The sequence below is a fragment of the Thiomonas bhubaneswarensis genome, assembly GCF_001418255.1.
Lineage (GTDB): Bacteria > Pseudomonadota > Gammaproteobacteria > Burkholderiales > Burkholderiaceae_C > Thiomonas > Thiomonas bhubaneswarensis.
In genome coordinates, this window is sequence record NZ_LIPV01000013.1 from 1 (window position 1) to 50,837 (window position 50,837).

Here is a 50,837-nt window from a genome sequence, read left to right on the forward strand (position 1 = left end):
CGTGCACGCTGGGCGCACCCCGGCGGAGCTGGCACGCGAGTTCGGCTGTACCGCGCAGAGCATCATCAACTGGGTCGGTCAGGCTGCGGCCGACGCCGTCCATCCGCTGCCCGGCAAGGATGTTCTGACTACCGTTGAGCGCGCCGAGCTGTCGAGGCTGCGGCGCCAGGTCAAGCAGTTGCAGATGGAGCGCGACATCCTGGCAAAGGCCACGGCCTGGTTCGCGGCGCGAGGCGAGAAGATGTCCACGCCATCTTCGAGCTGATGCTGGCGAACCAGGCTACCTTCCCGGTGAGCGTGATGAGTGAGGGCTTTCACGTCTCGAGCAGCGGCTTCTACGCCTGGAAGGCGCGGCCGCCGAGCCTGCGCGCGTCAGGCAACGCGGTCATGAGCGAACGCATCCGTCGGATCTACGCCGACTCCGATGCGACCTACGGCATGCCGCGCGTGCGCGCCGAGCTGATCGAGCAGGGCGAGCGTATCAGTGCCAAGCGCGTGGCCCACCTCATGCGCGCCGCGCATCTGCGCGGCGTCAGCCGTCGCCGCGGCTTCGCGGTCACGACCCAGCGCGACCAGCGGCAGCGGCCAGCTCCGGATCTGGTCAACCGCCACTTCGTCGCCGACGCGCCGAACGTTTTGTGGGTGGCCGACATCACCTACATCCCGACCTGGGCCGGGTTCATCTTTCTGGCCGTCGTGCTGGATGTCTGGAGCCGACGCCTGGTGGGATGGTCGATCGGCGAGACGCTGCAGACCGAGCTGATCCTGGCCGCGCTGAACATGGCCGTGCAGCAGCGCAAGCCAGTCAGCGTCATCCATCACTCCGACCAGGGCAGCCAGTACACCAGCGTGGCCTTCGGCCAGCGCTGCAAGGCCATGGGCGTGCGTCCGTCGATGGGATCGGTCGGCGACGCCTACGACAACGCCATGGCCGAGAGCTTCTTCGCCAGCCTGGAATGCGAACTGCTCGACCGTCGCTGCTTCAAGACCAAGACCGAAGCGCGCCTGGCCGTGTTCACCTGGATCGAGGGTTGGTACAACCCGCGCCGTCGCCACAGCGCGCTGGGCTACCAGTCCCCACTGAACTTCGAGAGGAGGAACGCCGACGTCACGCCACCATTGCGCATCGAACACGGGTTCCCCACCGTCGGCTCCGGCGTTGGCTGCGCCACGCCGCCGGTGGACAACCCTGCTCCCTTGACCCCGAGGTCATCTCGGGAATCAAGACCGAAACTGTCCACGTAAAAGGGTCAAGTCCAAGTCCACTTCAAGACCTTTCAACACTCCACTCCAGCCGCTTGCTAGGGGCGCGGGCGTCTCGCAACAGGCCCTAAACTGAGGCTTTCCTGTCGGAGCTTCTCATGTCGATTGCGCAAACGCTCAAAGATCTGGGCATCAGCCTGCCCCCGGTGTCCACCCCTGCCGCTGCCTATGTACCCTTCGTGCAGACCGGCAATCTCGTGTTTCTTTCAGGGCACATCGCCAAGAAGGACGGCAAGCCCTGGGTGGGACAACTGGGCACCGACATGGACACGGCAACGGGCAAGGAGGCGGCTCGCGCCATCGCCATCGATCTGCTGGGCACGCTGCAGGCGGCGGTGGGTGATCTGGAGCGGGTGAAGCGGGTGGTCAAACTGCTGGGTCTGGTGAATTCGGCGCCAGGCTATACCGAACACCATCTGGTGATCAACGGCGCGTCGGAACTCATCGCCCAGGTCTTCGGTGAGCGCGGCGCCCATGCGCGCAGCGCGTTTGGCGTGGCGCAGTTGCCCATGGGGGCCGCCGTCGAAATCGAACTGATCGCCGAGGTCTGAAATGGCTCGCGGCGCTCTGGATGGGGTTCCCATGCTCTGATGCACGGACCCAGCAGGGGAGGTGAACGCATGACGAATAACGCGTCCGATCTCGTCTCGACGGCCTCGACTTCCTGGATGGAGCGGCTGTTCGTGGCCTTGCCCTTTGCGGGCCTGGGCGTGCTCGCGCTGGCACTGGCGCAGCCGGGGCAGGCTTTCGTGTTGGTGCTCAGCGCGTTCGCACTCATCGGTGCGGTGATCGCCGCGGTGCATCATGCTGAAGTGGTGGCGCATCGGGTGGGCGAACCCTTCGGCACGCTGGTGCTCGCGCTGGCGGTGACGATCATCGAGGTAGCACTCATCGTTTCGATGATGATGACCGCCGAGCCTGCGAAGGCGGCCACGCTCACCCGGGACACTATCTATGCGACCGTGCTCATCATCACTGGCGGGGTGATCGGTCTGAGTCTGCTCGCAGGCGGTCTGCGACATCATGTGCAGGCTTTTCAAACAGAGGCCGCTCGGCCTGCGCTGGCCATTCTGCTTGCGCTCTCGGTGCTCACGCTGGTGTTGCCGCGTTTCACCACGAGTGCGCCCGGTGGGCAATACTCGGTGCCGCAACTGGTGTTCACGGCCGTGGTCTCGCTGGTGCTGTGGGGTGTTTTCATCTTCGGACAGACGGTGCGGCACCGGGACTATTTCCTCGATCTCGACCATGGCGGCGAGCAGCCTTCGGCAGCGCACGCCCCTAGCAGCCGCGATGCATGGATCAGTCTGTTCGGACTGTTGCTTGCACTGGTGGCCGTCGTCGGACTGGCCAAGACGCTCTCGCCTTCGATTGAGGCCATGGTGCTCGGTGCTGGCCTGCCCCGTGCCGTGATCGGTTTGATCATTGCCATGTTGGTGTTGGCGCCTGAAACCGTGGCGGCCGTGCGCGCCGACTTGGCCAACCGGCTGCAGACCAGTCTGAACCTCGCTCTGGGTTCGGCGCTGGCCAGCATCGGCCTCACTATTCCGGTGGTGGTGATCGTGGCCATCTATCTGGGCCTTCCCATGGATCTCGGCCTGCAAGGCAAGGATCTGGTGCTGTTGGTGCTGAGCCTGCTCGTCTGCCTTGTGACGCTGGGTTCGCGCCGTACTGACTTCATGCTCGGTGCGGTGCATCTGGTCGTGTTTGCCGCTTTCCTGTTTCTCACGCTGGTGCCCTGAATGCGGCCCGCCTCCCTTGTGCGGGTCGGACACGCTCGGACTTTAGAATGCCGCGCGGCTACCCCGTTGCGCATCGGCGCCGACAGGTTCGCGCCGTGATATTCAGAACACTCAGGAGGATTTGCGATGTTTTTTCTGGATGACGACAACCACGTGCCCATCGTCGGTGTGGTTCTGGCCACGGTGCTTGCGACGGTCGCGGTGATCGTGGGCGTGGCCATCAAGGATGGCGGCAGTGGCGCCGGGGTCATGCAGGCCGCGTCGGCGCCCGCCGTGGCCAGTTCCGCCGCACCGGCGGCCGATGCCGACGGCGCCCGTGTGGTGGTGGAAGACGGGGTGATCAAATTCTATTTCGCCAGCGGCAAGGCCGATCTGGCCACCGGGGCCGATGCTGCGCTGAAGCAGGTCAGTGAGGCCGTGGCGCAGGGCCACACGGTGGTGATCAGTGGCTATCACGACGCCACCGGTTCCGCGGCGCTGAATGCCGAGCTGGCGAAGAAGCGCGCCATGGCCGTGCGCGATGCCCTGGTGGCGCAAGGCGTGCCGGCCGATCGCATCGCGCTGGAAAAACCGGCTGAAACCACCGGCGGCGCCAGCGCAGCCGAGGCGCGTCGCGTCGAAGTGACCGTGAAGTGATTTCGTCGCGGCCAGCCGGTGGTGAGTGCGGCCCCGTGCAAAAACGCCCTGCCTCGCGCAGGACGTTTGGTTTTCAGCCGCGATCGAGTCGTTCGGGCTTGAAAGCGATCTCCAGCTTGCGTCCCCGCTTGGCGCGCTTGCCGACGTAAGGGGACTGTTGCGTGCTGCTCAGGCTGGTGCTGCGCTCGACGCCGCCACGGCCTTTGCCGCTGACCAGCAGCGCTTCGCGCTCGGCGGCCAGGTGGGCGATGCCGAGCAGCGTCTCCCTGGCGTCCAGCGTCATCAGGGTTACGCCACGACCGCCACGCGACAGCACCTTGACCTCGGTGGCCGGATAGAGCAGCAGACGGCCGTCTGAGCTGAGCAGGGCGAGTCGGCCTGCCGGGTTGCCATCCGCATCGGTGCCGAGGATCAGGGGTCGCTGCGGCACATCGCCGTCGTCCAGCGTCATGAAGGTCTTGCCTGCGCGCTGGCGGCTCAGCGCATCGCCCAGCCGCGCGACAAAGCCCAGGCCCTGCGCCGTCCACAGCAGCATGGGGGTGGTGCGGGCGGCTGCGAGATAGTGCAGCGCCTGCGTGCCCGGTGCGAGTTCGATGAAGGTGGTGACGGGCTGGCCGTCGCCCCGGCCGCCGGGCAGGTCGGCCACATCGATCGAGTACACCCGGCCGTCGCTGCCGAGCACCACCAGCGCATCGACGCTGCGGCACTCGAACGTGGCATAGAGCGCATCACCAGGCTTGAAGGTGAGGGCGGACAGCAGAAGGCCGTGGCCCTTCTGCGTGCGCAGCCAGCCTTTCTGCGACACGATGACCGTGACGGGTTCGTCGACCACCTTGACCTCGGCCACGGCGCGCTCATCAAACTGGATGAGGGTGCGGCGGTCGTCGCCATAGGCCTTGGCGTCGGCCTCGATCTCGCTGATGATGCGGCGGGTCATGGCCTTCTCGTCGGCCAGCAGCTTCTGCAGATCGGCCTGCTCGACGCGCTGGGCCGCGAGTTCCTTGTCGATGCGGATGGCCTCCAGCCGGGCGAGCTGGCGCAGCCGCATGTCGAGAATGTCATCGGCCTGCAGTTCGGTGAGGGTAAAGCGCGCCATCAGCGCGGGCTTGGGGTCGTCGCTGTTGCGGATGGTTTCGATCACCTCGTCGAGGTTGAGCAGCACCTGCTGCCGGCCTTCGAGGATGTGGATGCGCGCGTTGACCTGCTCCAGCCTGTGGCGCGAGCGGCGCTGCACGGTGTCGCGGCGATAGGCGACCCACTCACGAAGCATGTCCATCAGCCCCTTCTGGCGCGGCTTGCCGTCGCTGCCGATCACAACCAGATTGATCGGCACGCTGGTTTCGAGGCTGGTGCGGGCGAGCAGGGTGTTGACGAACTCGTTCACGTCGATGCGCGAGCTGCGCGGCTCGAACACCAGCCGCACCGCGGCCTCGCGGCCCGACTCGTCGCGCACGGTGTCGAGCAGATTGAGCATGACCTGCTTGAGCGCGATCTGCTCGGGCGCGAGGGCCTTCTTGCCGGGGCGAATCTTGGGGTTGCTGAGCTCCTCGATTTCTTCGAGCACCTGCTGGCTGCTGGTGCCGTGCGGCAGTTCGTTGACGACCAGTTGCCATTGGCCCCGCGCCAGTTCCTCGATGGTCCAGCGCGCCCGCACCTTCAGGCTGCCGCGACCGCTGGCATAGGCCGCGGCGATCTCCTGCGGGCTGGAGATGAGCTGGCCACCGGTGGCGAAGTCGGGGCCGGGCATCAGCGCCAGCACGTCGGCGAGTTCGAGCCTGGGGTTTTTGAGCAGGGCGACACAGGCGCTGGCCACCTCACGCAGATTGTGCGAGGGGATCTCGGTGGCCATGCCCACGGCGATGCCGCTGGCGCCGTTGAGCAGCACGAAGGGCAGGCGCGCGGGCAGCAGGCGGGGCTCGGTGGTCGAGCCGTCGTAGTTGGGAATGAAGTCGGCAGTGCCCGCGTCGATCTCGGCCAGCAGCAGACGGGCGATGGGGGCAAGCCGCGCTTCGGTGTAGCGCATCGCCGCGGCCCCGTCGCCATCGCGCGAACCGAAGTTGCCCTGGCCGTCGATCAGCGGATAGCGCTGCGCGAAGTCCTGCGACAGCCGCACCAGCGCGTCGTAGGCGGCCTGGTCGCCATGCGGGTGAAAGCGGCCGAGCACGTCGCCGACCACGCGGGCCGACTTGACCGGCTTGGCGTCTGCCGCCAGCCCCATGCGCCACATGGCGTAGAGGATGCGCCGCTGCACCGGTTTGAGGCCGTCGCACACGTCGGGCAGGGCGCGGCCCTTGACCACCGAGATGGCATAGTCGAGATAGGCGCTGCGGGCATAGTCGCCCAGCGCCAGCGTATCGGCGTCGTCTTCGGGCCGGGAGTCGAATTCGAGGGGGGCTTGTTCGGTCATGGTTCAGCGTTGGCAGGCCTTAGATGTCGACTTCGATCTGGTCGCCGTATTCCTCCATCAGCGCGCGGCGCGCCTGGGCTTCGCCCTTGCCCATGAGCTGATGAAAAAGCTCTTGGCAATCGTCTAGCCGCACGCGATACAGACGGCGGGTGTCGGGATTGAGCGTGGTGTCCCAGAGCTGCTCGGCGCTCATTTCGCCCAGGCCCTTGAAGCGCGAGATCTGCCAGGCGCCCTCCTTGAGCCCGTCCTTGCGCAGCTTGTCCTGCGCGGCCAGCAGCTCGGCGTCGTCGAGCACATAGATTTTTTGCGCGGGTTTCTTGCCGCGCGCGGGCGCGTCGAGGCGGTAGAGAGGGGGGCGGGCCACAAAGACGTGACCGCGTTCGATGAGCGTGGGAAAGTGGCGGAAGAACAGGGTGAGCAGCAAGACCTGGATATGCGAGCCGTCCACATCGGCATCGCTCAGGATGCAGATCTTGCCGTAGCGCAGGTTCGACAGATCGGGCGCGTCGCTCTTGCCGTGCGGATCGACGCCGATGGCCACGGCGATATCGTGGATCTCGGTGTTGGCGAACAGCCGGTCGCGCTCCACCTCCCAGGCGTTGAGCACCTTGCCGCGCAGCGGCAGCACCGCCTGGAACTCTTTGTCGCGGCCCATCTTGGCCGAGCCCCCGGCGGAATCGCCCTCGACGAGAAACAGCTCGTTGCGCGCCACGTCGCGGCTTTCGCAGTCGGTCAGCTTGCCCGGCAGCACGGCCACGCCCGAGCCCTTTTTCTTCTCGACTTTCTGCGCCGCGCGCAGGCGGCTCTGTGCCTGGCGGATGACCAGTTCGGCGAGCCTGCGGCCCTGGTCCACCCGCTCGTGCAGCCAGAGCTCGAGCATGGGGCGCACCGCCTGGGCGACCAGGCGCAGCGCGTCGCGGCTGTTGAGTTTCTCCTTGATCTGGCCCTGGAACTGCGGGTCGAGCACCCGCGCCGAGAGCACGAAGGAGGCCCGCGCGAACACGTCTTCGGGCAGCAGCTTCACACCCTTGGGCAGCAGGTTGTGCAGTTCGATGAAACCCTTGACGGCCTGGAACAGACCCTCGCGCAAGCCGGCCTCGTGCGTGCCGCCAGCCGGTGTGGGAATGAGGTTGACGTAAGACTCGCGCAGCACGGTGCCTTCATCGGTGAAGGCCACGCACCAGGCCGCGCCTTCGCCTTCGGCGAAGCTCTCGCTGTCAGCGGCACCTGCGTAGTGCTCGCCTTCGAACAGGTCGATGAAGGGATCTGCGCTCAGGCTGGTCTGCAGATAGTCACGCAGACCGCGGGCATATTCCCAGTGCGCGGTCTCACCCGATTTTTCCTGGATCAGATCGACCTTCACGCCTGGCAGCAGCACGGCCTTGCTGCGCAGAAGGTGGGTGAGTTCGGCCAGCGGCAGATGCGGGCTGTCGAAGTACTTGGCGTCGGGCCAGACGCGCACGCGCGTGCCGCTTTTGCGCTCGTCGCGCGTGGCCTTTCGTATCGTCAGCGGTTCGATGACCTCGCCGCCCGCGAACACCAGATGCGCGACCTGTCCGTCACGCCAGACGGTGACCTCCAGCCGCGCCGCCAGCGCATTCGTCACCGAAACACCCACGCCATGCAGACCGCCCGAGAAGCTGTAGGCGCCGCCTTGCAGCTTGTCGAACTTGCCGCCGGCATGCAGCCGGGTGAACACCAGCTCGACCACCGGCGCGTTCTCGTCCGGGTGCATGCCAAAGGGGATGCCGCGGCCATCGTCTTCCACGCTCACGCTGCCATCGGCATGCAGTGTGACCGCGATGTGATGGCAGTAGCCGCCCAGGGCCTCGTCGGCGCTGTTGTCGATCACCTCCTGCACGATGTGCAGCGGGTTGTCGGTGCGGGTGTACATGCCCGGCCGCTGGCGCACGGGTTCTAGCCCCTTCAGCACACGGATGGACGATTCGGAATAAGCGGGTGGTCGGCGACTGGCCATGGGTCGGAAAAAATTATCCACAGGGAGGCCTCCGGTGCCCAGTTATCCCCAGCGGCTGGGGAAAATGTCACACCGGATGGGCTCAAAGCCCTGATTTCACGCGGGTCAATCGGGCTGCCCAAAAAACAGGCAGGCCGTTGCGGGGACAGACCCGCATCACGCGAAGCGGGTCTGGGATGGATTGTAGGCAGGCTTACTGCATTTCCAGATCGGGCAAGACGGCGTCGAGCCCGGCCTGGGCGCATGCCTCGTCGACCTTGCCATCGGGCGCACCGCTCACGCCCACGGCGCCGTACATGCGCCCTCCGGCCTCGATCGGCACCGAGCCTGCGGTGAAGGCCAGGCCGTCACCCAGCAGGGCCAGAGGCGAGGCGGCCTGAGGCCCCATCGCCGTGCCCTTGATGCCGAACATGGCTGCGGTATAGGCTTTCTGCCGACTGATGTCGAGCGAGACGGGCGGGGCCAGGGTGTCGCGCAAGGTGGCCTGCACGATGCCGTTGCGGTCCACCACCGTGGCGCTGACCTGCAGCCCCTTGGCCCGGCAGGCCTTGATCGCGCCCTGCGCGATGCGCTCGGCGGCATCGAGCGTGAGGCGGTGCACGGTCACCGTGAGCGGTTCGGCCGCGAAGGCGGGCGATGCCAGCGCGGCGCACAGGCTGACGGCCAGGGGTAAACGAAAGCGAAGGGAAGCACTCATGTTTGTCTCCTGCAAAGGGTTGTTGTGGAAATGGGCAGGGTGCGTGCGTGAGGCAGTATTCCACAGCTTCCGAGGAGCCTGTCGGGCTTGGGGCGCGGATGGCGAAAAATGGGCCTGCGGATGCCATGGGCGGCGGATTTGCAGCTCCATAGCCCGAGCTATGGGGCAAAAAGCCGCTGCCACAGGGCGCTGCAGGGCCATTTTGCAGCCCGCGATCCTCAAGCCCGACAGGCTCCTGGGCCTTGCGCCCAGGAGGAAAGGCCGATTCAGCGAGCCTGCTGCATGAGCCGATCCAACGTCGGGGTGATGGCCTGCGCGATGCGCTCCATGCCCTGCGCGTCGGGGTGCAGCAGCACGGTCTGACGCGGCTCGTGGCCTTCGAGGTAGAGGTTGGGGTCGGGCTTGCCTTGGGCGTCGAGCAATACATGCCCCACATCCATGAAGGTCACCCGCTTGCTGTGGGCGTAGCGTGCAGCCAGCGCGGCATTGATCTTGAGCGTCTGTTCGCTGATCCAGGCTGAACGCCGACTGGGCAGCACCCCCAGCAGCAGCACCTGGGTGTCGGGCAGCAACTGATGCACCTTGTCGACCACGGCTTCGATGCCGGGCACGGTGAGATGGGCGCCCCAGTGCGGTCGCCCGAGGTTGTTGGCGCCGATCAGGAGGATGAGCACCTTGGGCGACAGTCCCGCGACCTGACCGTGATCGAGCCGCCACAACACGCTCGAGGTCGTGTCGCCGATGAAACCGAAATTGAGCGCGTCGTAACGCTCATACTCGCGCTGCCAGATGGGCTGATAGTCGGCCCAGGGCTGCGGCCCGTTGCGCTCCCAGTTCTGGGTGATGGAGTCGCCCAGCCAGACCAGTTGCGCCCGGCTGTGGCGCACCTGCTGCAGCGAGGCCTCGAAGCGCTTGCGCCACCAAGGCAGGTCCATGCGCCCGATGGGCACCGTCGCCAGATTGGTCGCCGCCAAGGCAGGGATCGGACGCAGCCACGAGCCGAGCAGCAGGGCACCGGCCGCGACCTGCATCATGGCTCTGCGGCGCGATGGCAGTTGGGGGTGCTTGGGAGGCATCAGGACTCCTGGGCTTGAGGTTGCGCAGACGATGCGGATTCGGCGGGTTCGGCCATGGCATCGACCGGCAAGGCTTCGCACCATTGCGCTGCCCACGCGGCGCTGCGCCGGACGGAGGGCGGGAGCAGGTCGTCCACGCTCGCGGCCTGCCGACCTTGGACATCTCGCCACAGACCATCGGCTTCGCGGCGCAATTCGACCCGGCCACCGCCCTGCGAGGATCCAAACCAGCCGATCAGGCCCAGCGCCTGGCCGTGCGCGTTGCGTTCGACCCGGATGGCGAAGTGATAGCCCTCCAGCGTGGTGCCACGAAGCTCGCTGGTCGGGGCGTTTCGAATGTCGGTCGGGGGGAGGGACTGCTTGGTGCGAAACAGCTTGAACACGGAAGTGCGAGGAGAAAGAGGCTGGGCGACGATGGCGCAAATTATGCGCGTGGCTCTTTTTGAGCGCTCTGTGCAGTAATCCACACTTTTGGCACTTCGCGGCTGAGACATCGATGCGTGCAGGGCAACAGCGTGACGAACTTCACGGACAAAGCGTGCCGTGTTGATGAGAATCCCCCAGACCAAGCAAGCCACTCACGCCGTACAGCAATAATGCGCATCCTGCAACGATTTAGGTAGTTTGTCTTGATTGTCAAGAACTTTGTCTTTTTTCGAATGAATCGCTGACTATTTAACCGCCGCACCCTTGTGATGTTCACCTCGCCCTCACGCTCCATGTCCCGCTGGCTGTTCTGGTCCGCGGGCATTGTGGCGTCTTATGTGTTGCTGGCGTGGCTGGTGCTCGGTGTGCGGTCGACGGAAATCGTGCTCTGGCCGTCTGCCGCGGTGGCCGCATTCGCCTTGATCACGCGAGGGCCTTCGATGGTTCCTGCGGTCCTGCTGGCTTCCTGGGTGAGCAACTACCTTTTGCTGGGTTGGGGACTGCAGGCGAGCCTGATCATTGCCGCTGGCGATGCCCTGGGGCCGCTGCTGGGTTGGTGGGTGCTCAGGCGCCGTCCGGCCCGCTGGCAGGAGTTTCAGACGACGTCCGATGCGATCTGGTTCATCGCGGCCATGGGCATGATGGCAGCGGCCGTGTCCGCCGCCGTCGGCGCTACGGCTGCCGCGTTCTATGGCATCGGCCATACGCCGCTGACGCCCGATCTGGGCGTGCAGTGGTGGGTCACCGACATGACCAGCATCGTGGTGCTCACCCCCGCGGCAGCCTTGCTGCGGGCGCTGTCATGGGAGGAGATGAAGGCTTCCTTGCACTGGGAGACGGTGCTCGCGCCATTGTTGGCCTTGGTCGGGACGCTGTTGACCTACACCATGCCGACCGGACAGAGCGCGCTGCCCATCGGCCTTGCCAGCCTGGTATTCCTGCCGCTGCTGTGGACGGCCATGAGGCTGCCACTGGCGGTGTCGGCCAGCCTGAACGCCCTGATCGCCGTGGTCATCGTGACCGCCACCGTGCTGCATCACGGCCCGATGTACAGCATGCTGGGCAGCGATCGGTTTGTGTCCATGCAGATCATTCTGCTGGCCATGGCCGCTGCGCTGCTGCTGGCCGGACTGCTGGCCAACGAGCGCTCCCAGGCGCTCAAGCAGGTGCGCGACATCAACGCGACGCTGGAGAAAAAGGTCAACCGCCGCACCGCCGCGCTGCAGATCGCCCAGGCCACGACGCAGGCGCAATTGCGGTTTCAGGAGTCGCTGCTCAACGCCTTGCCCAACCCGGTGGCGTTCAGCGATCCGCAGGGCCGGTTCACCCGGGTGAATGTGGCCTTCAACCTGCTGGTCGGGCTGGGCGGGCCGGAGATTCACGGCCGCACCGGAACACAGATTCTCGGCACCACGCTGGGCCGCATCTGGGAAGAGATGGACCACGAACTGCTTTCGGGCAGCCAGCAGGCCACGCGCGAGGCGCCGTATCTGCACCCCGATCATGAGCCCACGGTGTGGATTCTGAACAAGGCGCTGGTGCGAGACGCCGTGAGTCGGCAGATCGTTGGCGTGGTCACCAGCATGCAGGACATCACGGCGCTCAAGCAACTGCAGCAGCAGCTCAGCGAGGACGAACAACGCTTCCGCTTCCTCGCGGAAGAGTCGCCCGTTCCCCTGGTCATCACCCGCACCACCGATGCGGCGCTGCTGTTCTCGAACAAGGCCGCCGACGCCCTGTTCCGCGGCTCTTATGCGCAATACGCCGGCCAGTCGATGCGCCATCTCTGGGGCGATTCGGTCAGCCGCGATCAACTCTTGCAGCGCCTGCAGCGCGAGGGCGGGGTGGTGCGCGGCATGGAGGCGCAGTTCCGCCGTTTCGACGGCACCGAGGTCTGGCTGCTGCTGTCGGTGACCCGTGGGCGCTACCGCGACGACGACGCGCTGATCTTCGCCTTCAAGGACATCACCGAAGTCAAGGCGCGCGAGAGCGAACTGCGCAATCTCGCCTATACCGACACCCTCACCGGCATTCCCAATCGCCGCTATTTCATGGCGCGGGCAGCAGCCGAGCTGCGCCGCGCCCAGCGCGAGGGCACGCCGTTTGCCGTTCTGGCGCTGGACATCGACCGGTTCAAGCTGGTCAACGATCAGCTGGGCCACCAGACCGGGGACGCGGTCATCCGCTGTTTCGCGCAGACCTGCATGCAGCAGTTGCGTGGGCAGGATCTGTGCGGCAGGCTGGGGGGGGACGAATTCGCCATCCTGCTGCCGCAGACCAACCGCCAGGTGGCGTTCGACGTGGCGCAGCGTCTGCGTCTGGCCATTCAGGAGGCGAGCTGTCTGCCGCCGGCCTCGCAGATCGGCATGACCCTGACCACCAGCATCGGCATTGCCGAGTTCCTCCCGATCTCGTCGATCTCGGACTCCGACGAACTCCTCGACCGCGCCGACCAGGCGCTTTACCGCGCCAAGGAGTCCGGACGCAACCGCGTTGAAATCTGGACAGCCGAGCCCGGCGCGCCGGTCTGAGCGCCCCGGAAGGATCAGCCTTGCTTTTGATCGAGTAGCCAGCGATAGAGCACGTCGCGCTTGAGGCCGGTGAGATCGGCGGCGACGGCTGCGGCGCGTGAGGCTGGCAGTTCCTGCACCAGCCGCTGCAGCACGGCGATGGCCATGGCATCGAGTGTGGCCTCGGGGGCGCGGGGCTGAAGCAGCACGACGAATTCGCCCTGCGCGCGGCGGGGATCGGCCGCCAGCCAGTCGAGCACGGCCTGCGGCGTAGCGGGCAGCAGGGTCTCGAACTGCTTGGTCAGCTCCTTGGCGATAACGAGACTGGCCTGCGGGTCCAGGGCGTGCAGGGTCTCCAGACAGGCGTGCAGCCGGTGGGGCGCCTCGAAAAACACCGTCACCTGCGTACCCTGCAGGGCCGTCTGCAGAAAGCTGCGCAGCGCTGTCGATTTTTCGGGGGCGAAACCGGCGAAACAAAAACCGGCGTGCAGGTCCAGCCCGCAGGCGGCGAGCGCCGTCGTCACCGCGCTGGCGCCTGGAATGGGAATCACCCGCTGCCCGGCGGCCTGCACGGCCGCGGCGATGCGGCTGCCCGGATCGCTGATGCCCGGCGTGCCGGCGTCGCTGACAAAGGCCACGCGCTGCCCGGCGGTGATGGCCGCGACGATCTGCTGCGCGGCCTGGGCCTCGCGGTGCTGGTCGCAACGCCATGCGGGCCTGCGCAGTCCGTAGGCCTCCAGCAGACGCTGCGCCACGCGGGTGTCCTCGGCGGCGAGGTGGTCGGCGTGGTGGAGCACAGCCAGGGCGCGCAGGCTGATGTCGGCAAGGTTGCCGATGGGGGCGGCCACCATGTAGAGCGCGGGCGGAAAATCCTGCTGGGCGCAGAATGCCAGCGCGGCGTCAAGGGGAGAGGACATGGCGGGAATGGGGCAGTGGTGGAAGCGGCGGCAGGCGCGCCGTCTGGGGCAGTCTGCGGAGGCGCAGGCCTGCGCTGAACTGCAGGCCCGTGGCTGGCAGGTGATCGAGCGCAATTATCGGGTGCGCGGCGGCGAGATCGACCTGATCATGCGCGATGGGGACGGCACCCTGGTGTTCGTCGAGGTGCGGGCCCGCAGTCATGCGGCCTACGGGGGCGCGGTCGGCAGTGTCGATGCCACCAAGCGCCGCCGCATCGTGCTGGCGGCGAGGCACTACCTCGCGCGCCTGCCCGAAGAGCCGGTCTGCCGCTTCGACGTGGTGACGCTGCAGGCTGGGGAGATGGACTGGCTGCCCGGCGCATTCGCTGCGGAAGAATGAGGTGAGAACATGAGGTAAGAACGCGCGACGCGGCGGGCGCGAATAACATCCATGTTTTGAACCTTCGTCCCGTCATGCTCGAACAGCGAATTCAGCAGCATTTTTTCGACAGCGCCGACCTCAAATATCAGGCGGCCGAGTCGCTGACCGGCCCGATCGCACGCGCCGTGGATGTGCTGGCCACCGCGGTGTCCAACGGGCACAAGATTCTGATCTGCGGCAACGGCGGGTCTGCGGCGGACAGCCAGCACCTGGCGGCCGAACTCGTCGGCCGCTTCGAGCGCGAGCGTCCCGAACTGGCCGCCCTTGCGCTCACGACGGATACCTCCGCCCTCACCGCGGTGGCGAACGACTATGGCTTCGACCATGTGTTCTCCAAACAGGTTCGGGCGCTCGGGCTGCCGGGGGATGTGCTCGTGGCCTTCAGCACCAGCGGCAATTCTTCGAGCATCGTCGAAGCCATACGGGCCGCACAAGCCCGTGACATGAGCGTGGTGGCCCTGACCGGGCGCACGGGTGGTCGAGTGGCAGGCCTGCTGCGCGAGGTCGATGTGCACATCGCCGTGCCCCATGACCGCACCGCGCGCATCCAGGAAGTGCATCTGCTGACTCTGCACTGTCTTTGCGATGGCTTAGACTGGGTCTTGATGGGTGAACCGGAGTCCTCGGAATGACACAATCCAACACAACCGATTTTTCACAATCGTCTCCTGCTCAGCGCGACGCGCAACGGCCACGTCGTCTCTGGCGCGCGGCCAGCGTGCTCGTCGTGGTGCTCGCCGCCACGCAGTTGCAGGGCTGCTTCGTGCTCGGTCTGGGCGCGGTGGGTACCACGGCCTACGTGGCGACCGACCGCCGCACGGCGGGCTCCATCCTGGAAGACAACACCATCCAGCTCAAAGCCGACAACCGCATCTCATCGGCCTTGGGGTCTGACGCCAATGTGCGAGCCGTGAGCTACAACCAGCAGGTTTTGCTGGTCGGCCAGGTGCCCAACGAGGCCGACAAGCAGAAGGCCGAAGAAATCGTCAAGGGCGTGCCCAACGTGAAGGCGGTGCTCAACGAAATCGACATCGGCCCGGTGGCCGACCTCAACCGCAGCGCGACCGACACCCTCATCACCACCAAGGTGCGCGCGGGGCTGATCGACGCGCACGACATCTTCGGCAACGCCTTCAAGGTCACCACCTCCAACAGCGTGGTCTATCTGATGGGCATCGTGACGCAGCGCGAGGCCGACCGCGCGGTGCAGATCGCGCGCGACACCACCGGCGTGTCCAAAGTGGTGACCATGTTCAACATCATCAGCGAGCAGCAGCTCCAGCAGATGCAGAACCCGCAGAAGACCAACGCGCCGCCGCCGCCCGCCAGCGCGGCAAACTAAAGGCAGGCCGCTTGCGATAAGAGCTTTTCAACCCCGCTTTTTTATAAGGATCGATGATGAGTTTGCTCGATGTGCCCGCAGGCAAGAGCCTGCCCGACGATTTCAACGTGGTCATTGAAATTCCGGCCCATGCACCCCCGGTGAAATACGAAGTCGACAAGAGCAGCGGCGCGCTGTTTGTCGACCGTTTCATGTCCACGGCCATGCACTATCCGTGCAACTACGGCTACATCCCGCAAACCCTGTCGGAAGACGGCGATCCGGTGGATGTGCTAGTGGTCACCACCATCCCCCTGGTGCATGGTTGCGTAGTGCGCTGCCGTCCCATCGGCATGCTGAAAATGACCGACGAAGCCGGCGTGGATGCCAAGCTCGTGGCCGTGCCGGTGGAAAAGCTGCTGCCGCAGTACCGCACCATCCAGAAGCCCGAGGATCTGCCGGCGGAACTGCTCAAGCAGATCGAGCATTTCTTCAACCATTACAAGGATCTCGAAGCCGGCAAATGGGTCAAGACCGAAGGCTGGATGGGCGCGGATGCCGCCCGCGCCGAGATCACCGCCAGTGCGGCGCGCTACAAGGCGAAGTAATCACGGTTCGGCTCAAAGAAGAAGGCCGTCGGCATGCCGACGGCCTTCTTCATGAAGGGGCACCGATCAGACGTTCTTGTCGCGCAGCCGCGTGAGCAGCGACGAGGTATCGAGCCGTCCGCCTCCGGCGGCCTGAACGTCGGCATAGAACTGATCGACCAGCGCCAGAACCGGCAGACGCGCGCCATTGTGGCGGGCTTCATTCAGGCAGAGGCCGAAGTCCTTGCGCATCAGATCGACGGCAAAACCGAAGTCGTAGCGGCCTTCGATCATGGTAGGGCCGCGGTTGTCCATCTGCCAGCTCTGCGCGGCGCCCTTGCCGATCACCTGCAGCACCGTGTGCAGATCCAGTCCGGCGCGCTCGCCAAAGGCCAGCGCTTCGGCCAGACTCTGCACCACCCCGGCGATGGCGATCTGGTTGACCATCTTGCAGAGTTGCCCGGCGCCATGCTCGCCCAGGCGGGTCACCGCGCGTGCATACGCCCGGATGACTGGCTGCGCCCGCTCGAAGGCGTCGGCATCGCCACCGCACATCACCGTGAGCGCGCCGTTCTGCGCGCCAGCCTGACCTCCGGATACCGGGGCGTCGATGAAGAACAGGCCGCGCTCGCGCGCCGCGATGCCCAGTTCGCGCGCCACGTCGGCCGAGGTCGTGGTGTGGTCGACGAACACCGCTCCGGGCGACATGCCGGCAAAGGCGCCCTCTGCGCCCAGGGTCACGCTGCGCAGGTCATCGTCATTGCCGACGCAGGAAAACACGAAGTCGGCGTTGGCCGCGGCCTCGCGCGGGGTTGGGGCCGAATGCCCACCATGGCGGCGCACCCAGTCGTGCGCCTTGCTCGCGGTGCGGTTGTAGACCGTGACGCGGTGCCCGGCGCGCACCAGATGACCGGCCATCGGGTCGCCCATGACGCCCAGGCCGAGAAAGGCCACGGCGTAAGAAGGAAGGTTGTAGTTGGTGGAGTCGTTCATGAGGGTGGAAAGGTTGTCGTGTCAGAGTAGCCAGAAACACGCCATGGCCATTGCGGTAGGCAGCAGCGCCGCGCCCAGCAGCCCCAGCGGGTGGATGGCGCCGCCGTCGAAGGTCTGGCGCAACAGCGCAATGCCCGCAGGATTGGGAGCATTGGCAATGACCGTGAGGCCGCCGCCACTGACGGCCCCGGCCACCAGCGCGTATTTGAACTCGGGGCTCAATCCCTGCACCAGCGAGCCCAGGTAGGTCAGCGCAGCGTTGTCGGTGATGGCGGTGAGCGCCGTGGCGCCGAAGAACACGGCGGTGGCGTCCATGCGGGTGAGCAGGGGCTGCAGCCACCATTGCTGCAGTCCGCCCAGCACCACAAGACCGCCCAGGAAGAAGCCGACCAGCATGCCTTCCTTGAGCATGAGCGGGTCTTGGAAACGCGCGTAAGCGGTGACGAATCCGAGGAAGAACAACAGCAGGGGAATGAAGACGACGGGGTGATGGGCGAACACCACCACCCCTGCCAGGAACAGCATGTGCACCGCGATGACGCTCAGCGGCGCGCGCAGCGGCGCAGCGGTCTGGCTTTGCACCGCGGGCATGCGATCGAGGATGGACAGTTCCTGCCGGAACAGCAGCGTGGCGCCCAGCGCGTTGATGGTGACCGCGATCGCCGCCTTCCAGCCGAACTGGCTGAGCATGAACCCCAGATCCCATTGCCAGGTGGACGCCACCATCAAGACGGGCGGCGCGGCGAAATGGGTCAGCGTGCCGCCGATAGAGACGTTGACGAACAGCACGCCGAGGGTGACGTACTTCAGCCGCGTCGAGACGGCGCCGCCGAACACCCGTTCACGCAGCAGCAGGGCCGCGAGGGTCATGGCCGCAGGTTCGGTGATGAACGAACCCAGCAGCGGCACCACGATGAGCACCAGCGCATAGAACATCACCTCGCCGCGCAGGGGAACCGCGCGCGCCAGCACGTTGACCACGTCCCCGGCGAGCTGAAGAATGGGCCGCGTGCCCGCAATGACCATGATGGTGAATACGAACAGCGGCTCGGTGAAATTGCGCGAGTCGAGATAGGCCACCGCCTCGTGATGTCCCAGGCTGAAGAACAGAAACACCATCAGCACCATGGCCCAGAAGCCGAACACCACTTCGACTTCGCCCAGCAGATGCCACAGCCCGGCATGCGCCGTCTGCCGGTGCGCCAGGTTCTCGAAGAACTTGGTGGAAAACGTGTGGAGTACGGCCACGGCAAAAAGCGTGGCACCCAGGTATTGAACGAAAGCGGGCTGGGTTTCTGTCATGGGAATCGTTGGGCTTTCACAGATGAGGCCAAGCATGAAGGATCATGGCCTCATGGTATCGGCTGACCGTGTGCTCCCCGGCGCGGAGCCATAATGCCGAACAACCGATCAACCGTGAGGTCTCGATGTCCGCCACTGCATCCACCGTCTGGGAACGACTGCGCCGTGTGCTGCTCAGCCTGCCGGTGCTCATCGCAGCCGGGCTCATCGTGTTTTACCTGGCTTTCGGCTACCTCGCGGTGGGGCCGCTGGCGCAGCACTACATCCCGAAGCTGGCGCAGTCCAAGCTCGACAGCCGGGCCACGGTGGGCAAGGTGGCGTTCGATCCGCTGCGCCTGGACCTCACGGTGGACGACTTCAGGCTCGCCACCTCCCAGGGCGTGCCGCTGGCGGGGTTCACACGGCTGTTCGTTGATTTCGCCCCGGCCAGCCTCTGGCACTGGGCCTGGACCTTTCATCAGATCCGCCTCGACCGGCCCGATGTGAACGTGGCCATCGCCAAGGGTGGGGCGATGAACTGGGATGCCTTGGTGCGCGCGCTTCAAGGTGGCGCCAAGCCGTCCAAACCGTCGGACACCATCCCGCGCGTGGTGATCGAGCACTTGCAGATTGCAGGCGGCACCTTGCGCTATGCCGATGCCGATCGTGACCATCCCTATGTCACGCAGCTCACACCGCTCGATGTTCAGATCGATGCGCTGTCCACCCTGCCCAAGGCGCGCGGTGACTATGCCATCAGCCTGATGCTGCCCGAGCAGAAAGCCACGCTGCGATGGAAGGGCTACGTCGGCCTCAACCCGCTGGTGTCGGGCGGGCAGGCCGAACTCACCGGTCTGGACCTGGCCGCAGCAGCGCACGCCGTGCCGGGTCTGGCGCGCACGCTGCAGATCGCCTCGGGCACCGCCAGCTTGAGCGCCGCCTACAGCGCGGTGCTGGGCCGAAGTGGCCTTCTTTGGGCGGTCAACGATCTCGGCGCGCAGTTGCGTGGCCTGCAGGCCAAGGCTGCGGATGCATCGGTGCAGTGGCAAGACCTGCGGGTGGCTCAGGGCAGGGTCGACGGCTCGACGCGCATCGCCTCGCTGCAGACCATCGCCCTCGAGGGTCTGCAGGCCGACTCGGGCAATGCCCGGCTGACCTTGCAGTCGGCGAAGCTCGATGGCGCGCGTTTCGACGGAGCCACGCGCCAGGCCGGTTTCGGCCCGCTGCAACTGCTGGGGCTCTCCGGGCAGATCGGGCAGGCGGCGCTGCAGGCCGCGAGTTTGCAAACGCAGGCCGGCACCGGCGATCTGGCCAAGCAGACCGTGCAACTGCCGCAACTGGCGCTTTCCGATCTGCGCCTGCAGCCGCAGCAGAGCCCGCAGGCGCCGCCCTGGCTGAATTTGACGACCTTGCAGATCGATGCGGCGCAGGCCGATCTGGCGCAGCATCGCCTGCAACTCGGCGCGTTGCAGCTCGATGCGGCCCGGCTGCAGCTCAAGCGTCTGGCCGACGGCCAGATCGACCTTGTGCAGCGGCTGAGCGCCGCGGCGCCACAGGCGTCGCCCGGGCTCAAGACGAGCGCAGCGGCAGCCGCCAAGGCGCCTTCAGCCGCGGCGTGGACGGTGGATGTCGGTCGCGTCGCCGGTAGGGTGCAGGCTTTGGACTACACCGACCAGAGCTTCAGACAGCCCTTGCAGCTCCAGCTCGCGCACGTCGAACTGAACTCGGCGCTGAGCGCCACGCTGGCCCCCGGCAGCCCCGCTCAGGTGCAGGCTCGCGATCTGCGCCTGCAGGCAGGCACGCTGCGTCTGGACAGCGCGGGCAGGCCACTGGCGCAGTGGAAGACGCTGCAACTCGGGGCCACGCAGATCAGCCTGCCCGGCGCCGGTGCGCCCCGCGTGCAGGCCGGGCCTCTGGAGGTGGACGCGCTGCACGCCGACGTGGCGCTGAACCCCGGCGGGCTCAACTGGGCGCTGGCCTTCCAGCCTGTTGCGGCAGCCCGACCCGCCGCCGCCAAAGCGCCGAGCCGTTCGGGGCCACCTGCCGATGTGCAGCTGCAGAGTCTGAGCCTGCGCAATCTCGGTGCCCGCATCGACGACAACACCGCGCCCGCGCCGATCCGCCTCGACCTGGTGCGCGGTCAGGTTAGCGCGCAGCATCTGAGCCTGGATTTGCGCAAGCCCGTGCCGCTGCAGGTGCGCTTCGCCCTGGCGCAGGGCGGGCAGTTCAGCGCGCAGGGGCAGATCGCGCCGCAGCCGCTGGCCGGCAAGTTGAAGGTGCGGCTCGATCAACTGGCACTGACCCCCTTCGGCTCGCTGCTCAAGCCTTATGTGCGGCTGCTGCTCACCAGCGGTACGGCCTCGGCCGAGGGCACGGTGCAGTTGAGCCCGGGGCGGAGCGCGGTGCCGCAGGTGCGGTATGACGGCGTCGCGCAGGTGGACAATCTGGCGCTGGTCGAGCCCGAGGGGCGTACGCCCTTTCTCGGCTGGCGCAAGCTGGCGGCCACCGGGCTGCGCGTCGATTCCGCGCCGCTGTCGGTGCAGATGACGGTGCTGCAGGCGATCGAGCCCTACGGCCGCATCGTCATCAACCCCGACCGCACGCTCAACGTGCAGGCCATTTTGCTGACGCGTAAACCCGTGGCGAGCCCGCCGTCGTCGCCGGCGCAGGGTGCGGCCGACAAGCCGCTGCCGCTGGCCTTGAACATCGACCGCACGGCCATCGTCAATGCCGACGTGGATTTCACCGACCAGTCCATCAAGCCCGATTTCCGCGTGCGCATGCAAAAGCTCAGCGGCGTGATCAACGGGCTTTCGGACGCACCCGACAGCAGCGCGCAGATCGAGCTCGACGGCCAGGTCAACGACTACGGTCAGGCCAAGGTGCGCGGGCGGCTGCAGCCTTTCCGCGCCACCAACGATACCGATGTCACGCTCGATTTCCGCAACCTCGACATGGCGTCGATCTCGCCTTATTCGGGCAAGTTCGCCGGGCGCACCATCAAGTCGGGCAGGCTCGACGCCAAGCTCGAATACAAGATCGAGAAAGCGCAGATGCAGGGCAACAACCAGTTCACCATCACCCGCCTGAAGCTCGGCCCCCATGTCGACAGCCCCGAGGCCGTCAACCTGCCGCTCGATCTGGCCATTGCCGTGCTTGAAAACAGCGAAGGCGTGATCGACATTGACCTGCCGGTGCATGGCGATCTGAACAACCCGAAGTTCAGCTACGGCGGCATCATCTGGCATGCCATCGTCAACGTGCTGACCAAGATCGTCACCGCGCCGTTCCGTGCGCTGGGCGCGCTGCTCGGCGGTGGCGACAACGCCACGCCGCAGGCCGTGCATTTCACCGCAGGCAGCGCGATACTCGCCCCGCCCGAGCGCGAGAAGCTGTTGCACATTGCCGAGGCCCTGTTCAAACGCCCAAGGCTGGAACTGCAGGTGCCACCCACGTACAACGCCCAGCGCGACACGGCCGCGCTGCAGGAGGCCGCCGTCCGCCGCGAGGTGCTGGCCAAGCTGGGCGTGACCGTTCCGCCCGATGCGCGCCCAGGGCCGCTCGACCTGGGCAACGCCCGCACCCGCAACGCCATCAATGCTCTCTACCTCGATCAGCACCCCACCAGCGCCCTGGACGCGCTGAAAAAATCGCTGCCCGCGGGCGCCAACGAGCAGGACCTGTTGCAGGCCATGCTGGCCCAACTGGCCAAGGCCGTGACGATTACGCCCTCGACCCTCGACGCGCTGGCGCAGGCGCGGGCCAAGGCCGTGTTCGCTGCGCTGACCACGGGCACCAAGGCGCTGCCGGTGGCGCGGGTGCAACTGGGCAAATCCGTTCAGGCTGACGACAAGACCGATGAAAAAGGCGTGACCCTTACGCTCGGTCTGCGCGCCGGGCAGGGCGCTGCGGGCACTGCGGGCGCGGCAGAAGGTTCACCCGCGGTCGCCGCGAGTGCGGCTCAGGGCAGGTAAGTGACCGGCCGCATGGCGAGAAATCGCTCCAGCGCCGCAGGGCGGTAGTCGGGCAGCGCGGAGTGTCGGCTGAGCGTGGAGGTATGCACCCCCTCGCGGCTGGCGGGGTTGGCGACCCCGGGCTGGCGTTCGCGTTCGCCCAGCAGCCGGTAGAACGGCGTCATGCTGTTGCCCATCGGCGCCGCGGGCTCGCCGTGCGGCGGCAGCAGCGCCGGGTCGAGCGCCAGGCCGCAGCGCTGGGCACGATCGGCCATCCACAGCAGGGCGCTGTCGGACAGACCCGTTTGCACCTGCCCGCCCCCCACGTCGCCATGCGTGCCGGGAAACCACGCCTGTTCCACCACCTGATCGGTGGCATGGCTCTGCGTCTGCCACAGCGTGGGAACGAAGGGTTTGCGCCGCTCGTCGATGGCCAGCGCCTGGTAGCCGTAGCGCACATGGCTGCTCAGGGCCACGTCGTGAAATTCGTAGAGCGATTTGGTCCAGAAACGCAGCGGCGTGACCGGAATGCCCAGGGCGCCCACCGTGTCCCACACGCCGATGAGTTCGATCGGCGCATCCGGCCAGGCATAGGCCTCGCGAAAGGCCTTGGACTGCGGCGCATCGGGGTGGCTGTCGGGCGTGCGGTCGCGGTAGAGCGCATAGGCGTCGCCGATGCGATCGACGAACTGCGGTCGAAGAATGCCGCAATTGCGAATCAGTCCGCCCACACTGCGCACGGTGTAGGCGCCCCGGCTGAAGCCGAACAGATAGATCGCGTCGCCGGGGTGGTAGTTCTGCACCAGAAACAGGTAGAGCTCGCGGATGTTCGCCGAGATGCCCATGCCGAAAGCGCCGCCGGTGAGCTTGTCCCACAGGTTGCCCTGTTCGCCCAGGCCTTTCTGGTAGAACACGATCTGGGCGGTGCCATGGCTGTCTTCCCCGGCCACGGCCACCGAGAGTTTCACCACATTGGTCGGGGTGGCGACGTCCCCCGCCCGCTGATCGGGCTTGCTCCAGGTGCCGTCGGCAAAGAGGGCGATACGTTTCATGGTGAGATGGCGCGCGTCAACGAGGAACCGGCTCGAATGATGAAGTGCCCCAAAGACCTTGCCCACCCCCAAACCCGGTGCCGGGCGGCGCTTGCTTCGGGGGGATAGACTGAACCCACTTGGCCTGCGAACCCGAACCCATGCCGACAACGATCCTCATGCCCGCAGAACCCTCACGCGACGACTTGCATCGCATCGTCGATGCCGCCATCACCTCGCGCCGCTCCGTCAGGCGCTTTTTGCCGACTCCGGTTTCGCGCGAAACCGTCGAGGCCATCCTGCAAGTCGCCTCTCGCGCGCCTTCCGGTACCAACACCCAGCCCTGGCAGGTGCATGTGCTCACGGGCGAGGCCAAGGCGCGGCTGTCGGCGTGCATCCTCGCTGCCTACGACGACCCGGTGCAGGCGGCACAGCACACCGACGAGTACGCCTACTACCCCCGCGAGTGGCGCTCGCCCTACATCGACCGGCGCCGCAAGGTCGGCTGGGATCTGTATGGTCTGCTGGGCATCGCCAAGGGCGACAAGGCCGCCATGCACGCACAGCACGGACGCAATTACCTGTTTTTCGACGCCCCGGTCGGCTTGATCTTCACCATCGACCGGGTGATGGAGCAGGGCAGCTGGCTCGACTACGGCATGTTCCTGCAGAACATCATGGTGGCCGCGCGCGGACGCGGCCTCGATACCTGCCCGCAAGCGGCTTTCACCACCTTTCACCGCGTCATCGAAGACGAACTGAAACTCGATGCCGCCACGCAGCAGGTCGTCTGCGGGATGGCGCTGGGCTGGGCCGACCCGCAAGCGGTCGAGAACAAGCTGGTGACCGAGCGCGCGCCGGTGGCCGAATTCACCCGGTTTCACGAGGCATGAACGCGCTGGCCTGGATCGGCGAGACCCGCATCGCGCAGGCGGTGCAGGAAGGCAAGCTCGACAACCTGCCCGGCGCTGGCCTGCCGCTCGATCTGACCGTGCGCGACGCCGCGCTCGACGCCCAGGCCAGGCTGGGCCTGGAACTGCTCGACCGCGCCCGTCGCGCGCAGGCCCACACCGACCAAGATCGCCGCGAACGCGCCGCGCTGCGTCTGCTCTGGGCCAAGGCGCTGGCAAGTCAGCGTCGGAATGATTCCAAGCCATGATCATCGAATCCCTGCTCGATACCGACCTCTACAAATTCACCATGATGCAGGTGGTGCTGCATCATTTTCCGGGTGCGCAGGTCGAGTACCGTTTCAAATGCCGCACCCCTGGGGTCGATCTGGTCTCGCGCCTGCCCGAGATCGATGCCGAACTCGACGCCCTCTGCACCCTGCGGTTCCTGCCCGAGGAACTCGACTATCTGCGCAGCCTGCGCTTCATCAAGAGCGACTTCGTCGATTTCCTGGAAATCTTCCGGCTGAACCGCCAGCGCATCCGCGCCACGCCCGCGGCAGATCCGGCGGCGCGGGAGCGCGGCGAGATCGACATCACCATCCAGGGCCCCTGGCTGCACACCATCCTGTTCGAGGTCCCGGTGCTGGCCATCGTCAGCGAGGTTTACGCCCGGCATGCCCATGCCGACGCCGATCTGCAGGCAGGTCTGCGTCGGCTCGACGACAAGATCGCCCTGCTGCGCACCTCCGAATTGCAGGACTGCCGCATCGCCGATTACGGCACCCGCCGCCGCTATTCGCGGCGCTGGCAGGCGCAGGTGCTCGGTCGGCTCAAGACCGGTCTCGGCCCGCAGCTGGCCGGCACCAGCAATGTACTGCTCGCCAAGGAAATGGGCCTCACACCGCTGGGCACCATGGCGCACGAATACCTGCAGGCCTGCCAGGCGCTGGGCCCGCGCCTGCGCGACACCCAGGTCTTCGCCTTCGAGATGTGGGCCAAGGAGTATCGCGGCGATCTGGGCATCGCCCTGGCCGACGTCTATGGATTGCAGGCCTTTCTGCGCGATTTCGACCTCTATTTCTGCAAGCTGTTCGACGGCGCCCGACACGACTCGGGCGATCCGTTCTCGTGGGGCGACCAGATGATCGGGCACTACGCGAAGCACCGCGTCGATCCGCGCACCAAAACCCTGGTGTTCTCTGACATGCTGACCATCCCCAAGGTCATCGCGCTGTACCGCCAGTTCCACCAGCGCGTCGGCCTGGCCTTCGGCATCGGCACCAACCTCATGCACGACCTCGGCTTCGAGGCGCCGCAGATGGTGCTTAAGATGACCCGCTGCAACGGCCAGCCCGTCGCCAAGGTCAGCGACGCGCCGGGCAAGAATATGTGCGACGACCCGGCGTATCTGGCCTATCTGCGCGAAGTCTTTCAGATTCCGCAGAGCCAGCTCGTCGAGCACGATGCCGAGGATGGTTGACCCCAGCTTCTTTGAGTTGGGCTCGGTAGCCTTACTCGTCTGCCACGAAGCTTCCGATGCTCAGGGCGAGCTGGGGATTCTTGCGGGTCAATATCAAACCGTAGATCAAAGACACGACGAGAACAACGATCGCGACGTAGGGAAAGAGGTTGAAAGGCTTTGGCTGCCCCGGTTCGACCAAGCCCCACAAGGGCATCAGCATCAGCGCGGTTCCCAGAGCGGGCAGAAGAAAGTGGCGACCAAACCGGAATTCGGCACGATGGTGTTTGCGCATGTAGATGGGTAGCGCAAGATTGGTGATCAGGTAGGTGAGAATGATAGGAATCGTTCCCAACGTGGCCGCATAGCCGAAAAGATCAACGGGGTGAACGTTCCTGCCAAAGCCTACGACGATCAACACTGCAATCGCGATGAATGTCCACATTGCCATGTGAGGCGTCTGATGTTTGGCATGAACGCGCCCAAAGAATTTGGGCAGGAGGCCTTCTCTCCCGGAATTGAACAAAATGCGGGCCTGAGAGTTGGTCAAGCCGATCAGCGATGAAAAGATGCTGCTCATTCCGGCAAGATAAGCCACGATGAGCAGTGCTGCGGCAGAGGCCTTGAGCGCATCGACAAAGGGGATTGCCGAAGCGCTGATGGCTTTGACGTCGTGATGAAAGCCAATTTCAGTCGCGTAAGCGAGAAACACGTACAGCGCCCCGATGACCAGCGTCGATGAACGCAAGGCACGCGGAACATTGGCGCGGGGATCTTTTGTTTCCTCTGCCAGCATGGCGGAGTTTTCCCAGCCTATGAACAGGTAGATCGCCAACGGAAACCCCAGGCTCAGACCTTTGAAGCCCCCCGCGAGCTGCGACCATGAGAAAGGCGACAAATTGATCCACTGCCGGTTCTCCACCAACATGATGATGGCTCCGATCAAAAGCAGGACGAGTTCGAAATAGAAGAACACTGCTGCCCATCGTGTGGAGAGGCCAATGCCTCTCGATACGAGAATTCCGACGATCAGGGCCGAGATGATGCTTAGGATTTGCCAAGGGATGTTCAGGCCGAGAAATGCATGCAAGGTGTCGTGCGCCCATCCTCCGGAAATCACCACGACGGCCGAGGCGCCGATGACGTAGCCGAAGACGACGAAAATCGAAGCGGCGGCGCCTGCAACAGGACCGAATCCCATGCCAATGAACGTGACGAACGATCCGGTACTGGGCCGGAATTTGGAGAACTCTGCCAGAGTATTGGTCAGAAAAAGCACGACCACCATGGCGGCGATGATGGTGAGCGGCGCCGCTACGCCTGCGCCTTGCACGATAGTGCCGAACCCGAAATAGAAGCTCATCGCGGGCGCGATATTGGCCAGGGTGGATGCCACGATCTGTGGCAGACCGAGCGCGTTACGCTGTAGTCGCGCGCCTTGTTGTGGGGTATGCATGGTGTCTCCGTGTAGTCAGTGTTTTATGTGAACGGCAGTTACCCAGCATAAAAACCAAAGGCATGACCATTGGTCAGATTTGGTAACAAATCGTCCATCAGTTGAAAGCCTTGCAATGAAGACGGCCTCCTAGAATGGTCTCCATGAACACCGACACCGCCCGCGCCGCGATCCTGGCGCAGATTCGAGCCCGTCAGGGGCGCCCCGCTGCGCAGCATGACATGGAGGCCGCTGATGTCGAGGTCGACATCGGCCGTCATGTGCGCGGGCCGCAGCCAGCGATTGCCGATCTCGTCGCGGAGTTCAGCACGCAGGCGCAGGCGCTGCAGACCAGCGTGGCCAGGGTCGCAACCGTCCAGGACGTGCCTGCCACCGTTGCGACCTATCTGCGCGAACAGGGCTTGCCGCTGCATGGGGTGGCCTGGGATACGCTGGCCGCTTACCCCTGGGCCGCGGCCGGGATGACGCTGGAATATCGCCCCCCGCGTGACGAAGACAAGCTGGGCATCACCGGCTGCTTCTGCGCGGTGGCCGAGACCGGCTCGCTGGTGCTGGCGAGTTCGCCTGCCACGCCGGCGTCCACGCATCTGCTGCCGGAAACGCATATCGCCGTCGTACCGGCCAGCCGCATCGTGCCCGCGCTGGAAGACGCCTACGCGCTGCTGCGGACCGAACTGGGTGAGCTGCCGCGCGCGCTGTCCACGGTGTCGGGGCCGTCGCGCACCGGCGACATCGAGCAGACCATCGTGCTGGGCGCGCACGGCCCGTATCGCGTGCATGTGGTGATCGTCGATGCGCACTGACGCCGCGCGCCGCGCCGTGCGGCTCGGCATGGTGGGGCTGCTGGGGCTCGTGCCCCTGGGCGCTTCGGCCGGCACGGCCCATGGCCCCGACCCCGCCACGCTCTCGCTCTGGTGGGGGCTGCCCTTCGCCGCAATGCTGCTTTCCATCGCTCTCATGCCGCTGTTCGCCGCCAAGGTATGGCATCACCATCAGGGCAAGATTGCCGCGCTCTGGGCCGCGTTGTTTCTCCTGCCTTTTGCCGCCAGCTTCGGCGTGCAGGCCACCTTTGACGCCGCGCTGCACACTCTGCTGCACGAATACCTGCCTTTCGTCATTCTGCTCACCGCGCTCTACACCGTCAGCGGCGGCATCGCGGTGCGGGGCAATCTGCACGGCAGTCCGGGGCAAAACACCCTGCTGCTGGCCATCGGCACGGTGCTGGCCAGCCTCATGGGCACCACCGGGGCGGCCATGCTCATGGTGCGCCCGGTCATCCGCGCCAACGATGCCCGCCGTCACAACGCGCATGTGCTGGTGTTCTTCATCTTCCTGGTGGCCAATGCCGGCGGCGCGCTCACGCCGCTGGGCGACCCGCCGCTGTTCCTCGGCTTTCTCAAGGGGGTGGATTTTTTCTGGACGCTGCGCCACCTGCTGGCTCCCACGGCGCTGCTGTGCGGGCTGCTGTTGGCCTTGTTCTATCTGCTCGACCGCTGGTTCTGGAGCCGCGAGGCCGAACGCAGGTCCATAGACCCCACGCCCGACAGCCCGCTGGGCCTCATCGGCGTGTGGAACCTGCTGTGGCTGCTGGTCATCGTCGCCGCGGTGCTGCACAGCGGCATCTGGAAACCGGGTGTCACCGTGTCCATCCTCGGCCAGCAACTCGACCTGCAGAACCTCACGCGCGACGTGGTGCTGATCGTCGTGGCCCTGCTGTCGCTGCTCACCACGCCCTGGCAGGCGCGGCATGAAAACCAGTTCAACTGGGGGCCGATGATCGAAGTGGCCAAGCTGTTCCTCGGCATCTTCCTCACCATCATCCCGGTGATTGCGATTCTTCGCGCGGGCAGCGGCGGGGCGCTGGCCCCGCTGGTGGCGCTGACGTCCGACGCGCATGGCCAGCCCATCGCAGCGGCGTACTTCTGGCTCACCGGCGGGCTGTCGTCCTTTCTCGACAACGCGCCGACCTATCTGGTGTTCTTCAATCTCGCCGGAGGCGACGCCGCGCACCTCATGGCGCAGGCCACCACCCTCATGGCGATTTCGGCGGGGGCGGTGTTCATGGGTGCGGTCACCTACATCGGCAATGCACCCAATTTCATGGTCAAGGCCATCGCCGAGCACCGCGGCGTGCGCATGCCCTCGTTCTTTGGCTACATGGGCTGGTCGTTCGCCGTGCTGATGCCCTGCTTTGTGCTGTTGACCCTGGTGTTTTTCCGATGACTTCCGTTGCACATTCCGAGCGCCCGCGCGTGCTGGTCGCGCGTGCGGTGTTTCCCGACATCATCGACCTGTTGCGCGAGGTGGCCGAGGTGGAGGCCACGCCCGACGACGCCATTTCGACGCCCGAGACGCTGCGTCGGCGGCTGGCCGACAAACAAGGCGCCTTCATCACCGGCAGCGAGCGCATCGACGCTGCCTTGCTCGATGCCTGCCCGCTGCTGAGGGTGGTGAGCACCATGACCGTGGGCGTCGATCACATCGACCTCGCCGCCTGCGCGGCGCGCGGCATCATCGTCACCCACGCCCCCGACGTGCTCACCGAAACCACCGCCGATTTCGGCTTCGCCCTGCTGCTGGCGGCGGCGCGGCGCGTCGGCGAAGCCGAGCGCTATTTGCGCGCAGGTCAGTGGACCAAGTGGAGCGTCGATCTGTTCGCCGGGGCCGATATTCACGGCGCAACCCTGGGCATCGTCGGCATGGGGCGCATCGGCCAGGCCATCGCCCGCCGCGCCGCGCTCGGCTTCGACATGCGCGTGCTCTATCACAATCGCAATCGTCTGTCCGAAGCTATCGAGGCCGACTGTGGGGGTGCGCAGCACCGCGCGCTGCCAGCCCTGCTGGCTGAAAGCGACCATGTGCTGCTGGCGCTGCCCTACAGCCCGCAGGCATATCACCTCATCGGCGCGGGCGAACTCGCGCTGATGAAGCCCGGCGCGACTCTGGTCAACATCGCCCGTGGTGGCGTGGTGGACGAAGCCGCGCTGGCGCAGGCGCTGCACAACGGTCGCCTGGGTGCCGCAGGGCTCGATGTGTTCGAGGGCGAACCCGCCGTCAACCCGGTGCTGCTGGCCGCGCCGCGCCTGGTGCTCACCCCGCATATCGCCAGCAGCAGCCTGCCCACCCGCCGCGCCATGGCCCGGCTCGCGGTGGACAATCTTCTCGCCGTGCTGCAGGGCAGGCCGCCGCTCACTCCCGTCTGAACGCTCATGTCGCTCGAATTCATCCTGCTCGTCGTCGTCGCGCTTCTGCTGTTCGTGCTGCTGGGCATGGGCTGGGCGCTGCTGGCGCGGCTGCGCGGCCTGGCCGAGCTTCGCCGCGAGATCGGCTTTGAGGTGGCGCCGCAACTCGAACGCCTGGAGCGCGAATTGCGCGGCGCGGTGCAAGCCAGCAGTCAGGGCCTGCGCACCGAGCAGGCCGGGCAGCTGGCACAGTTCCAGCAGATGCTGCTCAACCAGCAGGGCGAGAGCACGCGCACGCAGAACGCCCAGCTCGACGCCGTGGCACTTCAGCTCCAGAACCTGCAGAAGGCGGTGGGCGACACCCTGGTGCAGCAGGTCGGCCACCTCACCCAGACCAACACCCAGAGCCTGCAGGCCATGCAGACCCAACTCGCCGAAAGGCTCGACGCGCTGCGCCAGGCGACCGACAAGAATCTGGCCGAGATGCGCGGCACCGTCGAGCTGCGCCTGCGCGAGCTGCAGGCCGACAACGAGAAAAAACTCGAGCAGATGCGCGCCACCGTCGACGAGAAGCTGCACGCCACGCTGGAGCAGCGGCTTGGCGAGAGCTTCAAGCAGGTGGCCGAACGGCTGGAGCTGGTGCACCGTGGCCTGGGCGAGATGCAGACTCTGGCGCAGGGCGTGGGCGATCTGCAGCGGGTGTTCAGCAATGTGAAATCGCGCGGCATCTTCGGTGAAATCCAGCTCGCCGGTCTGATCGAGCAGGTGTTCACGCCCGAGCAGTATGGCGTGAACGTCGAAACCGTGCCCGGCAACAACGCCAGGGTGGAATACGCCATCCGCCTGCCGGGCAAGGGCGAAGGCCCGGTGTGGCTGCCGATAGACGCCAAGTTTCCGCGCGAGGACTACGAGCGCCTGCTCGACGCGCAGGATCGTGCCGACAAGGCCGATGCGGAAACCGCCGCCAAGGCGCTCGAACTGCGCCTGCGCGACGAAGCCAAAACCATACAGTCCAAGTACATCGCCGCGCCCTACACGGCCGACTTCGGCATTCTGTTCCTGCCCACCGAAGGGCTGTACGCCGAGGCGCTGCGTCGGCCGGGTCTGGTCGAAGCGTTGCAGCGCGAGCACCGCGTGATGCTCGCCGGGCCAACCACGCTTCTGGCCCTGCTCAACAGTCTGCACATGGGTTTCCGCACCCTGGCGCTGGAGCAGCGCTCCACCGAAGTGTGGAAGGTGCTCGGCGCGGTGAAAACCGAATTCACCAAATTCGGCGAGGTGCTCGCCAAGACCCGGAAAAAGCTCGATGAAGCCAGCAACACCATCGGCAGTGCCGAAGTGCGCACCCGCGCCATGGCACGGCAGCTCAAGACCGTCGAGGCCCTGCCCGTTGATCAAACTCAAACCCTGCTGGGTTTGACCGAGGTCGACCCCGGCGAGGTCGAAGACCCGCTATAAATCCATCAACATCACACGCCCCACGCCGGTTCAAGACCCGCGTGCGGCACTTCCGTATCTCCTATTGCCAGCGCGCTTCGCTGCGCGCTTTTTGTATTGCCGAAACACCATGCAAGCACAAGACATCAGCCTCGACGTTCTGGCGGAAAAATACGCCAAGGGTAGTGAACAAAGCATCGAAGACATCCACGCCCGCGTAGCCCGCGCGCTCGCCGCGAAGGAGGCCGATCCGGCCCGGTTCGAGGGCGAATTCCTCAAGGCGCTGGCCGAGGGCTTCGTGCCCGCCGGGCGCATCATGTCCGCAGCCGGCACCGACATTCAGGCGACCCTCATCAACTGCTTCGTCCAGCCCGTCGGCGATTCGGTGTCCGACGACAAGGACGGCAAGCCCAGCATCTACAAGGCCCTGGCGCAGGCGGCCGAAACCATGCGGCGCGGCGGCGGCGTGGGCTACGACTTTTCGCGCATCCGCCCGGTGGGCGCGCATGTCGGCGGCACCCACAGCCGTGCCAGCGGCCCGCTGTCGTTCATGCGGGTGTTCGACGCCTCCTGCGAAACGGTGGAGTCGGCCGGCAGCCGCCGAGGCGCGCAGATGGGCGTGCTGCGCATCGACCATCCCGACATCGAAGCCTTCATCCACGCCAAGGACCAGGGCGCGTTCAAGAACTTCAACCTCTCGGTCGGTGTGAGCGCGGCTTTCATGCAGGCGGTGGAAAGCGATGCCGAGATCGACTTGGTGCACAAGGCCCGCCCGGGCGACGACCAGATTGCCGAGGGCGCGCATCAACGTGCCGACGGTCTGTGGGTCTATCGCAGCGTGCGCGCCCGCGATCTGTGGGATCAGATCATGCAGTCCACCTACGACCATGCCGAGCCGGGCATCCTGTTTCTCGACACGGCCAACGGCGACAACAACCTCTATTACTGCGAGACCTTCGAAGCGACCAACCCGTGCGCCGAGGAATTCCTGCCCGACTATGGCTGCTGCTGCCTGGGCTCGATCAACCTCACCCGCTTCGTGCGCGAGCCGTTCACCCCGCAGGCGCGTTTCGATGTCGAGCGATTCAAGGCCACCACGCGCACGGCAGTGCGCATGCTCGACAACGTGCTCGACGTCACCTACTGGCCGCTTCCCGAGCAGCATGAAGAGGCGCAGAACAAGCGCCGCGTCGGCCTGGGCTTTCTCGGCCTGGGCGATGCCTGCGTGATGCTGGGCCTGCGCTACGACAGCGAAGACGCGCGCCGCTTTGCCGCCGACATGGCCGCAGCCCTGCGCGATGCGGCCTACGCCGCCTCGGTCGATCTCGCCCGCGAGAAAGGGGCCTTCCCGCTGTTCGACGCAGAAAAATATCTCAACAGCGGCTTCGCCCGGCGGCTGTCCGACGACCTGCGCGCGACCATCGCCCGGCATGGCATCCGCAACTCGCACCTGCTCGCCGTGGCGCCCACCGGCACCATCAGCCTGGCTTTTGCCGACAACGCTAGCAACGGCATCGAGCCCGCCTTCTCCTGGGTCTATACCCGCAAGAAGCGCATGGCCGACAACACCACCCGCGAGTACGAAGTGGCCGACCACGCCTGGCGCCTGTACCGCAGCATGGGCCACGATATGGCCCAGTTGCCCCCCGCCTTCGTCACCGCCCTGGAGATGTCCGCGCTCGACCACATGAAGATGCTGCAGGCCGTGCAGCCCTTCATTGACACCAGCATCAGCAAGACCGTCAACGTCCCCGCCGACTACCCCTACGACGACTTCAAGGATCTCTACCTGCAGGCCTGGAAGGCCGGGCTCAAGGGGCTGGCCACCTACCGCCCCAACAGCGTGCTGGGCGCCGTGCTGCAAACCACGCCCACCCCAGCTGCGTCTACCACCGCTGCGCCCGCGCCCGCAGCGGCCGCCGTTCAAGCGACGGGCGACATCGACCCGCTGACCCGCCGCATCGAAGGCCGCCCCGCCGGCGATCTGCAGGCCGTGACCAGCAAGATCAGCTACATGACCTCCGAAGGGCAGAAGACCGTGTATCTGTCGGTCTCCTTCGCCGAAGTGGAGGGCAGGGCGAACGGCGAGACCGTGCGCATCGAACGGCCCATCGAGTTTTTCATGCCCGCAGGCCAGCGCGACGAAGGCCAGCAATGGATCGCCTCCAATATGCGGCTGCTGTCGCTGGTGGCGCGCTCGGGCGGATCGGTCGCCAAGAGCCTGCTCAACATGCGCGAAGTCGTGTGGGACAAAGGCCCGGTGCGCTCTGGCGAGGTCATCAAGTCAGACGGCAGCCGCGCGCCGCGTTTCCACCAATCCGAGGTGGCGGCCATCGCCTACGCCTTGCAGGAATTGCTGCGCCGACGCGGCTTTCTCGACGCCGAGGGCCGCGAACGCCCGGTGGAACAACTGGCACAGCGCGCCCACGTCCCCGAAGCCCTGCGCATCGACCTCGAATCCGCCGAAGCCAAGCCCGACCTGCTGCCCAGCGGCCGCATCTGCCCCGAATGCGGCGGCCCCTTCCTGCGCCGCGTCGATGGCTGCGACCGCTGCGAGAACTGCGGGTATATCGGGAGTTGCGGGTAATCCGGCCCGCTTACCGCCAGGAGGCTGTCTTCTACGAGGACGCGATGATTGCGGCGACCGCGCGCATGCGCAGCCTGACCGTCGTCACGCGCAACGTGGCAGACTTCAAGCCGTTTGGCGTTGAAGTACTCAACCAATTTCAGACTCCGCGCAAGTCATGCGGTGCGGGGAGAGGGAAAGTTGGTGTCCCTCAATGGAAGGTCGTGCTACGAAGTTAGACCTGACCCCATTTGTGCCATACAAAGTCGTGCAATAGGGGGCTGGCGTCGTTACCGGACGAAGCACGAGCGCCCCGTAGCGGCGGGCGCTCCCGCTTCGTCAGACCGCGCGCGGCGGGATCTCGATCTTTACTTCCAGCACTTCCAGCGTGTCCTGGCGTTCGAGCTTGACCTGGATGTCGTTGCTGTCGACCATGACGTACTTGGAGATGACGTCGACCAGTTCGCGCTGCAGCGCCGGCAGCCAGTCGGCGGGGGCGCCGGCTCCCCCGCGCTCGTGGGCGAGGATGATCTGCAGCCGCTCCTTGGCGACTGTGGCGGTTTTCTTTTTTTCGCCCAGGAGAAATGAGAGGAATGACATGGTGCGTGTCTCCCTCAACCGCCGAACAGGCGCTTGAACAGGCCCGGCTTCTGATAGTCGGTGAAGCGCATGGGCTTGTCTTCGCCGAGGAAGCGGGCCACCACGTCTTGATAGGCCTCGGCGACGTCGGTGCCGGTGAGGTGAATGGCCGGTGTGCCCTGGTTGGAGGCTTGCAGCACGGCTTCGCTCTCGGGAATCACGCCAATGAGCTGGATGCGCAGAATGTCCTGGATGTCGGTGAGCGAGAGCATTTCGCCGTCGCTGACGCGCTTGGGGTTGTAGCGGGTGATGAGCAGATGTTCGCGGATCGGCTCGGCCCCTTCGATGGCGCGCTTAGTTTTGCTCGACAGCATGCCCAGGATGCGGTCGGAATCGCGCACCGACGAGACTTCGGGGTTGGTGACGATGAGGGCTTCGTCGGCGAAGTGCATGGCCATCAGCGCGCCGCTCTCGATGCCGGCGGGTGAGTCGCAGACGATGTAGGTGAAGCCCATCTCGTCGAGCTCCTTGAGCACGTTTTCCACGCCCTCCTTGGTGAGGGCGTCCTTGTCGCGGGTCTGCGAGGCCGGCAGGATGAACAAGTTGTCGCACTGCTTGTCCTTGATCAGCGCCTGGGTGAGCTTGGCTTCGCCCTGGATGACGTTGATGAGGTCGTACACCACGCGGCGCTCGCAGCCCATGATCAGGTCGAGGTTGCGCAGGCCGACGTCGAAGTCGATGACGGCGGTCTTGTGGCCGCGCAGGGCCAGGCCGGAGGCGAAGCTGGCGCTGGTGGTGGTCTTGCCCACGCCACCTTTGCCGGAAGTCACCACAATGATTTTCGCCATGAGTTCAGTCCTTTGAAAATTACTTAAGAGCCAGGGGTTCGATCAGCAGTTGTTCGCCCTGCAGCCGCACGGTGGTCGGCTGGCCGCGCACGCCCGCAGGCAGATCTTGTTCGGCGGTGCGGTAGATGCCGGCGATGGCCACCAGCTCCGGCTCGAAGCTAGTGCAGTAGATGCGCGCCGCGGTGTTGCCGCGCGCTCCGGCCAAGGCTCGGCCGCGAAGGACGCCATAGATATGCACATGGCCCTCGGCCATGACCTCGGCGCCGTGGCTGACCACGCCTTGCACGATGAGGTCGCCGGGGGAATACACCCGCTGGCCCGAGCGTAGCGGCCGGTCGATGAGCACCGTGGGCAGCAGCGCGGGCGGGTGTTCCTTCGCCGTCGCGACGGTTGGTGCGGAGGGCGCGGGCTTGTCCGCGACGTCGGGGCTGGGTGAGGTGCCTATCGCATCGGCGGCGGCGGGGGTGGCCGCGTCGGCCGGTTCCGTGGTTTCCGCGGGCTTGCGGGTGTCGCGACCGACATCACGGCTGTCGAGCAGGGGCAGGTCGCTGGCGGCGGCCCAGGTCTGCTGCGCGGCCAGCGCCACCACGCCGAAGGGCCGCATCTTGAAGCGCCGAAGCAGGGTGGCGAGTTCGTCTAGCGGGAGGGCGGCATCGTCGGCCAGTCGGCGCAGGTCGATGGCCACGGCCTCGCCTGCGAAAAACTCGGGCGAGGCGTCGAAGCGCTGCTGCAGCGCATCGGTCAGCGCGGCGAAGTCGGGTGTTTTCACCACCAGATGCACAGCGTCGATGGCGCCGCTGCGGAGTTCAAACAAGGTGGTCTTGGAACGGGACATGGACAAACACGAGGCAGCGGCAGATACGGAAGGAAAGGAGTCCACCAATCGTAGTGGATCGGTGCGCCGCGCCGCCGGGCGACGTCAGGCGTCCTGCAGCACGCCGTTCACCAGGCGAAGCTGGCGCTGGCAGCGCGCGGCCACCGAGGCGTCGTGGGTGACGATGATGATGGCATCGCCTTGCGCCGTCGCCACGTCGAGCAGCATGTCCAGCGCCACCGCGGCGGCTTCGCTGTCGAGATTGCCGGTGGGCTCGTCGGCGAGCACGAGCTGCGGCTGCGTGACCAGCGCACGGGCGATGGCCACGCGCTGACGCTCGCCACCCGAAAGCTCGCCCGGTCGGTGCTGCAGACGGTCGCCCAGACCCATACGCTTCAGCATCTGCGTCGCGACGGCGTGCGCAGCTTCAGCCCTTGTGCGGCGGATGCGCAGCGGCATGGCGACGTTGTCGAGCGCACTGAATTCCATCAGCAGGTGATGGAACTGGTAGACGAAGCCGACATGCGCGTTGCGCCACTCGCCCTGCGCCTTGGGGTTCATCTGCGCCCAGTCGCGCCCGCAGACCTGCACGCGGCCGCCGTCGGCCCGGTCGAGGCCGCCCAGCAGATGCATGAGAGTGCTCTTGCCCGAGCCCGAGGCCCCTATGATGGCCAGCGTCTGCCCGCTGTCGAGACGCAGATTCACGTCCTTGAGCACGTCGACGGGCTGTGGCCCCTCGGTGTAGCGCTTGAGCACCTGTTCGGCCAGCAGGATGGGTTGGGTCATGGCGGAGGACGGGTCAAAGCGGCTCATGCTAGTTCAAGCCAGTCCAACGTCACGCCAGCTTGTCGTCCGCGACGTGATAGCGCGGGTCTTCGAGCAGATTGACCTCCACGCTGTCGCCGGCCCTGTCGAGCAATTCGCGGCAGTCGGGGCTGAGGTGGCGCAGGTGCAGGCGCTTGCCTTCCTGCCGGTAGCGCTCTGCGAGCGTGTCGATGGCCACGATGGCCGAATGATCCTTCACCGTGGCGTGGGCGAAATCGATGATCACATCTTGCGGATCGGTCTTGGGCTGGAACAACGCCTGAAACGACGCCGCGCTGGCGAAGAACAGCGCGCCTTCGAGGTCGTACACCTTCCACCCCTGCTCGTTGACTGAGGCGCTCGCGTGCATGCGTTTGGCCTGCTCCCAGGCGAACACCAGAGCAGCGATCACCACGCCCAACACCACGGCGACGGCCAGATCGGTGAGCACGGTTACCACCGTGACGCCGACGATGATCAGCGCGTCGGCGCGGGGCACTTTGCGCAGCACCCTCAGGCTGCCCCATTCGAAAGTCTTTTCCGCCACCACGAACATCACGCCGATCAGCGCCGCCAGCGGAATGCGCTCGATCCACTCCGACGCGAAAAGAATGAACGACAGCAGCGCCAGCGAAGCGACGATGCCCGACAGCCTCCTGAGCGCGCCATTGTTCACATTGATCATGCTCTGGCCGATGAGCGCGCAGCCGCCCATGCCGCCGAAAAACCCCGTCACCACATTGGCCGCGCCCTGCGCCATGCACTCGCGGTTGGGTCGGCCGCGCGTGTCGGTCATCTCGTCGATCAGGTTGAGGGTGAGCAGCGACTCGGTCAGCCCGATGATGGCCAGAATGAGTGCGTAGGGCACGATGACCTGCAGCGTGTCGAAGTTGATCGGCACGCTCGGGATGTGAAAGCTCGGCAGGCCGCCGCCGATCGACCCCATGTCGCCCACGGTCTTGGTCTGCAGGCCGAAGAACTCGACCAGCCCCGCCACGATGAGAATGGCCGCCAGAGGCGACGGAATGGCCTTGGTCAGCCGCGGCAGCAGGTAGATGATGGCCATGGTCAGGGCGATCAGCCCGATCATGGTGAACAGCGGCGCACCCGTCATCCAGTGCAGGGCGCCGTCCGGCCCGGGGCTCTTGAGCTGTCCGAGTTGGGCGAGAAAGATCACGATGGCCAGCCCGTTGACGAAGCCCAGCATCACCGGGTGCGGCACCATGCGGATGAGCTTGCCCAGCCGGGCCGCGGCGAACAGCATCTGGAACACGCCCATCACCACCACCGTGGCGAACAGGTACTCCACGCCATGGCGCGCGACCAGCGCCACCATCACCACCGCGAGCGAGCCCGCTGCTCCCGAAATCATGCCCGGGCGCCCGCCGAACACCGAAGTAATCAGCGACACGATGAACGCGGCGTAAAGCCCGGTCAGGGGCGAGACCTGCGCCACCAGGGCGAAGGCCACGGCTTCGGGCACCAGAGCCAGCGCGACGGTCAGTCCGCTGAGGACATTGGTTTTGATCAATGCAGTGTTTTCAGACATGGCGGCGGCCGCGCCCATCGGGGGCACAGCATCGTGAAACTGTGAGGGACGGCGGAGAAGCGAAAGGGGGCGAATCGCAAGGGGGACTCGCCGAGGGGCAGCGTGACGTGCCCTGACTCAAGGGCTAGGCCAACGGCTTGCCGACGAAACTGCAAAGTCTACCAAGCGCGTCCGGAATCTCGGAATCCTGAATCGTCCCAGCTGAGGCGAGATGGAGTGGGATGAAGGGCTCATGGGAAAGGTGTGCTGCGGCCTTCCCCTTCCCACCCCCCTCACGCGCGGGAGGTGTGGTCTCACCCTTGTATGTTTATTTTGCTGAACAAGCGCGAAGCAAAAGGTGGAAGATGCGTGTTTAGCCCGGCCCGGCAGCTCGTTCACCCTCAGGGACGCCAAGCCCGTTGGAGAGCAAGGAGCGTCGAGCCGGTTTCTCACGGACAACCCGAACGGTTGCTTGGGCCGATAAGCCCGCATTGTGCAAGGATGGGTATGAGCGAGAACCTGGTGGAACAGTTTGTCGGTGTGGATGTATCCAAAGCCACCTTGGATTTGTTTATCACACCTTGTGGACGTCGCTTGCATGTGACCTACGACGACGAGGGTTTGGCGCGTGTGCTGTCCATGCTCAAGGAGGCCCGAGCGACGCTCATCGTGCTGGAAGCCACCGGGGGATTGGAAGTGCGTCTGGCCGGCGAGTGCGCGGCGGCGGGGTTGCCCGTGGCCATCATCAACCCGCGTCAGGCTCGGGACTTCGCCAAAGCCACGGGACGGCTGGCCAAGACCGACCGGGTCGATGCGGCGATGCTGGCGGACTTTGCCCGCGCCATTCGTCCCCAGGTGCGCCCGCTCAAAGAGGCGCACACGCGGGCGCTCGACGACATGGTCAGTCGTCGGCGCCAGCTCATTGCGATGCGGGTTCAAGAGGCGCTGCGACTGGGTACGGCCGCCTCCAAGCCCTTGCAAACGAGCTTGAACAAGCACATCGCCTGGCTGGACAAACAGATTGCCCAAGTCGATGACGATCTGCACCGATGTCTGCGCGCATCCGAGGTTTGGCGGGCCAAGGATGATCTGTTGCGGGCCATTCCCGGCGTGGGCGCAGTCACCAGCCTGACGCTGCTGGCCAAGTGCCCCGAACTGGGGACGCTCAACCGGCGTGAGATTGCCGCGCTCACCGGCGTGGCGCCCCTGGCCCGCGGCAGTGGCACGCATCGTGGCAAACGCTTCATCTGGGGCGGCCGCGCGGATGTGCGCGCGGTGTTGTACATGGCCGCCCTCTCGGCCATGCGCTGCAACGCCACGATCAAGTCCTTTGCCCAACGCCTCAAACAGGCCGGAAAACCTGCCAAGGTCGTCATCGTCGCTTGTATGCGCAAGCTCCTCACCACCATGAATGCCATGCTGAAAAACAATGCCCCCTGGAACCCGCAACCAGCTTGACTTTGAACACGGTTGCTCCCCACTCGTGGGGAGGGCCGGGGTGGGGCGGCGCAGTTTCAAACTGCACCGCCCCGCATCAATAGCCTGCGAGCTGCGGCGTGTACTCGGGCACCAGGGCGTGCAGCCTGGCCTTGATCTGCGCGGGCGGTTCGGCGCCGCTGGCGGCGATCCAGATTTGCAGCGCCTGCAAATCGATGGCGTCCAACTCGGCCTGGCGGGCGACGCGCAGTTTGGGATGCGGCGTGGGCAGGGTGGTTTCGTCGTCGGCGAGCAGTTCCTCATACAACTTTTCGCCCGGGCGCAGGCCGGTGAAGTGAATGGGAATCTCGTCCTCGGTCTTGCTGGACAGCCGGATCATCAGCCGCGCCAGATCCACGATCTTCACCGGCTCGCCCATGTCGAGCACGTAGATTTCGCCGCTTTGGCCCATCAGCCCCGCCTGCAGCACGAGCTGTGCGGCTTCGGGAATGGTCATGAAGTAGCGCACGATCTCCGGGTGGGTCACGGTGACCGGGCCGCCCGCGGCAATCTGCGCCGCAAAGCGCGGCACCACGCTGCCGCTCGATCCCAGCACATTGCCGAAGCGCACCGCGCAGCAATGCGTGTCGGGGTGTTGCGCGGCGTGCGCCTGCAGCACCAGCTCGGCCAGCCGCTTGCTAGCGCCCATCACATTGGTCGGGTTCACCGCCTTGTCGGTGGAGATGAGCACGAAGCGCCGTGCGCCGCAGGCCGTGGCCGCGCGTGCGGCATTGAGCGTGCCCAGCACATTGGTGCGCAACGCCTCGATGGCGTTGTCGTCTTCCATCAAGGGCACATGCTTGTAGGCCGCGGCGTGCAGCACCACGGCGGGGCGGTGCCGCTCGAACAGATGTTTGAGCCGTTCGGGCTCGCGAACATTGGCGGTGTAGTAGCGCACGGCAAGCTCGGGAAAGCGCGCCTTGAACTCCTGCTCCAGCGCATAGATGGCGATTTCCGAAGCGTCGATGCACACCAGCAGGCGCACGCCGAAGCGCGCGATCTGGCGGCAAAGCTCCGAGCCGATGCTGCCTCCTGCGCCCGTGACCAGCGCCACCTGCCCGGCGAGCAGACCGGAGAGCCCACGCACGTCGAGTTGCACGGCGGCGCGCCCCAGCAGGTCGGCCAGCTCGACCTGGCGCGGCGTCTGGCCGCCGCTGCCGCCGCTTTGCAGCCAGTCGTCGGCGCGCGGCAGCGTAAGCAGGGCAAGATGCGCATCGCTGGCCTGCAGCAGCAGCTCGCGGCGCGCGGGGCTGCCGGGTTCGCTGGCGATCAGCGCGTGGCCGACGCCCTGCGCCTGCGCCACCCGGGCCAGATCGTCCACGCTGCCGGCAACCCGCACGCCCTGCACGCTGCGGCCGACTTCGCCCCGGTTCGGGCTGATGAGCGCGGTCACCTGCCAGCCCTTACTGGAGCGCAGGCTTTGCAGCGCTCGCGCGGCTTCGTCGAGCGTGCCCAGGACCAGAAGCGGCTTGCCTTGCGCGGTGGAGCGGGTGAGGCGCCCTTCGGCCCAGATGCGCGCGCCCAGCCGCAGCCCGAGCAGCGCGGCACCCGCGAACAGCGGATGCAGCAGCACGATGGAGCGCGGGAAATTGGGCAGGCGCAGCAACAGCAGCACGGCCGCTAGCGCCAGCGCCGCCACGATCATGGCCGAGGCCAGCCGCTTGAACTCGGGCACGCTGGTGTGCCGCCACGGCGTGCGATACGCCCCTAGCCCGGCCAGCGCCGCCACCCACACCGCCGCGGCCAGCGGGGTGCTGATCCAGAGAATCTGCGCCAGATTGGCCGGCGCGTCGTTGCGCAGCAGGCTGAAGCGGAACAGGAAGGCGAGCAGCCAGGTGAGGGCGACGAGAACGGCGTCGGCCGCCGCAGGGCGCCAGATGGCGCGACTGGAGAATCTCATGCAGCGCTCCGCAACGGCAGCTCCAAGCCGCGCGCTACCAGTTCGGCAACGCGCGTGCGCTGCGCGGCGCTCATGTTCGAGCCCGAGGGCAGGCAGACGCCGCCTTCGAACAGCGCGCGGCTGACGTCTTGCCCAGGGGCATGCGAGAAGTAGCGGCAGCCTGCGTACAAGGGCTGCAGATGCATGGGCTTCCACACTGGCCGGGCTTCGACGTTGTGGCGTTCGAGAAAGTCGAGCAGGGCGTCGCGGCGGGCCTGGGCATCGTCGGCTTCGAGCACGAAGGCCGACAGCCAGCGGGTGGAGCGATGCCCCTCGGGCTCGGCCATCCAGCGCAGACCGGGCACCGCGGCGAGCGCATCGCGATACTGCGCGAACACCTCGCGGCGCGCCTGCACCCGTTGACCGAGCACCCGCAACTGCCCGCGGCCTATGCCCGCCAGCACATTGCTCAGCCTGTAGTTGTAGCCGTCTTCGACATGCTCGTAATGCCGCGCCGGTTCGCGCGCCTGGGTGGAGAGCTTGCGGGCGTGTTCGATCAGCGTCGCGTCGTTGCCCACCAGCATACCGCCGCCCGAGGTTGTGATGATCTTGTTACCGTTGAACGAAAACACCGCGAGCTTGCCGAAACTGCCGCTGGGGCGGCCCTTGTAACTCGCGCCCAGGGATTCGGCGGCATCCTCCAGCATGGACACACCATAGCGCTCGAGCAGCGGAACGATGGCGTCCATCTCGGCGCTCTGGCCGTAGAGGTTGACCACCACGGCGGCCTTGGGCGCGATGCCTTCGGCGTGCAGCGCCTCCAGTGCTGCAGCCAGCGCCTGCGGCGACATATTCCAGCTCTGCGGCTCCGAATCGATGAACACCGGTGTAGCCCCAAGCTGCTTGATCGGGTTGGCGCTGGCGACGAAGGTGAGGCTGGAGCACAGCACCACATCGCCGGGTCCGACGCCCAGCAGCCGCAGCCCCAGATGCAGCGCCGCCGTACCCGAACTCGTGGCTGCAGCGTGCTGCACGCCCACCAGCGCCGCCAGCTCGCGCTCGAAGGCGTCCACATGGGGGCCGAGCGGCGCGATCCAGTTGCTGGTGAACGCCTCCTGCACCAGCGCCACTTCGTCTTCGCCCAGATGCGGCGACGACAGCCAGACGCGCTGCGAAAGCTCGCGCCGAGTGACCAGATCGACCGCGCGCCCGTGGGAGTCCACCACCGGCACATGGTCGATGCGGTGTGCGTCCATCAGCGCCAGCACGTCGCGCTGGCTGGCCTGCAGGCTCACCGTGTGCGGCGGGTGGGCAGGCAGGGACGACAGGGCCGTTTCCTTCCTCGCCCCGGATAGCGCGGCGCGGCGCAGGTCGCCGTCGGTCACAGTGCGCAGCAGACGGCCTTGCGTGTCGGTGACCAGCAGAATGCCCTGCGCCGTGGCATCGAGCCGCGCCAGCGCCTCGTGCAAGGTGGCGGTGGGGGGCAGACAAAGTTGGGCGAGTGGGAGTGGGGACATGGCAGCGGGGAATCAGACGGCAATCAAACAGGAACGACGCGCAGGCCGAGGGCGCGCGCTGCGCCACACTGGCGCTGATCGGCCGAGACGAACACCTCGGCCTCGCAAGCCAGCGCGGCGCCGATGTGCAGCGCGTCCATGCCGCGCAGCGGGTGGGCCTCGAGCGCGCGCACGGCGTGGCCGACGACGTCGGGCGAGGTGTCGCAGACCAGGGCATCCTCGATGTCGGCGAGCAGGTCGGCCTTCACGGTACGGTACTGCTGCACGTCGATGCAACCCGCGCGCAGCAGGCGGTTGAAGGCGGAGATCAGCTCAGGCACTGCGATGACCGACAGCGCGAGCACGCTGGCCGCATCGCACCAGCGCAGCACCTCGGCCGAGCCGGTTTCGTCGACATAGCGCTTGGCCAAGGCCGAGGAATCGAAGAACACCCGCATGGTGTCTCAGCGCAGAGGCGGTGAATCTCAGCGCTGGTCGAGAATGACGCGGCTGATCTGCTCACCCGTAATCTGCAGCGGGCGGGCCGCTCGTCGCTTCCAGGAGGGCACTTGCGGCGCGACCGGGTGAATCTCGGCGATGGGTTTGCCCTTGCGCAACACGCGCACGGTTTCGCCGGCTTCGACCAGATCGAAAAACGCGCGGGCGTGGTTGCGCAGTTCGGTGAAAGTGGTGTCACGCATGGCAGGGCTCCGGGCAAAATGTACATTGAAGTGTACATTGCGGCCTAGTGGACGAATCTCCTGGTTCAGGCTGTGGCCTGTGACAGAGGCCGCGCCGGCACGCCAGCCCAGGCCGCGCCGTCGGGCAGGTCTTGCAGCAGCACTGCGCCCGCGCCCAGCGTGGCAAGCGCGCCGATGCGCAGATTGCGCAGCACCGTGCTGCCCGCGCCCACCAGCGCGGCTTCACCCACCTGCACCGCGCCGCCGAGATTCACACCGGGGGCCACATGCGCCCAGGCGGCGATGCGGCAGTCGTGATCGACCACCGCGCCGTGGTTGACGATGACCCCCTCGCCCAGCTCGGCCATCGGCCCGACCACGCACTGCGCCGTGATCAGACAGCCTGGCGCGACGCGCGCCGACGCCGCCACGCTGGCCGCGGGGTGGACGATGGTGGCCAGCGGCCCGAGAGACGCCAGCCGCGCCGCCTCGTCGCGCCGTATCGTGTTGTGGCCGATGGCCACATGCACCGCGCGCGGGCCGGGCAGAGCAGCGGCCTCGTCGGGAGAGAGCACTGGCACGCCGGGCAGCAGTTCGCCGCCCCATGTGGCCGCGTTGCGGTCTGAGGCGACCACGCGCGCAAACGCGCTGCTTAACAACGCCGCGTCGGCCGCCACACGGCCGTGGCCACCGGCGCCAAACACGATCAGGACGGGTTTTTCAAAGGATGCGGGCATGTGGGTTTCAGTAACGGTTCACCTTGTGCAACAGTTCGGCCGACAAGGGAAGTGTCGCCAGCAACTGCGCGATGCGCGCGGCGCTGCGGCCATCGCCATAGACATTGTCTTCGGGATGCGGCCACGGGCCTTCGGCCAGCGCCTGCCGCACGGCCGCTTCGATGGCCTCGGCCTGCGGCGGCACGTCGACTGTGTTGGCGTTGCGCTCGCGCAAGTTCTGGCGGCTGCCGACGTTGACCACCCGTGTGCCCAGACTGGCCGCCTCGATGATGCCCGACGACGAATTGCCCACCAGCACCGCAGCATGGCGCAGCGCGGCCAGATAGTCGTCGCGCGGCAGGTGCGTGATGCGGTGAAACCCCGGCCACTGCTGCGCCCGCAGCAGCGCCTCGATGGAGCCCGAACCCGCGTCGGCATTGGGCGCGAGCCACAACACGTTGAAGGCCGAGCCCGCCCCCGCGGCCCGCAGCCCATCGAGCAGCGCCTGGGTCTGCGTGGCGGCGTCTTCGGCCTCCTGAACCACGGGATGAAACAGCACGAGAGCGTAGGGGCGATCCGCAAAGTTCTCCGCCCAGGGCCGCAAGGCTTGCAGCGCGGCCTCTCGCGCAAGCTGCCGCACATCCGACAGATCATCCAGCCCCGGAGCGCCCACCACATGCACGCGCTGCGGGTCTTCGCCCATGGCGATGAGGCGCTCGCGCGACTGCGCAGTGGCGCAGAAATGCAGCGCCGCGAGCTTGCTGATGGCATGGCGCACCGGCTCGTCCACCGTGCCCGAGCGCTCGCCGCCGTGCAGGTGGATGCTCGGGACGCCCAGATGCAGCGCCGCAATCGCCCCCGCGAGCATCTCGCCACGGTCACCCAGCAGCAGCAGCGCGTCAGGCTTTTCCACCTGCAGCACCGGCACCAGGCCTGCCAGCGTCTGGCTGATCGCCCGCGTCATGCCTGCGCCATCGCGCGCACCCACATCGCTGGGAATACGCGCCGCGATGCGCAGCCTGCTGGCCGCGATGTCGTCCACCGTGTGGCCGTAGTCGGGGTGCAGATGCATGCCCGTGACCGCCACCGCCACCTCCAGCCCCGAATGCGCAGCTGCCGCGTGCAAAGTCTGGCGCATCAACCCGAAGTCGGCTCGGGTGCCGGAGAGATAGAGAATGCGGCGGGGCATGGGGCGAGGGGATTGGAGGGCGAGTCAGCCAGCGCGAGCGGCCAACGGAAAGATTTTTGCAGAGATTGCAATGCAGCCACCCTGCGCGTGGCGAAAAGGGGGGGCGTGCGAACGCGACCCTTGCGGCGAAAGCGCGGCAGCGCCGAGCAAATGGAGGCGAAAAAAGGAAGAGCACGAAGCGCAGAGCCACCAAGCCGCAAAGAATTGTGACCGCCGGTAAATGTGCACCTGAACCAAAGATCGTTCGAAATATGATCTCACCACACATTGACCTACGCAAGCCAACTCATGCAAAACCATCTGCATGAACTTCGAGACACGTATCGCATGACGGTAAACACCCAGGGCTCCCAACGCAACAACTCCGGCGCCGACAGCGTCAAGCCCAAGGCCACCATCACCTGGGTGGGCGCCGCCGACGGCGTGAGCGCCGAAGTGCGCCTGTACGACCGCCTGTTCACCGACCCGCAACCCGACGCGGGCGGCAAGAACTTCCTCGACGCCCTCAACCCCGACAGCCTGAAGGTGGTGACGGCGGTCGTGGAACCGTCACTGGCCGCCGCCAAGCCCGACCAGAAATTCCAGTTTGAACGGCACGGCTACTTTGTGGCCGACCGCGCGGACCATGGGGTGGACGGGAAGGTGGTGTTCAACCGGGTGACGGGGTTGAAGGATTCTTGGGGAAGATGAAGCTTTCCTGCCCTTATCGCGTGACCTGTCAACTTGCATCGCAGAAATGATCATTACAGTGTCACCTAACGAACAAGTACGACCGCATTGAAATCACAACATGAAAAACAAGTTTTGCGTTTTAAAAGACCTAACGAATGAGGCCACTGTTGAATCGCGCTTTGTCGACAAGCTATTGGATGATTTAGGATTCCTTCCACCAGAAGTCAAACTCAAATCATCTCTCCGAGAACTTAAGGTCGGCAAGGGGAGCAAGTCAGCACTATATAAACCTGACTATGCAATTATGTCCTCTGGAATGCCCACTTTAATTGTAGATGCCAAATCTACGACTGTGAACATTTACGAGTACGAACAGCAGTGCTCATCGTACTGTCTAGAAATAAACAAGGCCTTCGATCACAATCCGGTAAAATATTACCTTCTAACCAACGGAGTAAAAACCTCCTTGTGGGCACCTCGAATTACTGGTTTCCTGACCTGAACTTGCCGTGACGACCGCGCAATCCGACCGGTTCACAGCCTTCTTGAAGGTTGGCGTGGTGATTTTTCGCCCTCCGGTGCCCGGATCTGGTCGTTTTCGACCGATCCAGGCCCATTTCGGGCGTCAGAAGGCCGCCGGTCCCATGTCCTTCAACGAGCACAGGCGCCGCAGGTTGTACGTCGCGGCCTTCCAGTTCAGGTGCAGCGTGGCCCGCGCCAGGCCGATTGAGCGCAGCGCCTTGCCGCCCATCTGCTCCAGGCTGGCGAACACGTGCTCCACCCGGGCCCGGGTTTTGGCGATGCGCTTGTTGCGCCGCTCCTGGCAATCCGACAGCGGCTTGTCGGCTTGGCCCTTGCGCTGAATGTGCAACCGCCACCCCTTCTCGCCGAGTCGCTGTTCGCGCTCGCCGTCGACGTAGCCCTTGTCCGCGTAGACATCGCGACTCGTGTTGCCGCAATCGAGCACGCGCTCGAAATGCAAGGTGTCGTGCTCGCTGGCCGTGCTCACGTGCACGCGGCGGATCAGCTTATGGCGCCGGTCCACGCTGCTGCAGAGCTTGAAGCCGAAGTAGCTCTTGCCATGCTTCTTGGTCCAGCGCGCCTGCACGTCCTTCTGCCGGCGCTTCGAGGGCGACCACTCGACCGGCATCGCGTCCTGCTGGACGATCTCCTTTTCATTCCTGGTCAACGTCTGCTTCGGGGCAGGCACGATGCTGGCATCGATCATCTGTCCGCCTCGCGCGATGTAGCCGTGACGGTCGAGTTGCCGGCCCACCGCCTCGAAGATGCGCTCGGTTGCGCCGGCCTTGATCAGCCGCTCCTTGAAGGTCCAGATCGTCGTGCGGTCCGGTGCCTGCGAACTCTGCCGCAAGCCCACGAAGCGCTGGAAGCTCAGCCGATCCAGAAGCTGGAACTCCATCTGCTCGTCGCTGAGGTTGTAGAGCTGCTGCACGACCAGCACCCGCACCATCAGCTCGGTCGGCAACGGCGGGCGGCCACCGCGTTCACGCCCAGGCCTCGGCGCCGCCTCGTCGATCTCCGCGGCCAGCGCCGCGAAGTCCACATGCTCGGCCAGCTTGCTCAACGCGTCGCCGATCTTGTCCAACTTCGTCTCGCGCTCTTGCTCCGCGAACAGACTGACCTTGATCACTGCCACCCCCTTGTCACATCAACTCGACCACATCATGCACGCACCGCCGCGAGACCGCCAGGTTTTTCGAGGCGCCCAACTGATCGGTCCAGGCGGGCATCGACGCCAGCCTCGTGGCGCGTGCCTTGGCGGCGATCATTCAGGTCCGGGCTGACGATGACTTGAGGCGGCCGCGCCAGGCTCACTGGATGGGCGCGGCATCAATCGTCGACGGGGTCGCAGTGCCGCGACTGCCGAAAGGCGCCTTGTGGCGCCGCGCCATACCCCAGCATGCATGCCGGGCCTGCCGCGCAACGAATCAAACAGCGCGGAACAGGATCAACGGCATGACGGGGTACAGCATAAGGTCGCCGAGAAAACGCATCGCGGGATTGGCAAACGACTCGGATGTTTTCATGTGCCGCTCAGCGCAGCGAGACAAAATGGCTCCCGGAAGCTGGGTTCGCGGCAATCTGGGCATTCGCCCTATTTGCTATGGCGCCAAGGGAATTGGGGCCGAGGCTGTTGGATGTTTCAAGAACAGGCTCGGCACCATCCGCCTGAGCTTTTGCAAATGCCGCCGAAACGGCCGCATAGGTTTCTTGCGCGGAAGTGCCTGACGCTACGGCTGGCGATGTGTTCCCGCCGCACGCGGACCGTAGCGACGGAAAGAGCAACGAGATGACAAGAATCGCCGGGCGCGGCGTTCGAGGGGAACGCATCCCGGACATGAAGCCCCTGAAATGTGCTGATGCGGCGCGCCGCATCAGCACATGCCCATTCGCAAGGACTTCAGCGCAAGTCGCGAAAGTTTGGCATATTTCTCCGCATACGAAACGCTGTTGCGCAAGAGATCAAATCACCGAAGAAGGCTCAGAACTGCCCTTGATTACCCGTGGTGAAGCTGAACTGGCGGGTGAAGGTATTGCCGTTGATCGTCCCGGAAAGCGTGGCCATGTAGGTCGTGTTGGGTTGAAGCGCATTACTAGGAAAGGCAACGGCAGTATTTGCGCCAAGCTCATGATTGCTGTCATTGCTTGAGTCCATAAGATTCATTGCAATAGTATTATTGCTTGGGTCTGTTAACGTTCCACTTGTAAGGCGCACAGTGTCGCCAGCATTCGCCTCAATCGCGATTGGAGTCCCTGTCGTTCCGGTAATGGCCATCCCGTTGATGGTTGGCGTCGGATTTTCTCCGGGGGCGGATGATTCGTAGTTCACACCGCTTGTGCCCTGGCATGGAAATGTGAGCGGAGCATTCGGCAATGTTTGCAATGAGACGCCAGAACCAAGCGTCGCCTCAAACAAATACGAAGAATTCGTCGCGCCTACCACATAAGTTCCATATTTAAGCCCCACTTCGGAATATGGCTGGAAGAGCAGCGCAAGGTGATACGGCACGCTTGAAAGTGCAATGATAGATAAATCGCCACCAACATTGCTATTGAATGCGCTATTTTCTTCTGAAGCCTGATAGGCGTACCCAACAAAAGTCGCGCGAGCCAGAGGCGTGACGCCGGTGAAGCCTGGGTTTCCGCTCACCTCGTAGTGCCCCGTAACCTGGTTGTCCACCATGTACTTGTAGTGATTATTCGCAGCGGCGTCCAGCAGCGTGTTCTCTTTCACGGCCGGGAATCCGCACTGCTGGCGCATGGCGTTCAACTGGTTGAACGCGGCCAGTTCCGGCGAACCCGCAGGGTATTGCGCGGTCGCCAGCGTGCCGGTGCTCGCGGACGAGGTGGTCGTCGAGGTCGAGGACGACGTGGCGGTGCCAGCGGGGGCCGAACCGCCCCCGCCTCCACCGCAAGCGGCGAGCAAGGTGGTCAGGACGAGCGCGGACGCGATGGCGAGGCGGCGGAGGTGAGTGTGATCGGCCATAGAAATTCTCCTTGTTGACAAGACCGCGGCGTGGAGGCTCCACGCCATGAAATAATCATCTCACACGAAACAGGCGGCGCAAGCCTGCGACAGCGAGAATGCCACGCATCCCAAGCGATTTTTGCGCGAGATCGTGCGCAGGATGCGGTGAATCATGGACCCATCGGGCTGCTGCGCCGCCGATTCGGAGGATCCAGGGATGTGATGGCGAATTCGCGGCCTGGCGTCTTGCTCCAGGACTGTCCTGGATGCATGCGACAAACTATGCGCGAGGCCGCGCAAACAGCGCCCATCGCGGTCGAGAAGCGTTCCGTTGCGCGGGGACTGGAGTTGACCCCGCTTCGTGGACACCTAATCTTTTGATGAAGGAGTCCACATCATGTCCAAGTCACGTCCGCCGTATCCTGCCGAGTTCCGGC

General features: G+C 65.6%; 43 protein-coding genes and 2 pseudogenes. 21 read left to right on the top strand and 24 right to left on the bottom strand.

The window, feature by feature from the left end:
• Position 1: 1 nt before the first annotated feature.
• The 4 genes and pseudogenes from ASC45_RS14040 to ASC45_RS14055 form a co-directional block, all read left to right on the top strand.
• Positions 2 to 1,098: pseudogene (locus ASC45_RS14040) on the top strand (IS3 family transposase); the annotation flags it as partial.
• A 263-nt stretch (positions 1,099 to 1,361) separates the two neighbouring features.
• Entirely contained in the window at positions 1,362 to 1,814 is a 453-nt protein-coding gene (locus ASC45_RS14045) for a RidA family protein (protein WP_055451661.1), read from the top strand.
• A 69-nt stretch (positions 1,815 to 1,883) separates the two neighbouring features.
• The gene (locus ASC45_RS14050) at positions 1,884 to 3,002 is read left to right on the top strand and encodes a calcium:cation antiporter (protein ID WP_055451662.1); all 1,119 of its coding nucleotides are present in this window, start codon (positions 1,884 to 1,886) and stop codon (positions 3,000 to 3,002) included.
• Between the two features lie 126 nt (positions 3,003 to 3,128).
• Positions 3,129 to 3,638, top strand: a complete 510-nt coding sequence (locus ASC45_RS14055) for an OmpA family protein (protein ID WP_055451663.1) — start codon at positions 3,129 to 3,131, stop codon at positions 3,636 to 3,638.
• Between the two features lie 73 nt (positions 3,639 to 3,711).
• On the opposite strand, the gene parC is transcribed toward ASC45_RS14055, so the two are convergent.
• The 5 genes from parC to ASC45_RS14080 all read right to left on the bottom strand — a co-directional run bounded on the left by parC (position 3,712) and on the right by ASC45_RS14080 (position 10,179).
• Positions 3,712 to 6,045, bottom strand: coding sequence for a DNA topoisomerase IV subunit A (gene parC / locus ASC45_RS14060; protein WP_055451664.1), 2,334 nt, complete (start codon positions 6,043 to 6,045; stop codon positions 3,712 to 3,714).
• Positions 6,046 to 6,064: 19 nt separating this feature from the next.
• Complete coding sequence (locus ASC45_RS14065) at positions 6,065 to 8,023, bottom strand: DNA topoisomerase IV subunit B (RefSeq protein WP_055451665.1); 1,959 nt, start codon at positions 8,021 to 8,023, stop codon at positions 6,065 to 6,067.
• Between the two features lie 193 nt (positions 8,024 to 8,216).
• Positions 8,217 to 8,720: a GlcG/HbpS family heme-binding protein gene (locus tag ASC45_RS14070; protein ID WP_055451666.1), complete on the bottom strand. Its 504-nt coding sequence runs from the start codon at positions 8,718 to 8,720 to the stop codon at positions 8,217 to 8,219.
• Between the two features lie 266 nt (positions 8,721 to 8,986).
• Positions 8,987 to 9,796, bottom strand: a complete 810-nt coding sequence (locus ASC45_RS14075) for a GDSL-type esterase/lipase family protein (RefSeq protein WP_082454455.1) — start codon at positions 9,794 to 9,796, stop codon at positions 8,987 to 8,989.
• Positions 9,796 to 10,179 carry a hypothetical protein gene (locus ASC45_RS14080; protein WP_055451667.1) on the bottom strand — a complete coding sequence of 128 codons (384 nt, stop codon included), beginning with the start codon at positions 10,177 to 10,179 and terminating at the stop codon, positions 9,796 to 9,798. Before ASC45_RS14080 ends, ASC45_RS14075 begins: the two co-directional genes overlap by 1 nt.
• Positions 10,180 to 10,515: 336 nt before the next feature.
• On the opposite strand from ASC45_RS14080, the gene ASC45_RS14085 reads away from it, so the two are divergent.
• Positions 10,516 to 12,753 (top strand): sensor domain-containing diguanylate cyclase, encoded by a 2,238-nt coding sequence (locus ASC45_RS14085; RefSeq protein ID WP_245610073.1) that lies wholly within the window; start codon positions 10,516 to 10,518, stop codon positions 12,751 to 12,753.
• Between the two features lie 14 nt (positions 12,754 to 12,767).
• On the opposite strand, the gene rsmI is transcribed toward ASC45_RS14085, so the two are convergent.
• Positions 12,768 to 13,649: a 16S rRNA (cytidine(1402)-2'-O)-methyltransferase gene (rsmI, locus tag ASC45_RS14090; RefSeq protein WP_055451669.1), complete on the bottom strand. Its 882-nt coding sequence runs from the start codon at positions 13,647 to 13,649 to the stop codon at positions 12,768 to 12,770.
• Between rsmI and ASC45_RS14095 the strand changes: the two genes are divergently transcribed.
• The 4 genes from ASC45_RS14095 (at position 13,648) to ppa (ending at position 15,999) form a co-directional block, all read left to right on the top strand.
• Positions 13,648 to 14,028 carry a YraN family protein gene (locus tag ASC45_RS14095; RefSeq protein ID WP_425427639.1) on the top strand — a complete coding sequence of 127 codons (381 nt, stop codon included), beginning with the start codon at positions 13,648 to 13,650 and terminating at the stop codon, positions 14,026 to 14,028. The genes rsmI and ASC45_RS14095 overlap by 2 nt on opposite strands.
• A gap of 74 nt (positions 14,029 to 14,102) precedes the next feature.
• Entirely contained in the window at positions 14,103 to 14,702 is a 600-nt protein-coding gene (locus ASC45_RS14100; RefSeq protein ID WP_055451671.1) for a phosphoheptose isomerase, read from the top strand.
• Positions 14,699 to 15,412, top strand: a complete 714-nt coding sequence (locus tag ASC45_RS14105) for a BON domain-containing protein (protein ID WP_055451672.1) — start codon at positions 14,699 to 14,701, stop codon at positions 15,410 to 15,412. Before ASC45_RS14100 ends, ASC45_RS14105 begins: the two co-directional genes overlap by 4 nt.
• Before the next feature lie 56 nt (positions 15,413 to 15,468).
• Entirely contained in the window at positions 15,469 to 15,999 is a 531-nt protein-coding gene (gene ppa, locus ASC45_RS14110) for an inorganic diphosphatase (RefSeq protein WP_055451699.1), read from the top strand.
• 66 nt (positions 16,000 to 16,065) lie between these two features.
• On the opposite strand, the gene ASC45_RS14115 is transcribed toward ppa, so the two are convergent.
• On the bottom strand, positions 16,066 to 16,971 hold the full coding sequence (locus tag ASC45_RS14115; protein ID WP_055451673.1) for an NAD(P)-dependent oxidoreductase: 906 nt from the start codon (positions 16,969 to 16,971) through the stop codon (positions 16,066 to 16,068).
• A 21-nt stretch (positions 16,972 to 16,992) separates the two neighbouring features.
• The gene (locus tag ASC45_RS14120; RefSeq protein WP_055451674.1) at positions 16,993 to 18,273 is read right to left on the bottom strand and encodes a putative Na+/H+ antiporter; all 1,281 of its coding nucleotides are present in this window, start codon (positions 18,271 to 18,273) and stop codon (positions 16,993 to 16,995) included.
• Between the two features lie 125 nt (positions 18,274 to 18,398).
• On the opposite strand from ASC45_RS14120, the gene ASC45_RS14125 reads away from it, so the two are divergent.
• Positions 18,399 to 22,226 (top strand): DUF748 domain-containing protein, encoded by a 3,828-nt coding sequence (locus tag ASC45_RS14125; RefSeq protein ID WP_055451675.1) that lies wholly within the window; start codon positions 18,399 to 18,401, stop codon positions 22,224 to 22,226.
• On the opposite strand, the gene ASC45_RS14130 is transcribed toward ASC45_RS14125, so the two are convergent.
• Positions 22,214 to 23,257, bottom strand: a complete 1,044-nt coding sequence (locus tag ASC45_RS14130) for a DUF2235 domain-containing protein (protein ID WP_055451676.1) — start codon at positions 23,255 to 23,257, stop codon at positions 22,214 to 22,216. The genes ASC45_RS14125 and ASC45_RS14130 overlap by 13 nt on opposite strands.
• Before the next feature lie 140 nt (positions 23,258 to 23,397).
• Between ASC45_RS14130 and ASC45_RS14135 the strand changes: the two genes are divergently transcribed.
• Genes ASC45_RS14135 through pncB form a run of 3 tightly spaced genes read left to right on the top strand, consistent with a single transcriptional unit; the run spans position 23,398 to position 25,609 of the window.
• A complete protein-coding gene (locus tag ASC45_RS14135) occupies positions 23,398 to 24,129 on the top strand; it encodes a nitroreductase (RefSeq protein WP_245610074.1) in 732 nt (243 codons plus the stop codon).
• Complete coding sequence (locus ASC45_RS14140) at positions 24,126 to 24,395, top strand: DnaJ family domain-containing protein (protein ID WP_055451678.1); 270 nt, start codon at positions 24,126 to 24,128, stop codon at positions 24,393 to 24,395. The genes ASC45_RS14135 and ASC45_RS14140 overlap by 4 nt, the downstream gene beginning before the upstream one ends.
• Positions 24,392 to 25,609 carry a nicotinate phosphoribosyltransferase gene (gene pncB / locus ASC45_RS14145; protein ID WP_055451679.1) on the top strand — a complete coding sequence of 406 codons (1,218 nt, stop codon included), beginning with the start codon at positions 24,392 to 24,394 and terminating at the stop codon, positions 25,607 to 25,609. Before ASC45_RS14140 ends, pncB begins: the two co-directional genes overlap by 4 nt.
• Before the next feature lie 31 nt (positions 25,610 to 25,640).
• Here the strand turns inward: pncB and ASC45_RS14150 are convergent, their stop codons facing one another.
• Positions 25,641 to 27,044: an APC family permease gene (locus tag ASC45_RS14150; RefSeq protein ID WP_055451680.1), complete on the bottom strand. Its 1,404-nt coding sequence runs from the start codon at positions 27,042 to 27,044 to the stop codon at positions 25,641 to 25,643.
• A 143-nt stretch (positions 27,045 to 27,187) separates the two neighbouring features.
• On the opposite strand from ASC45_RS14150, the gene ASC45_RS14155 reads away from it, so the two are divergent.
• The 5 genes from ASC45_RS14155 (at position 27,188) to ASC45_RS14175 (ending at position 34,250) form a co-directional block, all read left to right on the top strand.
• Entirely contained in the window at positions 27,188 to 27,847 is a 660-nt protein-coding gene (locus ASC45_RS14155) for a LutC/YkgG family protein (protein ID WP_055451700.1), read from the top strand.
• On the top strand, positions 27,837 to 29,267 hold the full coding sequence (locus tag ASC45_RS14160) for a sodium:proton antiporter (protein ID WP_055451681.1): 1,431 nt from the start codon (positions 27,837 to 27,839) through the stop codon (positions 29,265 to 29,267). The genes ASC45_RS14155 and ASC45_RS14160 overlap by 11 nt, the downstream gene beginning before the upstream one ends.
• A complete protein-coding gene (locus ASC45_RS14165) occupies positions 29,264 to 30,247 on the top strand; it encodes a 2-hydroxyacid dehydrogenase (RefSeq protein WP_055451682.1) in 984 nt (327 codons plus the stop codon). Before ASC45_RS14160 ends, ASC45_RS14165 begins: the two co-directional genes overlap by 4 nt.
• Positions 30,248 to 30,253: 6 nt before the next feature.
• Entirely contained in the window at positions 30,254 to 31,684 is a 1,431-nt protein-coding gene (locus tag ASC45_RS14170) for a DNA recombination protein RmuC (protein WP_055451683.1), read from the top strand.
• Positions 31,685 to 31,793: 109 nt separating this feature from the next.
• Positions 31,794 to 34,250 carry an adenosylcobalamin-dependent ribonucleoside-diphosphate reductase gene (locus ASC45_RS14175; protein WP_055451684.1) on the top strand — a complete coding sequence of 819 codons (2,457 nt, stop codon included), beginning with the start codon at positions 31,794 to 31,796 and terminating at the stop codon, positions 34,248 to 34,250.
• A gap of 318 nt (positions 34,251 to 34,568) precedes the next feature.
• On the opposite strand, the gene minE is transcribed toward ASC45_RS14175, so the two are convergent.
• The 5 genes from minE to ASC45_RS14200 all read right to left on the bottom strand — a co-directional run bounded on the left by minE (position 34,569) and on the right by ASC45_RS14200 (position 38,823).
• Complete coding sequence (gene minE / locus ASC45_RS14180) at positions 34,569 to 34,829, bottom strand: cell division topological specificity factor MinE (protein WP_055451685.1); 261 nt, start codon at positions 34,827 to 34,829, stop codon at positions 34,569 to 34,571.
• Positions 34,830 to 34,843: 14 nt separating this feature from the next.
• Entirely contained in the window at positions 34,844 to 35,656 is an 813-nt protein-coding gene (gene minD, locus ASC45_RS14185; protein WP_055451686.1) for a septum site-determining protein MinD, read from the bottom strand.
• A 19-nt stretch (positions 35,657 to 35,675) separates the two neighbouring features.
• Positions 35,676 to 36,491, bottom strand: coding sequence for a septum site-determining protein MinC (minC, locus tag ASC45_RS14190; protein WP_055451687.1), 816 nt, complete (start codon positions 36,489 to 36,491; stop codon positions 35,676 to 35,678).
• A gap of 84 nt (positions 36,492 to 36,575) precedes the next feature.
• Positions 36,576 to 37,256: an ABC transporter ATP-binding protein gene (locus ASC45_RS14195; protein WP_055451701.1), complete on the bottom strand. Its 681-nt coding sequence runs from the start codon at positions 37,254 to 37,256 to the stop codon at positions 36,576 to 36,578.
• A gap of 49 nt (positions 37,257 to 37,305) precedes the next feature.
• A complete protein-coding gene (locus tag ASC45_RS14200) occupies positions 37,306 to 38,823 on the bottom strand; it encodes a SulP family inorganic anion transporter (protein ID WP_082454459.1) in 1,518 nt (505 codons plus the stop codon).
• Between the two features lie 486 nt (positions 38,824 to 39,309).
• On the opposite strand from ASC45_RS14200, the gene ASC45_RS14205 reads away from it, so the two are divergent.
• Positions 39,310 to 40,260 carry an IS110 family RNA-guided transposase gene (locus tag ASC45_RS14205; RefSeq protein WP_055451689.1) on the top strand — a complete coding sequence of 317 codons (951 nt, stop codon included), beginning with the start codon at positions 39,310 to 39,312 and terminating at the stop codon, positions 40,258 to 40,260.
• A gap of 76 nt (positions 40,261 to 40,336) precedes the next feature.
• Here ASC45_RS14205 and ASC45_RS14210 read toward each other — a convergent pair whose 3' ends face one another.
• The 6 genes from ASC45_RS14210 to neuC all read right to left on the bottom strand — a co-directional run bounded on the left by ASC45_RS14210 (position 40,337) and on the right by neuC (position 46,238).
• Positions 40,337 to 42,178, bottom strand: a complete 1,842-nt coding sequence (locus ASC45_RS14210) for a polysaccharide biosynthesis protein (RefSeq protein WP_055451690.1) — start codon at positions 42,176 to 42,178, stop codon at positions 40,337 to 40,339.
• Positions 42,175 to 43,674, bottom strand: a complete 1,500-nt coding sequence (locus ASC45_RS14215) for an aminotransferase class I/II-fold pyridoxal phosphate-dependent enzyme (protein WP_055451691.1) — start codon at positions 43,672 to 43,674, stop codon at positions 42,175 to 42,177. Before ASC45_RS14215 ends, ASC45_RS14210 begins: the two co-directional genes overlap by 4 nt.
• Before the next feature lie 23 nt (positions 43,675 to 43,697).
• A complete protein-coding gene (locus tag ASC45_RS14220) occupies positions 43,698 to 44,111 on the bottom strand; it encodes a type II toxin-antitoxin system VapC family toxin (protein ID WP_055451692.1) in 414 nt (137 codons plus the stop codon).
• Between the two features lie 27 nt (positions 44,112 to 44,138).
• The gene (locus tag ASC45_RS14225; RefSeq protein WP_055451693.1) at positions 44,139 to 44,354 is read right to left on the bottom strand and encodes a type II toxin-antitoxin system Phd/YefM family antitoxin; all 216 of its coding nucleotides are present in this window, start codon (positions 44,352 to 44,354) and stop codon (positions 44,139 to 44,141) included.
• 65 nt (positions 44,355 to 44,419) lie between these two features.
• On the bottom strand, positions 44,420 to 45,070 hold the full coding sequence (locus ASC45_RS14230) for a NeuD/PglB/VioB family sugar acetyltransferase (protein ID WP_055451694.1): 651 nt from the start codon (positions 45,068 to 45,070) through the stop codon (positions 44,420 to 44,422).
• Between the two features lie 7 nt (positions 45,071 to 45,077).
• Positions 45,078 to 46,238 (bottom strand): UDP-N-acetylglucosamine 2-epimerase, encoded by a 1,161-nt coding sequence (gene neuC, locus ASC45_RS14235; RefSeq protein ID WP_055451695.1) that lies wholly within the window; start codon positions 46,236 to 46,238, stop codon positions 45,078 to 45,080.
• A gap of 366 nt (positions 46,239 to 46,604) precedes the next feature.
• Between neuC and ASC45_RS14240 the strand changes: the two are divergent.
• Positions 46,605 to 46,928, top strand: a pseudogene (locus tag ASC45_RS14240) (glutamine--tRNA ligase); the annotation flags it as partial.
• Positions 46,929 to 47,028: 100 nt separating this feature from the next.
• Complete coding sequence (locus ASC45_RS15800) at positions 47,029 to 47,412, top strand: hypothetical protein (RefSeq protein WP_141655805.1); 384 nt, start codon at positions 47,029 to 47,031, stop codon at positions 47,410 to 47,412.
• 123 nt (positions 47,413 to 47,535) lie between these two features.
• Here ASC45_RS15800 and ASC45_RS14245 read toward each other — a convergent pair whose 3' ends face one another.
• From ASC45_RS14245 to ASC45_RS14250, 3 genes are all read right to left on the bottom strand, one after another.
• Positions 47,536 to 48,567, bottom strand: coding sequence for an IS5 family transposase (locus ASC45_RS14245; protein ID WP_082454457.1), 1,032 nt, complete (start codon positions 48,565 to 48,567; stop codon positions 47,536 to 47,538).
• Between the two features lie 7 nt (positions 48,568 to 48,574).
• Complete coding sequence (locus ASC45_RS16175; RefSeq protein ID WP_281173310.1) at positions 48,575 to 48,700, bottom strand: hypothetical protein; 126 nt, start codon at positions 48,698 to 48,700, stop codon at positions 48,575 to 48,577.
• Positions 48,701 to 49,413: 713 nt separating this feature from the next.
• Positions 49,414 to 50,418, bottom strand: a complete 1,005-nt coding sequence (locus ASC45_RS14250; protein WP_055451697.1) for a CAP domain-containing protein — start codon at positions 50,416 to 50,418, stop codon at positions 49,414 to 49,416.
• Between the last annotated feature and the right edge of the window lie 419 nt (positions 50,419 to 50,837).

What these genes read in the sequence shown, in the direction of transcription:
- ASC45_RS14130 (WP_055451676.1), bottom strand. Translation starts at nt 23,257, where the DNA reads ATGAAACGTATCGCCCTCTTTGCCGACGGCACCTGGAGCAAGCCCGAT.
- rsmI (WP_055451669.1), bottom strand. Translation starts at nt 13,649, where the DNA reads ATGTCCTCTCCCCTTGACGCCGCGCTGGCATTCTGCGCCCAGCAGGAT.
- ASC45_RS14085 (WP_245610073.1), top strand. Translation starts at nt 10,516, where the DNA reads ATGTCCCGCTGGCTGTTCTGGTCCGCGGGCATTGTGGCGTCTTATGTG.
- ASC45_RS14055 (WP_055451663.1), top strand. Translation starts at nt 3,129, where the DNA reads ATGTTTTTTCTGGATGACGACAACCACGTGCCCATCGTCGGTGTGGTT.
- ASC45_RS14115 (WP_055451673.1), bottom strand. Translation starts at nt 16,971, where the DNA reads ATGAACGACTCCACCAACTACAACCTTCCTTCTTACGCCGTGGCCTTT.
- ASC45_RS14170 (WP_055451683.1), top strand. Translation starts at nt 30,254, where the DNA reads ATGTCGCTCGAATTCATCCTGCTCGTCGTCGTCGCGCTTCTGCTGTTC.
- ASC45_RS14210 (WP_055451690.1), bottom strand. Translation starts at nt 42,178, where the DNA reads ATGAGATTCTCCAGTCGCGCCATCTGGCGCCCTGCGGCGGCCGACGCC.
- ASC45_RS14250 (WP_055451697.1), bottom strand. Translation starts at nt 50,418, where the DNA reads ATGGCCGATCACACTCACCTCCGCCGCCTCGCCATCGCGTCCGCGCTC.
- ASC45_RS14160 (WP_055451681.1), top strand. Translation starts at nt 27,837, where the DNA reads ATGCGCACTGACGCCGCGCGCCGCGCCGTGCGGCTCGGCATGGTGGGG.
- ASC45_RS14220 (WP_055451692.1), bottom strand. Translation starts at nt 44,111, where the DNA reads ATGCGGGTGTTCTTCGATTCCTCGGCCTTGGCCAAGCGCTATGTCGAC.
- ASC45_RS14150 (WP_055451680.1), bottom strand. Translation starts at nt 27,044, where the DNA reads ATGCATACCCCACAACAAGGCGCGCGACTACAGCGTAACGCGCTCGGT.
- ASC45_RS14225 (WP_055451693.1), bottom strand. Translation starts at nt 44,354, where the DNA reads ATGCGTGACACCACTTTCACCGAACTGCGCAACCACGCCCGCGCGTTT.
- ASC45_RS14215 (WP_055451691.1), bottom strand. Translation starts at nt 43,674, where the DNA reads ATGTCCCCACTCCCACTCGCCCAACTTTGTCTGCCCCCCACCGCCACC.
- ASC45_RS14125 (WP_055451675.1), top strand. Translation starts at nt 18,399, where the DNA reads ATGTCCGCCACTGCATCCACCGTCTGGGAACGACTGCGCCGTGTGCTG.
- ASC45_RS14100 (WP_055451671.1), top strand. Translation starts at nt 14,103, where the DNA reads ATGCTCGAACAGCGAATTCAGCAGCATTTTTTCGACAGCGCCGACCTC.
- ASC45_RS14065 (WP_055451665.1), bottom strand. Translation starts at nt 8,023, where the DNA reads ATGGCCAGTCGCCGACCACCCGCTTATTCCGAATCGTCCATCCGTGTG.
- ASC45_RS14070 (WP_055451666.1), bottom strand. Translation starts at nt 8,720, where the DNA reads ATGAGTGCTTCCCTTCGCTTTCGTTTACCCCTGGCCGTCAGCCTGTGC.
- minD (WP_055451686.1), bottom strand. Translation starts at nt 35,656, where the DNA reads ATGGCGAAAATCATTGTGGTGACTTCCGGCAAAGGTGGCGTGGGCAAG.
- parC (WP_055451664.1), bottom strand. Translation starts at nt 6,045, where the DNA reads ATGACCGAACAAGCCCCCCTCGAATTCGACTCCCGGCCCGAAGACGAC.
- ppa (WP_055451699.1), top strand. Translation starts at nt 15,469, where the DNA reads ATGAGTTTGCTCGATGTGCCCGCAGGCAAGAGCCTGCCCGACGATTTC.
- ASC45_RS14045 (WP_055451661.1), top strand. Translation starts at nt 1,362, where the DNA reads ATGTCGATTGCGCAAACGCTCAAAGATCTGGGCATCAGCCTGCCCCCG.
- ASC45_RS14155 (WP_055451700.1), top strand. Translation starts at nt 27,188, where the DNA reads ATGAACACCGACACCGCCCGCGCCGCGATCCTGGCGCAGATTCGAGCC.
- ASC45_RS14140 (WP_055451678.1), top strand. Translation starts at nt 24,126, where the DNA reads ATGAACGCGCTGGCCTGGATCGGCGAGACCCGCATCGCGCAGGCGGTG.
- pncB (WP_055451679.1), top strand. Translation starts at nt 24,392, where the DNA reads ATGATCATCGAATCCCTGCTCGATACCGACCTCTACAAATTCACCATG.
- ASC45_RS16175 (WP_281173310.1), bottom strand. Translation starts at nt 48,700, where the DNA reads ATGATCGCCGCCAAGGCACGCGCCACGAGGCTGGCGTCGATGCCCGCC.
- ASC45_RS14075 (WP_082454455.1), bottom strand. Translation starts at nt 9,796, where the DNA reads ATGCCTCCCAAGCACCCCCAACTGCCATCGCGCCGCAGAGCCATGATG.
- ASC45_RS14050 (WP_055451662.1), top strand. Translation starts at nt 1,884, where the DNA reads ATGACGAATAACGCGTCCGATCTCGTCTCGACGGCCTCGACTTCCTGG.
- ASC45_RS14195 (WP_055451701.1), bottom strand. Translation starts at nt 37,256, where the DNA reads ATGACCCAACCCATCCTGCTGGCCGAACAGGTGCTCAAGCGCTACACC.
- neuC (WP_055451695.1), bottom strand. Translation starts at nt 46,238, where the DNA reads ATGCCCCGCCGCATTCTCTATCTCTCCGGCACCCGAGCCGACTTCGGG.
- ASC45_RS14175 (WP_055451684.1), top strand. Translation starts at nt 31,794, where the DNA reads ATGCAAGCACAAGACATCAGCCTCGACGTTCTGGCGGAAAAATACGCC.
- ASC45_RS14165 (WP_055451682.1), top strand. Translation starts at nt 29,264, where the DNA reads ATGACTTCCGTTGCACATTCCGAGCGCCCGCGCGTGCTGGTCGCGCGT.
- ASC45_RS14135 (WP_245610074.1), top strand. Translation starts at nt 23,398, where the DNA reads ATGCCGACAACGATCCTCATGCCCGCAGAACCCTCACGCGACGACTTG.
- minE (WP_055451685.1), bottom strand. Translation starts at nt 34,829, where the DNA reads ATGTCATTCCTCTCATTTCTCCTGGGCGAAAAAAAGAAAACCGCCACA.
- ASC45_RS14095 (WP_425427639.1), top strand. Translation starts at nt 13,648, where the DNA reads ATGGCGGGAATGGGGCAGTGGTGGAAGCGGCGGCAGGCGCGCCGTCTG.
- ASC45_RS14230 (WP_055451694.1), bottom strand. Translation starts at nt 45,070, where the DNA reads ATGCCCGCATCCTTTGAAAAACCCGTCCTGATCGTGTTTGGCGCCGGT.
- minC (WP_055451687.1), bottom strand. Translation starts at nt 36,491, where the DNA reads ATGTCCCGTTCCAAGACCACCTTGTTTGAACTCCGCAGCGGCGCCATC.
- ASC45_RS15800 (WP_141655805.1), top strand. Translation starts at nt 47,029, where the DNA reads ATGAAAAACAAGTTTTGCGTTTTAAAAGACCTAACGAATGAGGCCACT.
- ASC45_RS14120 (WP_055451674.1), bottom strand. Translation starts at nt 18,273, where the DNA reads ATGACAGAAACCCAGCCCGCTTTCGTTCAATACCTGGGTGCCACGCTT.
- ASC45_RS14105 (WP_055451672.1), top strand. Translation starts at nt 14,699, where the DNA reads ATGACACAATCCAACACAACCGATTTTTCACAATCGTCTCCTGCTCAG.
- ASC45_RS14205 (WP_055451689.1), top strand. Translation starts at nt 39,310, where the DNA reads ATGAGCGAGAACCTGGTGGAACAGTTTGTCGGTGTGGATGTATCCAAA.
- ASC45_RS14200 (WP_082454459.1), bottom strand. Translation starts at nt 38,823, where the DNA reads ATGTCTGAAAACACTGCATTGATCAAAACCAATGTCCTCAGCGGACTG.